Below are 57,671 nucleotides of genomic sequence, written 5' to 3'. Positions count from 1 at the left end.
AAGCGAGGAGCATGTAAATCTATCCATTCGCCAGCGCGCTAAGTCCTTGCTTGATATCATGTAGTAAATCATCAACATCTTCAATCCCAACGGAAATACGAATTAAACCATCTGTGATGCCAAGCTCCTCCCTGCGGTCTTTTGGAATGGACGCATGGGTCATCCGGGCAGGGACAGAAATTAAGCTTTCTACTGCTCCAAGGCTTTCTGCGATCGTAAACAGCTTTAGCTGGCTCAAAAATACATCAACATGTTCTTCTTTTCCAATATCAAAAGAGATCATTCCGCCGAAGCCAGATGCTTGTGTTTTCGCAAGTTCATGGCCAGGATGAGTACCGAGACCTGGATAATAAACACGTGTGACAGCTGGATGTTGCTTTAAAAACTCAGCGATTTTCTGTGCATTTTGTTGATGTGCTTCCATTCTTAGCCCAAGTGTTTTCATCCCTCTCATGAGAAGCCATGAATCCTGCGGTCCAAGAATTCCGCCTGTCGAGTTTTGAACAAAGTGCAGTTCTTCCCCAAGCTCTTTCGTCGCTGTGACGACAAGCCCGCCTACGACATCACTATGACCGCCTAAATATTTAGTCGCACTGTGCAGAACAATGTCCGCGCCATATTCAATCGGCTTTTGGAAATACGGTGTGAAAAATGTATTATCGACAATCATCAAGATGTTGGCTTCCTTTGTCAATTCGCCGATGGCTTTTAGATCCGTCATTTTGAGTAAAGGATTGGTTGGTGATTCAATGTAAACGGCTTTTGTTTCAGGTAAAATGGCTTTTTTCACCGCTTCAGGATCACTTGTGTCAACAAAGGTTGCAGTAATGCCAATTCGGTTTAGCACCTTTGTGATGACGCGGTAGGTTCCGCCGTACACGTCATCTGTCAGGACAATATGATCCCCGCTGTTAAACAGCATCATCACCGCCGTAATGGCTGCCATCCCTGAACCAAATGCGTAGCCATTTGCTCCTCCTTCAAGATCACGAATGACTGTTTCCAGGGCTGTTCTTGTTGGATTTGCTGTTCTGGAGTATTCATACCCCGTATGTTCGCCTGCTTTCGGTTGCTTATACGTGCTCACTTGGTAAATAGGTACAGACACGGCGCCTGTTCTTTCATCACCCGTTGTTCCGCTGTGAATCATCATTGTTTTTGGTTTCATTCTATTTTCCTCCCTCATAAATTCCTTTACTTAAATATCGCTCACTGCTGTCAGGAAAAATGGTGACAATGACTGTCCCAGGTGCTGCTTTCTTTGCTTCCTCTAAAGCGGCAAATAAAGCGGCACCAGAAGAGCTGCCGATGAGAACACCTTCTTTTTCAGCTGCTTCTTTCACCATTCGAAACGCATCATCATCACTGACAGTGTAAATTTCATCGAATAAAGCCTGCTCCATATAATCTGGGATAAATTCAAGACCAATTCCTTCCGTTCTATGCGGGCCCGGATCCCCACCATTTAAAATTGACCCTTCAGGCTCCACAACAACCGTTTTTAACGACGGATGCTGCTCTTTTAAATAGGCGGCACAACCTTGAAAAGTCCCGCCAGATCCTGCTCCTGCGACGAATACATCGATATTCCCTTTTAAGTCGGACCATAATTCCGGACCGAGCGTTCTGTAGTAAGTCAATGGATTTACTTGGTTTTTAAATTGTAAAACACAATAGGCATTGTCAAGGCTTGCCTCTAGTTCAAGGGCTCGATCAATCGCACCCTTCATGCCTTCATTTCTTGGCGTATGAATAATCTCTGCACCGAGCGCCTTCATCACCTGTTGTTTTTCTTGACTAAAATGTTCTGGTACACAAAAAATGGTCTGCAATTGATGCTTTCTTGCACTTAGGGCAAGCCCAATTCCTGTGTTTCCAGCAGTTGCTTCAATAATGGTGCCGCCTGGACGCAGTTTGCCAGATGCTAATGCTTCTCTGATGAGCATATCACCTAAACGATCTTTAATACTTCCACCTGGATTCATCATCTCAAGCTTTGCATACACCTCAACGCCTTCTGGGACGCCAATCCCTGACAGCTTTAAAAGCGGTGTGCGGCCAATTAATTCGGTAATATCCTTTATGACAGCCATATAATTCCCTTCCTTTGCATGGAAAAGAAGGGGGAAACCCCTTCTTTTATTGTGTTTGCTTTATCATACGCAAGACAAGGTCGGTTGAGTGAATCGCTGCTTGCTCAAGGAATTGATCAAAGGAGATATTGGATTCTTTCCCTGCAATATCTGATAGCGCACGAACGACAACAAATGGCGTACCAAAGAGCTGGCATACTTGTGCAACGGCCGCAGCTTCCATTTCCACCGCATATAGCTCTGGAAACTTCTCTCTTACAAACGCTACACGATCCGGATCATTCATAAATGAATCTCCTGTTGCAATTGTTCCTTTTGCCACTTGAATATGATCGATCTCTAAAGCAGATTCCTCTGCCAGCTTTACAAGCTTTTCATCTGCAATGAAAGCAGCTGGAAGTCCCGGCACTTGTCCATATTCGTAATCAAAGATGGTCACATCTACATCATGATGTCTCACATCAGTAGAGATGACAATATCACCTACATTTAATGAGTGATGGAAACCGCCAGCAGATCCTGTATTGATCACATAATCTGGCTGAAAGCGGTCAAGCAGTAATGTTGTGCTGACCGCTGCATTTACTTTTCCAATCCCTGATTTTAATAAAATCACTTCTTTATCTTCATAAACACCTGTTGTAAATTCACACCCAGCGATGTTTTCTTGTGTAGCATTCTTTAGTTGATCTCTTAAAATCGTCACTTCTTCTTCCATTGCACCTATAACTGCGATTTTCAAAACAAAACATCCTTTCATTCCCTTTTCTTTGCTTCTACGATCCAAACAAAATCATTCATTTGATGAAAGGATGTGCTAAAACCTTCTTCTTCAAAGATTTGCTTTAGCACATCAATGGATGGATAATATTCCGTTTCTAAATCCTCTGCAAGCTGATCGAACCCTGCAGCTCTCGCTTTGTCGATTTCAGCTTGATGTGCTGCTTGATTTTGAAACATTGTATCAGCAAAGACTATTTTACCATCTGAGTGAAGGATGTTGCTATAGGTGTGAATGGCTTGTTTTTTTTCTTCATCCGTTAAATGGTGGAATGCATATGAGCTGACGATCGTATCCGGCTCAAAAGGCGGCGCTGGAAATGATAAAAAATCCCCATCATGAAATATATTTGGTATTCCTTTTTGAAGAGCTGCTTTCTTCATGGCATCTGATGGTTCAACACCAAACACGTTTTTATCAGCTGCAAGCAGGAGCGCTGTTAGATTCCCCGTACCGCTTCCAAACTCAAGAACATATTGGCCTGAACGGCGGGTAATTTCTTTTAAAATAGCCGGATACCGGCGAAACACTTCTTTATACTGCTCGTCATGACCACTCACCGTGTCGTCATAAGAGTCAGCCCAATGATCAAATAAAGAAAGAAATTCACGTCCCATTTTCTTTCCCTCCACTTTATCTTTTTATTCCTATGCGTATAGTATGTTTTATTCCGTCGAACAGTTCCTATCCTACCACAACTTCTGTTTCTTTCCTACTAAAAAATACTGGGAGAGGTAGAAAAACATTTGCCCTTCTGAGGGAGAGAGATTAAGATGAATGAAGAGTATAGAGAGGTGAATCAAATGGATTTTCAGCTGGATTTTTTAAAGGATAAAATTGAATTTTTTGAAGCAACATCTTTAAAAGAACTTGAACAAAAGATCCAAAAACAAATTGAACATAATCAGGCGATTCTGCTGACCGTTCATTCCGTCAGTCATCAAACGACCGTGATCGATGAGTGGATTTTGTATACAGCAGTTGTTCATTTTAAAGCGAATGTCTAAACAAAAAAGATAGCATATCTACTATCTCAGCGTGTAGACAAACCCTCGCATTCGTTGTCAGTTCTGCGTGCCGGTGCTCACGAATGTCAAATTCGCTCCGCTCCGGTACTCGTCCTTCCTAGACTGCAAAGGTTTTCTATCACGCTGAAAAGAAGACAAAGGGCTAAAATAAACATCATTTTAGCCCTTTGTCAACAATCTGAGATAGCATAACTGCTATCTTTTTTTCATGTTCATCTTAATTTTTCAACCTTCACAGGTTTCCAGCCTTTTTCATCTACCCACGTAATTTCCACGCGGTAGCGTTCACCTGTTGATTTATCACGGATGGTTCCTTTTGCATCTTGAGGACCTCCGTTATTTCCTAACCAAAGAACGGTCATTTGATCTTCTGAAATTCCTGTCGCATAGGACATGGCTTTGATCATTTCTTTCCAGTCTTTTGATTTAGAATCATAGGTTGCTGTATGTGAACCGGATTGCTCTGTTCCTACAGGCTCCCAGTCATCGTTTTCGTATGTTTTGTCGACGTCACTTGTTTTGCCGCCGTCTGTTTCTTTGGCGTCTTTTAACGCATCTTTATTAGGTTTTTCTTCATCATCTGTCTTCTTCGAATCGTCGTCTTGATCAGATGAATCATCTTTTTTTGCATCTGAATCATCGGATGTGTCTTTCTTTGGATCTTTCACATCTTCTTCTGAGTTTTGTTTATTTTCACTTGTTGCAGGTGCCGTTTTTGATGGTTCTTTCGCTACATCTGTATCTTTCGGCTTATTAAAAATTAACAAACTCGATGCGACAACCAAAATAAGCACCACAACGATACCAATTAATATGTTAAGCACCATATTTGCCTTTCTGCGCTTATCACGATGTTCAAATCGAGAATTTCTACTCAAAATCTCTGCACTCCTTTGCCTCTGTTCCCTAAGTCGTTTCTATTCTAACATGTCATGAAGGGATGTTCTATGTCTGTTTCTTTTCAATTTCATTGACCTTTTTTACAATATCATAAAACGCATCATTTGTCTTAGCCCGGCCACTTGTCTCGTCAAGGTGAACAACGACAAGGGCGTATTTTGGTTTTTCTACCGGAAAGTATCCAGCAAACCACTTATGATAAAGCGGATTCCCCTTTTTGTCTTGACCGCCGGTTTGGGCAGTACCTGATTTCCCCGCTACATCGTATGGCAAATCTTGAAACCTTCTTCCGGTTCCCTTGTCAGAGGTCACCACCTGTCTTAAGAATTTTTGCAGCTTTTGAGCTGTATAGCGGTCTATGCTGCCCCCTTCAGGCCGTTTGTTTTGAAAGGTCAGCATCGTTGTTCCGTTTTGATACAGCACTTTTTCTGCGATTTTCACTTCTTTTCGTTCTCCTCCTCTTGCGATCGTAGCCATCATATTCGCGATTTGCAGAGGAGTCGTTTTGACATTTTTTTGTCCTATTGCGGTTTGTGCAATGGCTTTTTTGACATGCTTGTCTCTTTTATCTCCCCACACACTGCCTGTTTCTTCACGATCAAACTGTCTGAAGTGCTGCTTATGATAGACATCCCCTTCCCAGCCAGCTCGATCTAAGAGTCCAAGTTTTGCAGCCGTCTTTTCGATGATTTGATTATCTTTTTGAATGAGTCTTTCAGCAAGTGTCGCAAAGGTATAATTGCAGCTCTGCGAGAAACTGTCCGTCAGATTCAGCACTTCCTGTTTTCCTTCAGGCTCTCCATATAAATTCTTTCGACAGTCATACATGGTTTGTGGCTGGTCAAGGTTTTTTTCAATTGCTGCGGCAAGCACAGCCGTTTTAAAGACAGAGCCTGGTGCAATCGCTGTCAGCATGTAATTTCTTGCCTCATGCCGGTTTTTGCTTGTGACATTTGGGGTACTCGCCATCGCCAGTACACTGCTTTTTTCAATGTCGAGCAGAACGGCACCGCCTTTTTCAACGCCTTGTTCTTTGAGCACCTTTTCCATTTCAGCCTGCATGTCTTCATCTATTGTTGTCTGTACCTGAAGTGGATAAAAGGAATGAGCTTCTGCTGTATATTTGACGTCCATACCGAACAAAGGGTTTCCCCTTCCGTCCACATGATATAACAATTTTGTGTCTTGCTCGGGTAATAGAAATTCGTCAAAGGTGCTTTCCAGCCCAAATGTGCCGATTTCAGTACGAATGGAAAATTCTTTTTTGTCAGGATACCGCTTTCTCAATAGTTCTGGATTCTCGCTTGTGAAACCTAATGTGTGGAGGGCAAGTCTTTTTTTGTCCTTCTCTTTCATATATACGCCGTACACACCTGAATATTTCATATCATTGATGTCTTTCAGCTTTTTTTTCGTGATGTCATCTTTTAAAATGAGCGGTTTTTTCGTTTCTGTTAACTGTTTTTTGAGTTCATTCTCTTCTATCTCAAGAATAGAGGCGGTTTGCTGTAAGCGCGGAAGATCATATTGCAGGAAAGGAAATAAGATAACCGCGGGCTGTTCTTTTGTAAGAAGTGCTTGGCCGTTTCGATCTAAAAACTCACCGCGCCCGTCTGAAATGACGACTTCTTCTGTTCGCTGTTTGACACTTTCTTGTATTAAATTGATATCAAGCTTTGAAAAAGATTCTGTGAAGAACAGCTGAATTTCTGCCAGTCTCATCAGAAGACCGAGAAATAGCATAAAAATAATCGCACCTGTCCATTGAATTCTTCTTTTTTTGCGCATAAAAACACCTCGTCCCTATTGTGGACGAGGTGTTTACCTGATAAACGTGATTATGAAATTTTTACAATTTTGACGAACATTTCTCCGCCAGGTGTTTGAACGGTTACTTTGTCGTCTACTTGTTTACCTAAAAGGCTTTTTGCAATCGGTGAATCGTTTGAAATCTTGCCTTCAAACGGATCAGCTTCTGCACTTCCCACAATGGTGTAAGACTCTTCTTCGCCGTCTGGTAATTCAACGAATGTCACCGTTTTACCAAGTGAAACAACATTTGAATTTCCTTCATCTTCGATAATTTTGGCATTTCGAATCATATTATCAAGCGTTGTAATACGGCCTTCTACAAACGCCTGCTCTTCTTTAGCAGAATCATATTCCGAGTTTTCAGAGAGGTCTCCAAAGCTTCTAGCGATTTTAATACGCTCTACAACCTCTTTACGTTTAACCGTTTTCAAATGTTCAAGCTCTTCTTCTAATTTACGCTTTCCTTCTTCTGTCATTGGAAATACTTTCTCTTGTGCCATGAATCATTCACTCCTTCTATTAATCCTCATCATACAAACTTTCTGCACGTGAGTGACGACTGAAATATACAAGAATGAGGACATGTTCAGGCCCTCATTCCTTCTGTCCCATATTCGTAAAAGTCCATCTTACATGGCGTCCCTTTTAGATGCAACTATTATGCCTTTTATTAGACAGGACCACTCCGCAGCGGTCTAAAATCGCACAAACTGTGGAAAGGCACAGGAAGCTCCTGTACCTCGTTCGGCCATTTCGATCATATGTAGAAGAATAGCTTACCCATTCTCCATCTTCCAATACATAATATGGTCAGTGTACGATATGTCTATGCTATATTATTACAAAATTGCATTTTGATCAAGAATTGTTTGAAAATTTGTGATGATTTGTTTGTCGTTTTTTTAATATACTTTTTCAACTTCATTCTTTCGCTATGTGATAGTGATTTCTCCATCTGTACTTTTCTTCATTGTTTTTTTATCATATCAAACCCTCAAAATTTTTTCCGAGAATGCTGCTTTCATAAATGTTCACATATTATTAACAAATATTAACAAGGAAATATTTGGTTTTTGTTGAATTCTATCAATGCAAGACCAAATACATGCTAGGGAGTGTTTTAAATGAACATGAAGAAAACAATTGTTTCTGTTCTATCCATCTCTACCTTATCTTTTTCACTAATGGGCATGGCTTCAGCCAAAGAAACAGCGGATTTCACAGTCAATAACAATATATGCACTTCTGGATTGAAAACATTGGATATGATTTCGATTCAAGATTACAGTTTACCTATGAGAGTTGGTCAGGAGTGCTCAGTCTATAATGCTGCAGCAACACGTTATTGGACAGATAACCAGAGAGTTGCAACTGTTAGCTCTTTTGGAGTAGTAACCGCTCATTCAACTGGCCATGCCACTATCACTCTTTTTAAAGGAACGTCTGTCTTAGGACAAGTTTCCGTGACTGTTTATTAATATGATGCTGAAAAGACCTTTACAGTGTAAAGGTCTTTTTCTTCGCCACCATTTACTCTGCTCGGTTTTGAAGAATCGTTTGAATTTTTGTCACCATTAAGTCGATCGCCACATGGTTTTGACCGCCTTCTGGGATGATGATATCGGCGTATCGCTTTGTTGGTTCAATGAATTGATTATGCATCGGTCTGACAACAGATACATATTGTTCAATCACAGAATCGATCGACCGGCCTCTTTCCTTCGTATCGCGTAAAATGCGGCGGATGATGCGAAGGTCTGCATCTGTATCGACATACAGTTTAATATCCATTAAGTCTCTCAAACGTTCGTCTTCTAGTGCAAAAATGCCTTCAACGATGATGACATCCTTCGGCTCAACATGAACAGTCTCTTCTGAACGTGTGTTCAGTTTAAAATCATATATAGGTTTTTCAATGGATTCGTACCTTAAGAGCTGTTCCAAATGCTCAAACATCAGGTCATTGTCGAATGCAAGCGGATGATCATAGTTCGTGAGCAGGCGCTCTTCAAATGGCATATGACTTTGATTTTTGTAATATAAATCTTGCTGAAGCATGAGGATGGAATGTCCTTTAAATTTTTCATAGATTGAATTGGTGACGCTCGTTTTACCTGAACCCGAGCCGCCAGCAATACCAATGACAACTGGTTTACTCCTCATGTGGCTGTTATTTCCCCTTTCTCATCATATTGCTAGGGTATACTTTTTGATCAAGCTTGAATTTGACGATTTGCAGCGGATGACGAGCGGCATCTAGTTCATTTCCTTTTTCATCCCAAATCGTCTCAATTTTGCATGTGAAATTCTCAATTTCTGGTCCAAAGAATTCGACTTCGTCGCCTTGCTTAAAGAAGTTACGCTGCTGCAATGTCACGATTTGTTCTTTTTCATCATAATGAAGAACAAGACCTGCGAAATCAAATGTGGTTTTCTTTCCATGGATGCCAAACATTTGTTCATCTGTTCCTGGTACGCCTTCGAAAAAGGCTGGTGCTGTGTCACGGTTTGCGCATTTATCTAATTCATCTAACCATTCCTGCTGAATGACAAAATTGTCTGGATCAGCACAATACGCATCAATGACTTTACGATACACACTGACAACAGTGGCCACATAATGAATGGATTTCATCCGTCCTTCGATTTTTAAGCTGTCAATTCCCATTTCAATCATTTGAGGAATGGATTCAACAAGCTTCAAATCTTTTGGACTCATCGCAAATGGTGCATCTTCTTCACCAAATAATGGCGCTTCCTCAGAACCTTCTTGTTTATAAAGATCATAATCCCAGCGGCAGGACTGGCAGCAGCCTCCGCGGTTAGAATCTCTTGCCGTCATATGGTTACTGAGCACGCAGCGGCCAGAGTATGCGATACACATCGCACCGTGAATGAATGTTTCGATTTCAATATCGACTTTTTCCTTCATTTCTCTAATTTCTAGCGCACTTGTTTCACGTGCAAGCACCACACGCTCAAGCCCTTCTTCCTTCCAAAATTGAACAGCTTTCCAATTTGAAAGAGATTGCTGTGTGCTTAAGTGGACTTCAAGCTTCGGTGCAACACGTTTACATGTTTCAATGATCAGTGGATCAGCTACGATAATGCCTGCTACTCCAGCGCCTTCAATCCCTTGAAGGTATTCCTCCAGCCCGTCCATGTTTTCATTGTGGGCGAAGATATTCGTTGTCACATAAATGCGTGCGCCATATTTGTTTGCAAATGCGACGCCCTCTGCCATTTCTTCAATTGAAAAGTTATCTGCATTAGAGCGAAGCCCGAATTCTTTCCCGCCAATAAAAACAGCGTCAGCTCCATAGTGTACAGCAATTTTCAGCTTTTCCAAGTTTCCTGCGGGTGCAAGCAGTTCTGGTTTTTTTGTAATGACACGTTTCCCATCAATCATTTCAGAAATACCATCTTTCAATAATGCCATTTCCTCTGCCTCCTCTTATATTAATAAACCGTTTCTTTAAAGAAGAATCCTGTATCAATCGAACGATTCACTGGCTGAATCTCTTCAATTCGATTCACCCAGTCCTCTTTCTGATCTTCATACGCGTCTTTGTCAGTCGTTAGTAAATCAATTGCTTTTCTATAAAGTGATGTCACCTCTGTCATATAAGAAAGTGACTTTAAAATTCCGTCAATTTTAAATGAGTCAATGCCTGCGTCAACAAACTCTTCTAATTCGTCAATCATACACACATCATTTGGACTCATAATATGTGTCCCGTTTGCATCCTCGAAAATAGGGTATTTGTTTTGACGCTCTTGGTCATGCAGGAATAGCCCTTCCTCCATATGTCTGCCTACGACATCCATTTGTTTGCCCTGGTATTCAAAGTAGTTGCCGATGAGCGTACGTTTTGATTGAAACATACATGTCATGCCATGGACCTGGATTTCAATCTCCACCTCAGCATTTTCTTTGATGTCGATCACACTGTCCATATTCAGCTCTTTTGCAAGAACAGCACGTGATGCGCCTTTTCTGCCCCAGTAGTTACAAGTGTAATAGTTTGTCCCAGTCGTTTCTGTACTCCAGTGAAGATTCAGGTTCACTCCTGTTTCCTTTGCAGCCATAATCACGGCTGGGTCTCCAAAGACGACACCGTCCACGTTTAATGAATCGAGAAAAGTTAAATAATCTCCAAGCAGCTGCACGCGGTCATTATGAAAAATTGCATTCATCGCCACATACACTTTTTTGTAATGGGCATGTGCAAGCTCAACCGTTTGTTTCACATCTTCTCTTGAAAACTCACCTGCAAGACGAATACCGTATGTTTGTTCGCCTATTAAGAATGCATCAGCTCCTGCCTCAATTAATGGCATGACGTCTGACACGCTGCTTGGCGTCACAAGCAATTCTGGTTTCTTCATGATTGGTCACCTCTTTTTGTACTAATGGCGATCCCGTCTCCAACTGGAATAATACACGTTTGGAAATCAGGGTTTGACATGAGCCATTGATTGTATCGATCAATTTTTCCAATTAATTGTTTTTTTCGTTTATCTTCAATTTCTTCTTCATAATTCGTTGCCACTAAGCCTTTGAATAATACATTGTCTGTAATAATCATTCCGTCATGAGCGAGCATCGGTTCAAACAATTCAAAAAAACGCTTGTACTGCCCTTTTGCAGCATCAATAAAAATTACATCATAGGGCGCCATCGTTTGGACCGTTTTAGCCGATTCCATCGCATCACCAAAAAACACGTGTATTCTTTCTTTTAACTTTAATTCTTCAATGTTCCGTGTCGCTTCTTCATAGCGCTTTGCATTTCGCTCAATCGTATAAATCTCAGCATCTGGCAGAGCTGTTGCCATTCGAATGGCGGAATAGCCAATCGCTGTCCCAACCTCAAGAATTTTCTTCGGCTTTTTCATCGAAAGAAGCTGCAGTAAAAGCTCGATGCTCACCTTTTCCATAATTGGCACATGATGCTCTTTTGCATATATCTCTAATTGAGCGATTGCATCAGGACTTGGGTGAATTAAATGTTCAATATAATCATTTATTCGATCATCTTCGATAGTCATTATCTGTCTAGCTCCTTCATGACCTGAAAAAGAAGAGTCCTGCCTATTGCAGCTCTCTTTCTCGTCAATCTTTCGTTCATCTAAGTAAAAACAACCCGATATATTTTACCACAAAGAAGTGGTAATTGCGAACCTATAAAATGGATATTCCAACGAAAAAAACTGCAGGCAATCTCTTATTGTCTACAGTCTTTTTCGATTCACTTGTACGTTAATTGCTGCCTGTGATGTATTTCGCTTTTGCTTTATTATGCTCATTTAACGTTTTCGTAAATACGACTTCTCCATTTTTCTTCGCAAGGAAGTAAACGTAATCTGTTTTCTCTGGATGCAGTGCGGCTTTCCAAGAGGATTCACCAGCATTTGCAATAGGTCCAGGCGGCAGCCCTTTGTTGTTATACGTGTTATAAGGAGATTTCACTTTTAGGTCTTTGTAATACACGCGGGATTTATGCTCACCAAGTGCATAAAGAACGGTTGGGTCAGTTTGAAGCGGCATGTCCTTTTTCAACCGGTTATAGAATACACTTGAGATTTTTGCCCGATCTGTCTTTTCTGTTGCTTCCATTTCAATGAGTGATGCCATCGTTAACACATCATGTATGGACATGTTTCTCTTTTTCATGTCTTTTTCATACGTTTTCACGTATTGATCTGTTTGTTTAATCATCGTTTCAATGATCGTTTCGAGTGATTCATCCTCACGATAAAATGGATACGTAGCAGGGAATAAGTAACCCTCTAACGGATGTTTCACCTGTTTCCCATTCACCTGTGATGTCACGGTTTTCGGATATTTTTTCATTAGTGTTTGAATAAAAGCAGGATCATCCAGCTTTGCTTCAACTTCCTTCGCTGAAAAATTCGTCTGATTTGCAATAATGGCTGCAATATCAGATAGCTGTCTTCCCTCTGGAATCACAAGCTGAAAGGCGTAATCAGTCCCGCCAGATGTCAGCTTTTTGATCAGCGTGTCTGCGTCCATTGTTTGTTTCAAATGAAAATAACCCGCTTTAAAGCCGGACGCATTTTTGTATTTTGCATAATACGTGAAAATCGTGTCATTCGAAATGAGCCCATTTTCTTTTAAAATGCCCGCAATTTCGCGCACAGATGTCCCATTTGGAATATGAATATTAATCGTTTGTTTACTTTTTTGATCGACCGGTCCGAGTGCTGATTTAACATATATAAACCCTGATAATGCTGCAATGATGATGACAGCAAGGACAGATAACAGGACGATCCCCATTTTTCTTTTGAAGAATGGTCGTTTCTTTTGTTCTGAAAACATGCATGGCCCTCCTCACATCTAGCTTTTATAGTACATGATTCGACGGAGTTCGGCAATTCCTTGCTCATGCATGTCATGACAAAACTTGCCACAAAACGGCTAAACCAACACCGCCACCGCTTCCAATAGCAGCCATGACATAACTTCCATTCGGTAAGGTGTGCGCTTCATAAAATAATCTCACCATCATAGCAGCTCCTGACGCGCTGTATGGATGCCCAAGGCATAGTGCACCGCCTCTTCTATTGATCCGGTCATATGGTATCCCCAGCGTCCGGGCAATAAGTGCTGCTTTCAGCGCAAATGCTTCATTGATTTCAAAAAGCGCCACTTCCTCTGCCTTGATGTTCTCTTGATGTAAAAGTTTCTTGATCGCATCAATTGGCGAAGCAGCTGGAAAATGAGGATGTATCGCTGTCACAGCACTTCCGGCATACCGCAATACCGCCTTACATCCACTCGCTTCCGCTAACGATCTTTCCATCACAGCGACAGCAGCTGCTCCGTCTGCTTCCTTACAGCTATTGGCGGCGGTCACAGTTCCTTTCCCCGGCAAAAATACAGGTTTTGCCCGCTTGATCAGTTTTGTCATTGGTCTTATTTTAGCAGCTGCTTCATCTCTGCTCAGCCCGTCAACCGAAACGATTTCTTCTGCATATGTACCATGTTTGAATGCGGCTAAACTTCTTTCCCAGCTTAAAAGGGCATAGTCATCTTGTTCTTTTCTTGTAACAGAAAATGCCGACGCGGTCAGCTCTGCTGCTTCTCCCATATGCGGATCTCCTATCCACTCCGGTGAAAAGCGGGCTCTTTCTTTCATTGGTGATTTGGAAATGCTCTCAGTTCCGCCAGCGATATACATCGAGCCCTCCCCCGATTGAACCATGATGCAAGCTGTTCGGATCGCTTCAAGACCAGAGGCACATTGCCTGTCAATCGTCATACCAGGAACGTGTAAAGGAAGCCCTGCTTCTAATGAGGACAGACGGGCCATATTTCCACCGCCTCCGACGACATTGCCTAATATGACGTCATCCGGTGTCATGTCCTGGGACAAATGCCGAATAAGGGGAGCGGCTAATTGCTCTGGGCGATAATTTTTCAGCATCCCATTTTTGTCACCGAAGGGTGTTCGTTTTGCTTGTACGATCACCGCTTGCATGACAATTGCTCCTCCGCCCACCTTTTCATGCTCACGCGGGCAATTTTCCCGCCGGATGTTTCAATCATTTGATCAATCACAAGCCATTTTTTTGGTACCTTGTAGGCCGCAAGCTTTTCTTTAACAGCTTGTCGAACCACCTTTATTTGCTGCACTTGCTCCAGTATGGCAACAGGGATTTCACCCCAATATGGGTCAGGAACGCCAACTACAATCGACCGTTTTACCTCTGGCTGTTCATTTAGCACACGCTCGATTTCCTCAGGAAAAATATTCAGTCCCCCATAAACAATCATGCCATTTTCGCGGCCGCTCATATACAGATAACCGTCTTCATCCAGCCAACCCATGTCGTAAACTGTCAGCCACTCCTGCGGCAGTTTCTCCTCATGTAAGTAGCCTGAAAAAGTCATTGGGCTCTTCACATAAATCCTCCCTGTTTCATTTGGCTGACAGACAGATTGATCGGGCCGCCTTACTTCTACTTGAATGGAGGAGAAAGGCCGTCCAACAGAAGAAGGTTTTTGCAGAAAATCATTTGAAGACAAATAAGAGACAAAACTTAACTCTGATGTGCCATAAAAATCAAAAAAAGTGACATGTGGATAGTTGGTGACGAGCTGTTCTTTTGAAGAGATGCTCCAATCTGCTCCCGATGACATGACAAGAAGCGGTTTATCTCCTTTAAAAGCATCGATTTGCAGTAACGTTTCTGTCATTGTTGGGACAGTATACATCACGGTGATATCACCTGACTCTAAGGTTTGCTTCGCTTTTCTTGGCACAAATTTTTCTAAAAGCGTCACTGTGCCGCCAAAGTATAATGTACTGATAGCACCATATAAAAAGTGAGAGGATAAGAGTGTACCTAATATAAGAGCATGATCTTGATGAGTGATTCCAAATGAAGCAGCTGTCATTCGAAAGCTCTCGATCCATGACTGCTGACGCCTAATAAAGGCTTTTGGTGAGCCTGTTGAACCTGACGTAAATCCCATATAAAAGACAGGATCCTTCTCGGTATCGCAGTTGTTATAAGGACTGTTGTCTGTAAGAAGGCTTATTCTTTCCTTCCATTCAAGTAATGAAAGAAGCGGCATGTCCACGCTTCTCTGTTCAAATTTTTTCATCAATCGATCCTCTATAATGGCGAGATCCGCCTTACTTAACAAGAGCTTTTCTACACATTCTTCATGACTCCATCTCGGATCAAGCGGAACGGCTGTCCACCCTGCACAAGCAGCGCCCGCAAATATTTGAAGAAAAGAAGCACCATTTGATAATAAAAAAGCGATTCTTTTTTGCTGATGAGCCGTTCCTTGTAACCACTGTGCCGCTCTCTGCACACGTTCATACCAATCTTGATATGTAATGCTTTCTTGCTCATCTATGATGGCAATCTGATCTCGTTTGATTTCTGCATGTACTGCATAGCTTTCCGTTATTCTGATCAAACTGCACGCCTCCCTTTAGACAAATCCCTTTTTCGATAGGACAAGGCCTGAATGATTTTGACCGTAAAGACAGCACACATTCCCGCTTTGATGAGATCACCTGGAAGATAAATCAGACTAAGAAAAGCGGCCTGTGAAACCTTAATATGCATCATCATGGCTTGAAAAGGAATACCGCACATATACAAAATCACAATACTGCAAACCGCATAGATCACAAAAAGACGCAGTGCGGTTACTTTTTTCAGCCGATTCATCCAAAGGCTGATCATGAAGGCAGCAACTGGATAGGCAAGTAGAAAGCCGCCGCTTGGCCCAAAAAAGACCCCAATTCCACCTCTCCCACCTGATAAAAGAGGTGCGCCTGCTGCCACAATCAAAAGAAAAAGACATAAACTGATCAATGCTTGTTTTGGCTTTAACAGCCCCCCAGCAAGCAAAAGACCTGCGGTTTGCAATGTTATGGGTACAGGTGTAAATGTCAGTAAAATCGGCGGGATCAAGCCTAACATCCCGATGACTGCTGTCATTAAAGCTATTTGCATCATATTTTGAATTCTCAATATTCATGCCCCTCACTCAATTTATTGTTAAAAATAGAGTAAAAGGTAGAGCTTTTTATGTCAACTTAAAATATAATTAAGTTAACAAAAGTGCAATAAAAAAAGACCTCACTAACAATTTGAGTTCCTCAATACCTGAAGATGAAGATCATTTATTTTTAATGTTAACTAACGTCAGATCTTTAAATTAAACTTAATTAACCGTGTATCTATTTATTTCACGAATAGATAAATGCTATTATTTACTAATAAAGGATTTATTTCTATCTATACATTTAACTGTTTATATCAAATGAATGAAAGTACACATGGAGGAACTATTTTGCGTAAACTCTCTTACATATTTATGATACTACTTTGTACGATAACTATTTTATATCTAAGCGGATGTAGTCAAAAAAAGACAGCTTCAGAAGACAATAAAATAAATTTTAAAATTGAAGACAACGAATTAGGTCAAACAACTACGCTCAATTATATTGTGACAAATTCTGTTTCAGCCATTGGAGATCATTTATTCTTAAGTGTAGATGATCATAGCCCTTCAAAGATGGCAAATAAAGTAATTGAATTTAATAGAAAAACACAGAAAAGCAAAATACTATTTACAACAACTTTTAAGCGTTCTTCGATCCAAGCCTTAAAAGCGAATAAAGACTGGGTCGTTTGGATTGACAGCGATGAAGAAGGCGGACAAATGAATTACTACGCGATGAACATCCGTACACAAGAAATAGAGTCGATCAAAAAAAATAACACTTCGGAGACATTAAGTGACACACTTGAATTAACTAATCATCGAGCAGTATGGGTATCGCATGATGAAGAAAAAGATGAAACTCACATTTATATGAAAGATCTCAAAAAAAAGCAGACGAAAAAACTCTTTAAACTAGACTCAATGAATAATGCTCATCTCTCTGTTCACCATGATAACGTTCTCTTTTTTAATAAAGACAATGGAATGCAGCAAGCTTACATTTACAATCTTACTACTGAGTCTCTCAAAAAAGTTCCATTGAATCAACATTTGATCAGTAATGGTCAGCTCATTAACGACCATCAATTTGTGTACGAAAAGTCTTTTACTGACTCTGAAGGAACAATCAATAAAAGCCAATTGATCTTTTATGACATAAACGCCAAACAATCTAAAGTAATTAAGAACACTGACTCGGGTGTCGGATCGATCGTGATTGATGATCATAATCGATTTTTTGTCGAAACAGATGAACCTAAAAAGAGTGGTTACACTATACTTAAAGAGATGAACGGTTCAATCAAAAAAGTTGGTTCTCTAAATAAAGAAAGTTATTTTTATTTAACTTTTCATCATGGTCTGTATCTCCTTAACTTTCAAAATGCGCATCGAGATAATCAAAAGCTGACCATTACTTCAAAGCTTCCATAAATAAAAAAAGGCCTGTGATCATGCAGATAAACTCTCATCTGTTTCACAGGCCTTTTATTCGTTCTATTCTTCGTCTTCTTGATCTAAGAACGTGTTTAACGTTTCTTCAATCATGTCCCACTCTTCATCCGTTTCAATCGGCTCTAGCTCGCCATCTTCCCCGTCTTCGTTCGGTGTGAAGCTTGATGCATGAATTTCAATTTCCTCATTGTCTTGCTCAGAAATTGGGTAGTAAAGAACATAAGATTTGTTAAAATGGTCGCTTTCAAAAGTAAATAGTACTTCGCAAAGCTGTTCATTTCCATTATCATCAACGATTGTAATTTGCTTTTCTCCGTGTTCCATTTGATTCACCTCATTTTAATTTAAGCTGTCTAAATATCCTTGCAGGATCATGACAGCCGCCATTTTATCAATGACTTTTTTACGCTTTTGCCTGCTCACATCTGCAGAGATGAGCATTTTTTCCGCTGCCATTGTTGACAGACGCTCGTCCCAAAGCACAACAGGAACATTGTACGTGTTTTCTAGCACTTTCGCAAATGATTGGCTGGCTTCGCCTCTAGGACCAACCGTGCCGTTCATATTTTTTGGAAAGCCAAGTACAATTTTATCCGCTCCATATTCTGCAACAATCTCAGACAGGCGGCTGAGACCAAAGTCTCCGCCTGCTTCATCAATTTTAATTGTTTCAATCCCTTGCGCTGTCCATCCCATTTCATCACTGATCGCAACACCAAGGGTTTTCGTGCCTAAATCTAAGCCTAAAATTCTCATGTTTTACGCCTCTTTATGTGTCTCTAAGTACGATTTAACCAATTCCTCAATTAATTCGTCTCGTTCTAGTTTACGAATTAGGTTGCGTGCATCCTGATGTCTTGGAATATAAGCAGGGTCGCCTGACAGCAAGTATCCGACAATTTGATTGATCGGGTTGTATCCTTTTTCTTGGAGTGCGTCATGAACTGTAATGAGCACTTCATTCACATTGGTTTCAGCTGAATCATCAGAGAAGTTAAACTTCATTGTCTTATCAAATGAACTCACTGCTTCTTGCACCTCTCTTCCAACATTCTACTAGCAAGCTTTTTTCTAACCGCTCATCTAATACCATTATTCTACACTACATCGCCTGATTATAAAACGGATTTGACAGATTCTTCGACAGTTGCCAGTGCTTCTTCAAGCTTTTCTGGTTGTTTTCCGCCTGCTTGAGCCATATCTGGACGTCCGCCTCCGCCTCCGCCGCAGATTTCAGCTGCCTGCTTCACAAGCTTCCCTGCATGCAGACCTTTTTCGATCACGTCTTTTGTCACTCCTGCTGAAATGTTTACTTTTCCGTTTTGAACGGCTCCCAGGACGATGACAGCTGATCCTAATTTAGCTTTCAAGTCATCAACCATTGTTCTTAAATGATTCATGTCTTTGGCGTTTACTTTTTCAGTTAATACTTTCACTCCGCCAATTTCAGTCACTTTCTCTAAAATAGAGCCTGCTTCTGCTTGGCTTAATTTCGCAAGAAGTGATTCGTTTTCTCTTTGAACCTCTTTTAAATCCGACTGTAATGAAGCGATTCGTTTTGGTACGTCCTTCGTATTTGACTTCAGCTCACTTGCTGCCTGCTCTAAAATCGCCAGCTGGTCATTTAATTCTTCATAGGCACCTTTACCAGTCACAGCTTCAATACGGCGTGTTCCAGCACCAATACCCGACTCAGACGCAATTTTAAACAAGCCGATTTCCGCAGTGTTTTGAACGTGACAGCCGCCGCATAGCTCGATGCTGTAATCGCCGACTTGGACAACACGGACAATATCGCCATACTTCTCGCCAAAGAGCGCCATTGCGCCCATTTCTTTTGCTTCAGCAATTGGCTTCAGGTCAATCGCAACCGAAATGCCTTCCCAAATCTTTTCGTTCACAATTTTTTCAATTTGAGACAATTCTTCTTTCGTCACTTGTCCAAAGTGAGAGAAATCAAAGCGAAGTCTGTTTTCATTCACCAATGACCCTGCTTGGTTCACGTGACTGCCTAATACATCTTTTAGCGCCTGATGTAGAAGGTGTGTCGCTGTATGGTTTTTCACAATGCCTTTTCGAAGAGCTGATTCCACTTCTGCAGTGACTTCGAGACCTTTTTGAGCCGTACCGCTTACGACGACTCCTTCATGGACATGCTGACCGTTTGGCGCTTTTTTCACATCTTTGATCTCAATGATGGCTTCTGCACTTTTTAGTGTTCCTTTATCCGCTACTTGTCCGCCGCTTTCCGCATAGAATGGTGTTTCATCTAATAAGATTTGCACCGTGTCTCCTTCATGTGCTTCCGAGACAATTTCACCATTTTGAAGCAATTCAATAATACGGGCATCTGCTGTTAGATTTTCATAGCCAACGAAGGTGCTCTCTACTTTAATATCGCCTAGAACGCCGCCTTGAACCTGCATACTGCCGACATCTTGTCTCGCATTTCTTGCACGTTCACGCTGCTTCTCCATTTCCGCTTGGAAGCCTTCTCGATCAACTGTCATGTTCTCATCTTCTGCATATTCTTCTGTCAGCTCGACAGGGAATCCATACGTATCATACAGCTTAAATACATCTTCACCTGAAATTTGTGAGCTGCCTTTGTCTCTTTCTTTTTTGATCACTTCTGACAAAATGGCTAACCCTTCGTTCAGTGTTTCGTGGAAACGTTCTTCTTCGTTTTTGATGACTTTCGCAATAAATTCTTCTTTTGCTTGTACATCTGGGTAGAAATCCTTCATGATTTCAGCAACAACTGGCACTAAATCATACATAAACGGACGGTGGATATGGATCGTTTTTGCATAACGCACAGCGCGGCGCAGCAAACGTCTTAATACATATCCGCGGCCTTCATTGGAAGGAAGTGCTCCGTCACTTACAGCAAAGGCAACTGTCCGGATGTGGTCAGCAATCACTTTGAATGCTGTATCCTTTTCCTTTGTTTCGCCATAGCTTTCTCCAGAGATCGTTTCGACTGCGCGAATAATTGGCATGAATAGGTCTGTATCGAAGTTCGTCGGCACATTTTGAATGACAGATACCATTCGTTCAAGGCCCATCCCTGTATCAATGTTTTTCTTCGGCAGTGGTGTGTATGATCCATCTGGATTATGGTTGAATTCAGAGAACACGAGATTCCATACTTCTAAATAACGCTCGTTTTCCCCGCCTGGATATAATTCTGGATCGTTCATGTCGTGACCGTATGATTCACCGCGGTCATAGAAAATTTCTGTATTTGGTCCGCTTGGGCCCTCGCCTATATCCCAGAAGTTTCCTTCAAGACGGATAATACGTTCTTCAGGCACACCAATTTTATCTCTCCAAAGGATATATGCTTCTTCGTCCTCTGGGTGGACTGTCACAGATAACAAATTCGGATCAAAGCCGATCCACTCTTCACTTGTGAGGAATTCCCACGCCCATTCAATGGCCTCTTCTTTAAAATAGTCACCAATAGAGAAGTTGCCAAGCATTTCAAAGAACGTGTGATGACGTGCTGTCTTCCCTACATTTTCAATATCATTTGTACGAATCGATTTTTGTGCGTTGCAAATACGCGGATTGTCAGGTACGACGCGGCCATCAAAGTATTTTTTTAATGTTGCCACACCACTGTTGATCCATAAAAGTGTCGGATCATCATGCGGTACAAGTGACGCACTCGGTTCTACAGCATGTCCTTTTTCTTTAAAAAAGTCTAAAAACATTTGACGTACTTGAGCTGAAGTTAAAGTTTTCATTCAAAAATCCTCCCTTATCATTCATCAATCTCCACACAAACGAAAAAACATCCCGCCCTATGCAAGCACAAAACGACTTACACAGGGACGAGATGTTCTCGCGGTACCACCCTGATTATAGACAAATTCGTCTATCACCTTCACATCCGATAACGCCGGAAGAGAGCGGCAGTGTTTATCTGCACTCGGGACTAGCTTCCGTTAAAGGTCTGATAAGGCTTTTCTCAGCAAATAAAGCCTCTCTCTGCAACAGCTTTTTAACGTACTCGGGTCCGTCATTGAATTTCAATATGTATGAATCGAAATTATTATAGACAACTCGGCTCGTCTTGTCAATGAACGCTTCGTCTCATCAGGATATATTGCACAATGATCACCCTGATAATTGCAGCTGCTGGTACGGCTAAAATCATCCCAATTAAGCCAAACAGCTCTCCTCCTGCAAGCAAGACAAGCATAATGACGACAGGATGCATATGAAGACTTCGCCCTACAATAATTGGGCTGAGGACATTACTCTCTAAAAATTGCAGCACCGCTACTGTGATCAGTACAATGATGACCGATTTCACCGAAATAGTAAACGCAATAAAGACGGCAGGAACTGCGCCAATAATCGGTCCAAAATAAGGAATCACGTTCGTTGCCCCTATCAGCACCCCAAGAACAAGAGGATACGGGATATGAAAAAGCCAGAGCACAATGGCTGCTGCACCCCCGATTAAAGAACAAACAAGCAGCTGCCCTCGAATATAATCACCAAGTGATTCATCCACTGCTTTGACAAAAGCATGCCCCCTCTTCCTAAATGATGGCGGCGTTAAATACCATGCCGCCCGCTTCATCGTGTTCATATCCTTCACCATATAAAAAACAAGAAAAGGAATGAGTGCTGCGACTAATACGTAATCAAATAAAACCTTACAGCTAAGAATCATCCGCTCAGCGCTATTGGCTGCATATGTCTCCGATTGAACAATGAAGCGGTCCAAGCGGTCGTGAAGTCCGTCAGGCCAGTGGCTCGTATGACGATGAATATGTGATAAAGCGCCATTATAAGTTTCGGCGAGGACAGGAATTTGTTCTGACAGCTCATTTAACTGTGCGATCATCACAGGCGCTCCTTTATAAACCGCAAACCCAATCCCGCCAAAAAACAGGACATAGATGAGTAAGAGACTGACTGTTCTCGGCAGCCCTCGTGCATGCAGTCTTTCCACAATCGGATAAAGCAGATAAGAAATAAAAATGGCGATGAGAAGCGGAATGAGAACCGCCTTCAGCAATAAAAAAACAGGCATCCATAACTCGTCGAGCTGCAGTAAAATGAGCAAGGATGCAAGGACAAGCAGGATCCCTGCAGCATATATCAGAAATTGGATCGGACGTTTCTTCACCTTTTTCACCTCTTTTCTTATTGTTTAACCATCTTCTGCAATTATCCACGTAAATAAAATTTGTCCTAACTTTGTTAAAAATGAATACACATGAAACATACAGCTCCATCCAAAGTCACTATTTGCTGTAAAATCTCGTCAGAAAATATTCCATCATTTACTTCTTTTTACACAAGTTGTGCTAGAATCCACTTTAGCTTTAGCCAATGAAACACAAGAGGAGGTTCTTCATGATCACATTCGAAGAAGTCAACAAGCATTATGGCCAGTTCCATGTACTTAAGGACATTAACCTACATATTCAAAAAGGGGAGGTTGTTGTGATCATCGGTCCTTCAGGATCTGGTAAAAGCACGATGCTCAGGTGTATCAATCGTCTTGAAAGCATTGATGCGGGAAAAGTTCTCGTCAACCAAGTGTCTGTTCAGCATCCGAAGACCAACATCAATCTTGTCAGGCAAAATATCGGAATGGTCTTTCAGCATTTTCACCTCTATCCGCATAAGACGGTGCTTGAAAACATTATGCTTGCGCCGATGAAGGTCAAAAAAGTGAGCAAGGAAGAAGCAAAGGAAACAGCTGAATTTTATTTAAATAAAGTCGGCATTCCTGAAAAAGCAGACACCTACCCTTCACGACTCTCAGGCGGACAGCAGCAGCGCGTTGCCATTGCAAGAGGGCTTGCGATGAAGCCAGAGGTGATGCTTTTTGACGAACCGACATCTGCACTTGATCCAGAGATGATCGGCGAGGTTTTAGATGTGATGAAGCAGCTGGCCCGTGAAGGCATGACCATGGTTGTTGTCACACATGAGATGGGCTTTGCCCGTGAAGTGGCCGACCGCATTGTCTTTATTGATGAAGGCAGAATTCTTGAAGAATCAACACCGGCTGCATTTTATGAAAAACCGCAAGAGAAACGTGCTCAATTATTTTTAAGCCGTATTTTAAATCACTAGGGGGAATGCTTGATGAAAAAAATGAAACGCTTGGGCCTGCTGCTCTTTATGACTTGCTGCATCGCCGCTTTGGCTGCTTGTGGATCTACTGAAAAAGGTTCAACGGATGCAAAACAAGGAAGTTCTTTAGAAGCCATTAAGAAAGACAAAAAAATCATTTTCGGTGTAAAAAATGACACACGGCTATTCGGTCTAAAAAATCCGAGCAGCGGTGATATTGAAGGATTTGATATTGATATGGCAAAAGCCATCACAAAGGAAATACTCGGCGATGAAGGAAAAGCAGAATTTAAGGAAGTGACATCTAAAACAAGAATTCCTTTGCTTCAAAAAGGGGATATCCATGCGATTGTTGCGACCATGACAATTACAGAAGAGCGTAAAAAAGAAGTCAATTTCTCAGATGTTTACTTTGAAGCAGGACAATCACTGCTTGTGAAAAAAGGAAGCGACATTCATTCCATTGATGATCTTAAAAAAGGAACGAAGGTGCTGGCCGTGAAAGGATCTACTTCTTCACAAAATATCCGCGAGAAAGCACCTGAAGCATCCGTATTAGAATTTGAGAACTATCAGGAGGCTTTTACAGCATTAAAATCAAACCAAGGGCAAGTGCTGACAACTGATAATGCGATCTTATTTGGTATGGCAGATGAGGATTCAAATTACGAAGTGGTCGGCGGCACTTTTACGGATGAGCCTTATGGCATTGCTGTGAAAAAAGGCGACCAAGAATTAACAGATGCGATCAATAAAGCCTTAAAAACGTTAAAAGACAATGGAGAGTATGACAAGATTCTTAAAAAATGGATCAAAGAATAATATTTGATTGGTTAACATCAATGCCTCAGGTGAGCCGCTCAATGGCTCCCCTGTTGATCTGGAAGGAAGTGAACTGATTGCTGCGGTTTTCCATTCTCACTGAAAACTTTCATCTTTATTTAGAAGGCTTTAAATATACCATTGGTGCAAGTGTCATTGCTCTGATTGGAAGCTTTTTGATCGGTACACTCATTGCCATTATGAGAATTGCGCCATTTAGGCCGCTCAACTGGTTCGGAACGGCTTATGTGGAATTTATTCGGAATATTCCGTTATTATTGATCACCTTTGTTTTCTTCTTTGGTTTACCCGTGCTAGGTATTGTAGCAGATGGCTTTACAGCTGGAACGATCGCTCTTGCCATTTATACGTCTGCCTTTATTGCTGAAGCCATTCGTGCAGGGATACAAGCTGTACCGCTTGGACAAATGGAAGCAGCCCGCGCTTCAGGTCTGTCATATGGCGGGACGATGCGGTATATCATTTTGCCGCAGGCGATTAAAATCGTTATTCCCCCTCTTGGCAATCAATTTATTAACCTTGTCAAAAACTCCTCGATTTTAGGTGTCATTGCAGGGTTTGATCTCATGTATCAAGGTGACCTTATTGCATCTAGAACATTTGTGACGTTTGATGTCTACATCTTTGTTGCCATGTTCTATCTGCTATTAACCATTCCGCTTAGTCTAGGCGTTGGTTATTTAGAAAGAAGATTAGCAAAAAGCCACTAGAGAGGAGGAAACACCATGGATTTTATAGGTGCCTACCAGCCTGATCATCTCGCCTTTTTACTTGAAGGATTTGCTGTCACCTTAAAAGTGGCTTTTATCTCCATCATTTTGAGCTTTATCATTGGATTAGTCGTCGGCACATTGCGGTTCGCTCAAATTCCGATTTTATCAAAAGTGCTTGCGGTTTCCGTAGAAACCATTCGGAACCTGCCGCTTTTACTGATCATCTTTTTCACGTATTTTGCATTGCCTGAAATCGGCATCAAGCTAAGCATCACAGCCTCTGCCATTGCGGCTTTAACTGTGTTTGAATCCGCGATGCTGTCAGAAATTATTCGAAGCGGCCTTAAATCAATTGATAAGGGCCAGATCGAAGCAGCCAGGTCTTCTGGTTTAACCTATCTTCAAACATTGAAAATGATTATTATGCCGCAGGCCCTGCGCAGAATGGTGCCGCCAATTGTCAGTCAATTCATATCTCTTTTAAAAGATACGTCGCTTGCCGTCGTCATTGCGCTTCCAGAATTATTACATCACGCACAAATATTAAACGGTCAAAGCCAATCCTATTTACTGCCGATTTTCCTATTGGCAGCTATGATGTATTTTGTCGTCAATTTCAGCTTATCCATTCTTGCAAGACGATTAGAATACAGGCAGGCGTAACAGCTCAGCTTATAGACAAACACTGCGTCCTGGTCTGAAAAAAAACAAAGGGCTAAAATGAAGATCATTTTAGCCCTTTTGTGTTTACATCATTCTCATAACACGTTTTTTTAGCTTTTTCATATCCCGCTTTGATGGCATATCATATCGGCTTGCAAAGTGATATGCAAGTGCACCTGCACCAAGCGTTAATAGTGAAGAAGTCATTTTGCCCATTCGAAATTCCCCCTTAACACTTATAGTTGAATTGAACGTTCATCGTCACTAAACAGATCATCTAAGCTGCTTAGTGTCCCGTCTTCCTCCACTTGGTGTGTAGATATTTTGCCTTTTGACAGCGTCAATTCAATAAAACAGCCCCAGCAATAATATTGATTGACCCCAATTTTTCCGATGTCTTTACATTTGCAATTTGGGCAAATGAGCATAATCAGCACCTCTTTACGTTCGGTTTAGAACCAGTGCTTCCTTTTGAACGTTCATCAAGGTTCCGGCAGCCTGCAGCTGTTTCCGAATCCCTGATAGCTCTGTAAAGAAGCCGTCCGAGAGTTCATATGCTACGATTGTGCCCGAATTTGTACAAAAGTATACATCTTCCAAAATGCCTAAATTTTCACCATCAGGCGACTGCATCATTTTCTTTTTTAATTTCGAAAATAACAAGAATGGAGCAGAGGAATCCATGCCTACTCCCTCCTGGCAGCTCACATATAAACCTTTGTCTGTTAGCTGATCAAATCCAGAGAATGGAATGAGTGCACAGTCTTTCTTTTTCCCCTCTAACACATATCCTCCGCAGCTGCCTCCGGCTAATAAGCAAATATCTTTTATGGAACCAAGCGATTGGGACAGTTCATCTGTATAGATCGTCATTCCTTCAAGTTCTCGGCATGTTCTCAAAATGTGCTCAACCACCTTTTGCGGAACAGTCTTATCGTGTGCGTTTGCTTCATGACTCATACGAAGAAATGGCTTCCATGAACGGAATGGAAGAAGTTCCTTCCACGCTAAAAAGCTTCCATATGGAAGCCTTCTACTCATGCATAAAATCAAACGGAGTGATTCCCTCCATGCCAATATTTGCGTCATGTACGCTAAACGGAAGCTCTTTTTGGAGCGCTTCAAGTTCTGCATCCATGATTTGTTCGGTTTGCACAAGCCGCATCGTTAAGGACGTTTGTCTGAGGGAATCCTCATTGTTTTTCACGCCCCACTCCAGCGCTGATTCCTCGCCGCACAGTATTAAAAACTTTTTACTTCGTGTTATAGCTGTGTACAGCAGATTACGCCGAAGCATTCGGTAATAGCTCCTCACAACTGGCAGCACAACAATCGGAAATTCACTGCCTTGTGATTTGTGGATGGAGCAGCAATAGGCATGAGTAAATTGATGAAAATCCTTTTTCGTAAAGGTGATTTCATTTCCATCAAAGGAGATCACGGCCATGTCTTCTTTTTCTGTATTTTCTTTTGCATAAAAAATCGAGACAATTTCGCCGATATCGCCGTTAAAAATATTGTTCTCCGGCTGATTCACAAGCTGAAGCACCTTATCACCTGTCCGGTACACCACATCACCAAACGAGATTTCTCTGCCTTTTGGTTTTTTAGGATTCAAAATGTGCTGCAGCATTTTGTTGAGCTCATTGATGCCCGCTTTTCCTTTATACATTGGTGCGAGCACTTGAATGTCCTTTGCCGAAAACCCTTTTTGAGCAGCATTGCTGACGACTTTCTCAATGACTTCTTTCATTTGATCAGCTGAACATTGAATGAAGGACCGATCCTTTGAGCGTGCAGTAATATCCTTTGGCAGCACACCATTTTTCATATCATGGGCAAGTTCAACAATGGTTGAGCCGTCTGCCTGCCGGTAAATATCTGTCAGAGTAACAGCCGGCACAGCTTTTGAGGCAAGCAAATCCCGTAAAACTTGACCTGGTCCGACAGATGGCAGCTGATGTTCATCCCCTACCATAATGACTTGGATATGATCAGGAATGGCTTTAAACAAATGATTCGCCAGCCAAATATCCAGCATACTTGATTCATCAATGATGACAAGCTTTCCTTCAATCGGCTGTTCTTCATCATGCGAGAAGCCCTCCGAACCGTTCCAGCCTAGCAGCCGGTGAATGGTGACAGCTGGAAGCCCTGTTGATTCTGTCATCCGTTTAGCCGCCCGTCCTGTTGGTGCCGCAAGCACAAATGGGAAAGATTCATCCTTTTTATAATCACTCGGATCAAGAGATACACCGTGAAGATCACTGTAAAGCTCGACAATTCCTTTAATGACCGTCGTCTTCCCTGTACCAGGTCCGCCTGTTAAAAGCAGCATCGGGGACATGAGCGCCTTTTGAATCGCTTCCTTTTGTGTCGGTGCATACTGAACGCCTAATCGCTCCTCCAGCTCACCAAGTGCAAGGAGGAATTCTGATTCAGGAAATTGATCCGCGTATTCTGTTTGGGAGACGATTTTTTGAATGCGTTTGGCAACACTTTGCTCCGCATAAAATAAGGATGGATGATAGCAGCGGTCATCTTCAATGATCATTTCTTTTCCTTCGCCAAGTGCAATGATCTGATTGGCAACATCCATTTCAGTCACTTTGTAATCATTGCCTGTTTGGTTGAGCAGCTTGCAGGTTTCGACGATCAAATCTTTCGTTTGTATGTACGTATGACCGTCCTGAAGACTGGCTGTCTCCACTGTATATAGCAAGGCTGCGCGAATCCGCTCTGGATCATTACCTGAGATGCCTGTTCTAGCGCCGAGCTCATCCGCCTTAATAAATCCGATCCCCTCAACATCCTTAACAAGCTGATACGGATTTTCCTCGATCTTTTGCAGCGTTTCACTCTCGTACACTTGGTAAATCTTCATGCTGAGCTGCGGACCAAAGCCATATTGATTCAGGCTGATCATGATTTGTTCCAGCCCTTGATGCTCCTGAAGCGCTGCGGCCAGCTTATCCGCCTTCTTTTTTGATAAGCGCGGTACATCGTACAAAACAGCTGGGTCACGCATAATTTTATGAAGCGTCTGATTGCCAAGCTGTCCCACGATTTCTTCCGCCGTCTTTTTTCCTATCCCCTCAAATAAATCACTTGAGAGATAATGTATGATTCCTTGCTTCGTTGTCGGCACTTCCTTTTGAAAGTGAGTGGCCTGAAACTGTTCACCAAATTTCGGATGGCTTGTGACTTTGCCATAAAAGGTGTAGGTTTCCTCCTCATGAAGTGCGGGGAAGTAGCCTGTGACAGATGCTGTTTTTTCCTCTAAGTTTTCCGATGTTTCAATGACTTTCACCTTTAACACCGAGTATAAATTACTTTCATTATGGAAAATAACGGCTTGAATGGTCCCCTTTAAAAACGGTTCGTCCTCAAGCTTCATTTGATCTGGATGTTCCTGCACAGGTCTTCCCTCCTTCCATCTATTCTGCCTCTTGAATCAGCTTTTGCGCATGTAGTGCAAGCATATGGTCAGGCTGCACGTCAATGGCTTTACCCAGCATCTCAAGCGCTTCGTCTTTTTTCTCTAAGTACGCATACGCAACCCCTAAATTATAAAAGGCGTCTGCATGCTGCGGATCACGCGTGATGACTTCAGTAAAAGTTGTCACCGCTTCTTCCAGCATGTGTTCATTGGCTAAGCACATGCCAAATTGGAATCTTGCTTCATTATCTTCTTCGTTTAGTTCAACGGCACGCTGAAGATACGGCATCGCAAGCTTTGGCTGCTCTAATTTGATGAGCGTCTGCCCAAGCATATAAAACAAATCACTATTTTCCATGCCCGCTTTTAGTGCTTGTTCAAAATAATCTTTCGCTTTCATAAAGTCTTCTTTTAATGTATACACATTTCCTGCCCCGTAATAGGCTGCAGCGGCGGTATGATCAAGTTCAATTGCTTTTTGAAAAAAGTTTAAAGCACGTTCAAATTCATTGATACTTGAAAGTAAGTTCGCAAAGTTAATATATGGAACCGGGTCCTTCGGGCTTTCTTCGATCGCTTTTGTAAAAGCTTCAGCTGCTTTTTCGATATTCCCTTGATTCAAGGCTTCTATGCCGATTTCGTTTTGATTCATTCGCTCTCTCATCCTTTCATTAAAAAACCTCAACAGCGACGTTGAGGTTTTGAAAACATGCTACACATACGACAGCTTTTGACCATCTTTGAAGACATCGTCAATTGTACCACCGCCAAGACATTCGTCACCATCATAAAAAACAACCGCTTGTCCCGGAGTAACAGCACGAACAGGCTCATCAAAGATCACCATCGCTTCTTGCTCACCTGTCATTTTGACCTTCACATGGTGATCTTCTTGACGGTATCTGAATTTTGCTGTGCACGTTAATTCACCGTTTTCCCCAACAATATGAGGACGAGTCCAGCTGATATTAACGGCTGAAATGCTTTCAGAGTATAAAAGTGGATTGTGGAAGCCTTGTTCAACAAACAAGATGTTTTTCTCCAAGTCTTTCCCAACGACAAACCAAGGATCACCACTGCCGCCAATGCCAAGTCCTTGGCGCTGACCGATCGTGTAATACATCAGTCCATCGTGCTCCCCTTTTACTTCTCCGTCCATTGTCTGCATCACACCAGGCTGTGCAGGCAAATATTGACTAAGGAACGTTTTAAAGTTTCTTTCTCCAATAAAGCAGATACCTGTTGAATCTTTTTTCGTTGCTGTTGCGAGCTCTGCTTCTTTTGCCAATTCACGAACCCTTTTTTTCTCTAAATCACCGATTGGGAACATGACTTTATCAAGTTGTTCCTGAGTCAGCTGATTTAAGAAATACGTTTGGTCTTTGTTTGCATCAAGACCTCGCAGCATTTTGACTTCATCACCAGTTCTATCAACACGGGCATAGTGTCCTGTTGCCAGATAATCCGCACCAAGTGACAATGCATGCTCAAGGAATGCCTTGAACTTAATTTCTTTGTTACACATGACATCTGGGTTTGGCGTTCTGCCCGCTTTATATTCATCAAGGAAATATTGAAACACTTTGTCCCAATATTGCTTCTCGAAATTCACTGCATAATATGGGATTCCAATTTGGTTACACACGCGGATGACATCCTCATAATCTTCCGTTGCTGTGCAAACACCATTTTCATCAGTGTCATCCCAGTTTTTCATAAATATGCCGATGACATCATAGCCTTGCTCCTTTAGCATAAGAGCGGCAACTGATGAATCGACTCCTCCGGACATACCGACCACAACTCTTGTATCTTCTGGTCTTTTTGTCATCTTCATCAACTCCAATTTCAATGAAACAACATACGCGTTTCGTTCTTCAGGTGCTTCGCTGTTTCATTTTTCACACACGAACAAAAGGAAGCATTTATTTGGCTAGGCGTTTGACAACAGCTGCTATCTTACGTGCCGCCTGCTTCACATGATCCTCTTCATTCCCAAGACCGAAGCTTATTCTGACTGAGGATGTCAGCTCTTTTGCTTCTTCGCCATACATGGCGCTTAACACGTGCGAAGGAAGGACAGATCCAGCCGTACATGCCGATCCGCTTGAAACAGCAATTCCTTCCATATCTAAATTCACAAGCAGCGATTCAATGGAGACGCCAGGGAAATGAACATTTAAAATGTGCGGCAATGTCTCTTTCGGATGTCCATTGATAGAGAAATTGAGAGATTCCTCTTCGAATACTTGCAGCATAGTTTCTTTGAGCTTACCATAATGCATCGCTTTTTCTCTTCTATTTTGCTTCGTTAATTGAACAGCTTCTGCAAGCCCAACAATTCCTGCCACATTTTCAGTGCCAGCACGGCGCTTTCTTTCTTGTTCCCCTCCGAATATTTGCGGAGAAAGTTTCACGCCTTCGTTTACATATAAAAAGCCTGTTCCCATCGGACCGTTCAGCTTATGGCCAGAAGCAGATAAAAGATCAAGATGGAGATCTGCTGCATCAATAGGCACTGTGCCAAACGCCTGCACTGCGTCTGTATGAAAATGAGCAGTGTGATCACGCAGAAGTTCGCCAATGGCTTTGATTGGCTGAATCACACCTGTTTCATTATTGCCGTACATGACGGTCACAAGAATCGTATCATCTCTCAATGCTTGTTTTAATTGATCAAGATGAATCAATCCCGTTTCGTCCACATCTAAATATGTCACTTCAAATCCTAGCTTCTCTAGGCGTTCACATGTATGCAGCACCGCATGATGCTCTGTTTTCACTGTGATGATATGTTTTCCTTCATGCTGTCTTGCCATGGCAACACCTGTGATCGCCAGGTTGTCCGCCTCGGTTCCACCGCTTGTGAGGATGATCTCCTGTGGTTTACAGTGTAATTCTCTTGCAATGACTTCTCTTGCTTCATCGAGCCACTTTCTTGCCTCGCGCCCATATGAATGAATACTAGAGGGATTGCCAAATATCTCTGTAAAGTACGGCATCATCTTGTCCACAATACGCTGATCCATCGGCGTTGTGGCTGCATGATCTAAATAGATTCGTTCCATTTCCGGTACACCTCTGATCTAAATATAGAACATATACGAGTCTTGATCCCCGTCATCTGTGTAGCTTGCCAAGTCTTCAAGAGTTGTATTGTCTAGTACGTCTTTTACTGCATCACGAATACGAATCCATAGTTCACGCTTTGCTGGTTCTTCGTTTTCGATGACTTCAACAGGACTAATTGGTCCTTCTAATACACGAATAATATCACCTGCTGTGATCTCGTTTGGTTCATGTGCAAGAACATAGCCGCCATACGCACCGCGAATACTTTTTACAAGACGGGCATTGCGGAGTGGTGATACAAGCTGCTCTAAATAATGCTCAGACAAATCATTGTTTTGAGCGATTGATTTTAATGATGTAGGGCCTTCGCCATGTTTTTTGGCTAATTCGATCATGATCGTCAGACCATATCTGCCTTTAGTTGATATTTTCAAGTTAAACACCTCTGCGTTTTCTATTCTATGTCATCAATTATTTTTCTGATTTCATATACGCTGATATATAGACCAAAAGCAATTATATCATACTTTCAGCCAACTTTCATTTACGGGTACTGAGCATAATAGGAGGACTCATCCCTTTTCTATTTGAAGAAATTTCGGTACTCTATACAAACAAGACATTGCTTTAGGAGAGATAATTATGAAACCTTTAGCGTACCGGATGCGCCCAAGTCATATTGAAGACATCATTGGGCAGGAGCATCTTGTTGGAGAAGGTCAAATTATTAGACGAATGGTCGAGGCAAAGCATTTATCCTCGATGATTTTATACGGACCGCCGGGCATCGGCAAAACATCGATTGCAACCGCAATTGCTGGCAGTACAAGCATTGCTTTTCGTACATTGAATGCGGTCATTCATAACAAAAAGGATATGGAGGCTGTCGCCGCTGAAGCGAAAATGAGCGGACAGGTGATCCTTATTTTAGACGAAGTCCACCGGCTTGATAAAGGTAAGCAGGATTTTCTCCTTCCTTATTTAGAAAATGGCATGATCATTTTAATTGGCGCAACGACGGCTAATCCCTATCATGCGATCAATCCTGCCATCCGAAGCCGGACACAAATATTCGAGCTGAAGCCGCTTGAAACAGAGCAAATCAAAGCTGCGTTAACAAGAGCCTTACAGGATGAGCATCGCGGGCTTGGCGGTTATGAGGTGACCGTGGACGATGAAGCGATGAATCATTTTGCCAATGGATGCGGAGGAGACGTGCGTTCTGCTTTAAATGCACTAGAACTCGCTGTCTTATCGACAAAAGCTGATGAGACAGGGCATATCACAATCACTCTTGCCGCAGCAGAAGAATGCTTACAAAAAAAGAGCTTCTCACATGACAAGAATGGTGATGCTCATTATGATGTCCTCTCGGCTTTTCAAAAATCCATTAGAGGATCTGATACAGATGCGGCGCTGCATTACCTTGCCAGATTGATCGAAGCAGGAGATCTTGAAAGCATTTCAAGAAGATTACTCGTGATGGCTTACGAGGACATTGGCTTAGCCAGTCCGCAGGCAGGCCCCCGCGTGTTAAGCGCAGTACAAACAGCAGAAAGAGTCGGTTTCCCAGAAGCACGGATTCCGCTGGCGAACGCAGTGATTGAACTGTGTCTTTCTCCTAAGTCCAATTCGGCATATAAGGCGATTGATGCGGCACTTGGTGACATTCGTACAGGGAAAATTGGTGAAGTTCCAGTTCATTTAAAGGATGCACACTACAAAGGCGCCACAGCACTCGGAAGAGGTGTCGATTACTTATACCCACATGATTACGAGAACGGCTGGGTGAAGCAGCAATATTTACCTGATCCGCTGAAAAACAAGCAATACTATGTACCGAAACAAACCGGAAAATTTGAAGGTGCATTGAAACAGGTCTATGAAAATTTAAAACGCCAAAAATAAAAAAAGCCCCCTGCATATTAGCAGGCGGGTTGTTTATTTATCCTTCACACGTGTAATCGGAATATCCTTTAAAAGCTTCATAATGACATGACCACCCATGATCAGTCCGGCAACTGACGGAACGAACGCATTGGATGATGGCGGCATTTGCGCCTTGCGAATCTTCGCTTCATCATTTCCAACTTCTTTTCTGACATCTTCGCGAATGACAATCGGACTTTCATCAGAGAAAATGACTTCAATTCCTTTACGAATCCCTTCCTTACGCAGACGTGTTCTCACGACTTTTGCAATAGGATCGGTATGTGTTTTTGAAATATCATCAATTCTGAAACGTGTCGGATCTGTTTTGTTCGCAGCTCCCATACTTGAAATGATGTTCACACCGCGGTTCAGACACTCTTTCATTAAATGAATTTTATAGTGAATGGTATCTGAGGCATCAATGACATAATCAAGCGGATACTCAAAAAATTGCTCGTATGTTTCCTCTGTATAAAACATCTTAAGCGCAACAACTTCACATTCTGGATTAATATCAGCGATTCTCGCCTGCATTAAGTCAACCTTTGGCTGGCCAACTGTTGATAACAATGCTGGAAGCTGACGGTTTACATTTGTAATATCAATATCATCTTTATCAACAAGAACAATACGGCCAACGCCTGAACGAGCGAGTGCCTCTACTGCGAATGAACCAACGCCGCCCACACCAAGCACTGCAACTGTACTGTTTTTTAGTATATTTAAGCCTTCCTTGCCAATGGCAAGCTCGTTTCTTGAAAACTGATGTAACAAGTGCCTCACTCCACCTTTATTTAAAATGAATCGAAAGAATCATATCATATTCAGACTTCTCCGTCATCCTTCTCTAAAAGAAAAAAACACAAAAAAGTCCCGATGACGCCGCCAGCATTTCCTTCGTTTTGAACCCCGCACCATGCAGGTGGGTGCTTTCTTCCTGACTTTATAAGTCCTCTAATGAGGCATTTATGCAGAAAGGAAAGGCAAGCTCCCGTATAAAAAAATGTTCGGTCAAAACTAGGTAACCACCGTACGTATCAGGACTTTATTTATTGATTGATGAAAGCATATCATAGGCATATTTCTTTTTCAAGCGTTTACATACCTATAAACATGCGCCTATTTTACTGTTTTACTTTTGTTTTAATCGCTAAACTCAGCTCATCAAGCTGCGCCTCGCTCACATGGCCAGGGGCATCTGTGAGAACGCAGCTCGCACTTGCCGTTTTCGGGAATGCAATCGTATCTCTTAAGTTAGAGCGGCCTGCAAGCAGCATCACTAAACGATCAAGCCCAAGCGCAATTCCGCCATGCGGAGGAACACCATGCTCAAACGCATCCAGAAGGAAGCCAAATTGTTCGTAGGCCTCTTCTTTTGAAAAACCAAGTAAGCCAAACATTTTTTCTTGAATGTCCTTTTCAAAAATACGAATAGAACCTCCGCCAAGCTCGTAGCCATTCAGCACAAGATCGTAAGCCTGTGCCTTCATGTCTTCTGGGCTTGTTTCAATTAATTCAAGATCATCACGAACTGGCATTGTGAATGGATGATGGGCAGCATAGAAGCGGCCTTCTTCTTCATCCTTTTCAAGCAGCGGCCAATCGACAACCCATAAGAAATTGAATACAGACTCATCGATCAGTTCAAGCTCTTTACCAAGTTTTAAACGAAGTGCACCAAGTGCATCATGAACAACAGACGTCTTATCTGCGACAAAAAGTAACAGGTCGCCTTCTTCAACTTGCAGCTGTTCTTTTAATTCAGCTTGCTTTGCATCATCAAAGAATTTAGCGATAGGACCTTTTAATTCAGTCTCTTCTGCTTTTAGCCAAGCTAGACCTTTTGCACCGTAGTTCGCTGCAAATGCACCAAGTGCATCAATGTCTTTTCTTGAATAGTTCGATGCAGCCCCTTTGACATTGATGGCTTTCACAGCTCCACCATTTTTCACAGCCCCACTAAACACTTTGAAATCGGAGTCTTTTACCGTATCTGAAATGTTAACCAGCTTCATCTCAAAACGTGTATCCGGTTTATCAGATCCATAGGAATTCATCGCTTCATCGTATGTCATACGAGGTAATGGCAATGTAAGGTCTACACCTTTGACATCTTTCATTACCTTCGCCATCATCTCTTCAGCAAGCGTCATGATGTCCTCTTGACTCATAAAGGACATTTCAATATCGACTTGTGTGAATTCCGGCTGACGATCAGCACGCAGGTCTTCATCTCTAAAGCAGCGGGCAATTTGATAATAACGGTCCATCCCAGAAACCATCAGCAATTGTTTAAATAATTGCGGAGACTGAGGCAGTGCATAAAATTCTCCCTCGTGTACACGGCTTGGAACAAGATAGTCACGCGCACCTTCTGGCGTACTTTTCGTTAAAATTGGTGTTTCAATGTCTAGAAAGCCGTTGTCGTCTAAGAAATGGCGGAATGCTTTTGTGACTTCATGTCGCATTTTCATTGTTTCAAACATTGCAGGGCGGCGAAGATCCAGGTAACGATATTTTAAACGAACATCTTCTGATACCTCGTCTGCTTGATCTGAAATCACAAATGGAGGAGTCTTCGCTTCATTTAAAACGGTGACCGTTTCGACTTGAATTTCAATTTTGCCCGTTTTTAAATTTGGGTTGATCGTTGCTTCTTCTCTTGCGACAACCGTTCCTTTAATATCAAGGACATATTCGTTACGAATTGATTCTGCTGTCTCAAGCGCCTCTTTTGATAAGTCTGGATTGAAAACAACTTGTACAATCCCTGTACGGTCGCGCAAATCAATAAAGATTAATCCGCCTAGGTCACGCCTTTTTTGAACCCATCCTTTTAATACAACTGACTGACCGATTTGGTCTTCTGTTACTTCTCCACAATAAAAAGTTCTACCAAACACAAACATTCCACTCCTTCTTTACGCTTTCTGGTGGGCCTTTAACATTTGAATCAGCTCATCAAGCTTCACTTCAATTTGTTCACCCGTTGTTGTATCTTTCACCTTCACAATTTGCTGTGCAAGTTCATCTTCACCAAGAACTGCAATAAATTTGGCTTTTAAACGATCAGCCGCTTTAAATTGTCCTTTTAGTTTCTTCCCTGTATAGTCCATTTCACTTGAGATACCTTCTTTTCTCAGACGGTTTAATAATGAAACAGAATAATCCTTCGCTTCATCTCCGAGAGCAGCAATGTATAGATCAATACCATCTTGCAGAGGAAGCTCAATTCCTTCAGCATCGATCGCTGATAGGAAACGCTCAATACTCATCGCAAATCCGATCCCTGGTGATTCAGGACCGCCAATTCCTTCAACGAGTCCGTCATAACGGCCGCCGCCGGCTAATGTTGTAATCGCACCAAAGCCTTCTGCATTACTCATGATTTCAAATGCTGTGTGATTGTAGTAATCAAGACCGCGCACTAAATTTGGATCGACGACATACTCAATGCCTATATCTGATAAGTATTGTTTGACCTTTTCAAAATACGTCCGTGATTCTTCATTTAAGTAATCTTGAATGGATGGAGCCGTTGTCATCAGTTCATGATCACGATCCTTTTTACAATCAAGAATGCGCAGCGGATTTTGATGTAAACGAGTTTGACAGTCGTGACAGAATTCCTCAATTCTTGGCTCAAAGTGCTTGACCAGTGCTGTGCGGTAGTCTGCACGGCTCTCTTTGTCACCAAGGCTGTTAATGACGAGTTTTAAGTTAGAAAGGCCTGCTTTCTCATACACACTCATCGCAAGTGAAATGACCTCTGCATCAATGGCAGGATCTTTGGAACCAATCGCTTCGATTCCAAATTGATAAAATTGACGATATCTTCCTGTTTGCGGACGTTCATAGCGGAACATTGGTCCGATGTAATACAGCTTAGTTGGCTGAGCCGGCTGTGCAAACAATTTATTTTCAACATAAGAACGGACGGTTGAAGCTGTTCCCTCTGGACGGAGTGTGATGCTACGTCCTTTTTTATCTTCAAATGTGTACATCTCTTTTTGAACGATATCAGTTGATTCGCCTACTCCCCGTGCAAACAGCTCTGTATGCTCAAAAATCGGTGTGCGGATTTCTTTGTATTGAAAGGCTGCACATGTATCTCTCGCAATTTGTTCAACATACTGCCAGCGTTCTGACTCTCCAGGTAAAATATCCTGTGTGCCTCTTGGAATATTAAAACTCATTTTTCGTCCTCCTACGACCATCATTCATTTTTTATGTGGACATATAAAAAACCCCCGCCTCTACTATGTGTATAGTAGGGACGAGAGTTATACCCGTGGTGCCACCCTAGTTGGAACATGATCAAGCATGTTCCCGCTCAAATCCTTAACGCAGATTCACGTTCTCCGCCTATTGACTCATTTTTCGAGCGTTCAGCAGGAAACCTACAGAGTGTTCTTTCGTGATAAATGCCATGCGGATTCGCTTTCAGCCTAAGGCGATTCCTCTCTGCTCACGCAATTTACCCTACTATTCTCTATCATCAGTTCCACATTTTAAATTTTCAAGTGTGTTGATTTATATTATAATAAGGTCGGTGCTGCCACTCTGTCAACCCTTGCCGTGCCTCTTTTTCTTTTCCAGCTCTTCTTTTGACGTACATCCGTATTCAGATGCGGTTTCTTCAAGGAAGCCTGGCTGATCCATTTCGTCATGCTGCCAGCGGTCGATATCACGATGTCCATTATATTGCACTCGTCCTAATTTTCTGCTTAATCTCATGTTTGTACATCCTTTTATCACATTTTTATTTAGTATAAACAGATTGATTCATTTTTATTAGGGAAACTGCAAGGAATTCATCCACTACATAACGAATTAACATTCATCGGTTTTACAAGGGAGGGGAAAACACCGTTTTGAATCTGAAAAAACACAATCAACTGATGATGCTGCTTACTTGTTTTGTTCTCATCGCGAGTTCTTTGCCTATGACACATGCTACAGCACAAACAGATCAAGCTGTGGTCGCAACAGATGAAATCAATGTGAGAACGGGCCCTGGTTTAAGCTATGGAATTGCAGCTGTTGTAAAACGCGGCGAAAGTTATCCTATTCTCACTGAACAAGGAGAATGGGTGCAGATCCAATTATCAAACGGACAAAAAGGCTGGGTCGTCTCTTGGTTGATCACCACATCATCCGGCGCTCAAAAAACAGCGAAACCAAAGGCGCAAGGTCAAAGCACGGCAGGAGGCAGTACCATTACATCGACAGCTTCCGACCTTCGCATCCGGACAGGCCCTGGGACTTCCTATCAAGTGATTGGTACTTTCCCGCAAGGCGCTTCCGCTAAAAAGCTCGAGACAAACGGCGAATGGACGAAAATTTCTTATAAACAAGCAGAAGGCTGGGTTCACTCTGATTATGTTTCAGGGGGGCAGAAAACTTCTCAATCAAGCTCCGGCGGGTCTTCTCGCTCTAACCAGACAGGCACAGTTGGCGTATCGAGCTTGAATGTGAGGCAATCGGCCGCACCAAATGCACAAGTCGTCGCTTCACTTGCCCGCAACACACAGATCACCATTTTGCGAGAGCAGAACGGCTGGTATGAAATTGAAGGGAAAGGCGTAAAAGGCTGGGTTGCAAGCTATTACATTGTCACAGGCAAAGGAGCAGGCTCTGCACCTGAAAAGAGTTCATCCTCTTCGGCTTCTGAGCAAAAAGCGTACATTGTCTATGACGGCACCAACATTCGAAAAAGCGCTTCTACCTCTGCTGGGATTGCAGAAAGAGCAACAAAAGGAGCTGCCTATCACATTGTTCGGACGCAAGGTGACTGGTACGAGGTGACACTATCGAATGGCGGGACTGGCTATGTGGCGAGCTGGGTCGTTCAAACGAAGAAAAATAGCAGCGAAGCGCCAAGACCTCAGCAGGATTCATCGTCTGGGACTGGTTCTTTAAAAGGAAAAACGATTGTTCTTGACCCTGGTCATGGCGGAAAAGACAGCGGCACAATTGGCGCAGACGGTGCTTTTGAAAAGAACATCACCATCAAAACCGCCAATTTACTGGCAGGCAAATTAAGAGCTTCTGGTGCAAATGTGTATTTAACTAGAAGTGACGATACATTTATCAGCCTTCAATCGAGGGTGGCAACATCTCATTACCGAAATGCAGATGCATTTATTAGTCTTCATTATGATAGTTTTATGGACCAAAGTGTTAGAGGAAGTACTGCGTATTATTATCACGCAGCAAAAGATCAGCAATTAGCGTCAAGCGTTCATTCCGAAGTCGCAAAACGCTCTCAAATCCCTGATAAGGGTGTCAAATTCGGAGATTACTTTGTTTTAAGAGAAAACAAACGCCCTTCCCTTTTATATGAACTCGGGTATTTAAGCAATCCTCAGGAGGAAGCGATCATTTATAGCGCCTCTTACCAAGAACGAGTCACAGAAGGAATGACTGAAGGATTAAAACAATATTTCCGTTAAAAAGAAAGAGGCCTCTGCGCCTCTTTTTTTGTTTGACCACAAAAAAAAGACTCTAAACAAACTCCCGCATGAGTTCATCTACAGTCTAAAAAGAATCTATTCTTTGCTGTCCATTAAGATCGTGACTGGTCCTGAATTGGTCAATGACACGTCCATCATCGCACCAAAACGGCCAGTTTCAACATGGATACCTTTTTCTCTAAGGGTTTTATTGAAACATTCGTAAAGCGAATTGGCTGCATCCGGCTTGGCGGCTTTCATAAAATTCGGCCGTCTGCCCTTTCTCGTATCACCATAAAGGGTAAATTGCGACACAGACAGAACGCTTCCTTTTATGTCCAATAATGAACGATTCATTTTCCCATTTTCATCTTCAAAAATACGTAAATGTGCAAGCTTTTCAGCTAAGTAAAGCACATCTTCTTCTGTATCTTCGTGTGTGACACCAACAAGCACCATATATCCTTCGCTTATGGCACCTGTGATCTCTTCTTCTACCTTCACAGATGCATTTGTCACACGCTGCACAACAAGCCTCATAGACGATATACTTCCTTTCTAATTCATGAATCGGCGAACAGAGTAAATGTCTTTGATTTGTTTAATGCGTTCGACTACTTTGTGCAAATGATTAATATTTTGGATAAAGATCGCCATATGGATCGTCGCCACTTTGTTACGATCAGACTTCCCAGAAACAGAGGAGATGTTCGTTTTGGTTTCGTTAACTGCTTGAAGCACCTCATTGAGTAAGCCGCGTCTATCATATCCTAATATTTCAATTTCCACATTGTATTCTTTACGGTTTTTAGCAGGCTGCTCATGCTCCCACTCGACCGGAATTAACCGCTCCTGCGCTTCTCCTGTCTTCACGTTCGGACAGTCCTCACGGTGAACAGATACGCCTCGGCCCTTCGTAATAAAGCCGACAATGCTATCGCCAGGAACAGGGTTACAGCACTTAGATAAGCGGACAAGCAGGTTATCAATCCCTTTGACCCTTACGCCAGCTTCCCGTTTTTTCCCGTGATACGTCTTTGGTTCCACCGTCACTTCTTGAACGGTTTTCTCTTGCTCTTCTTGATCTCTTTGTTTTCTTTCTTTTTCCGTTAAACGATTGGCGACTTGTAGTGCAGTAATGCCGTTATATCCAACAGCTGCATACATGTCCTCTTCGTTTGAAAAATTAAATTTGTCAGCCACTTTTTGCAGGTTTTCAGCGGTCAGAATGTCTTTGACATCAAACTCAAGGTTTTTGATTTCTTTTTCCACGAGCTCTCGGCCTTTTTCGACATTTTCTTCACGGCGCTGTTTTTTGAAAAACTGTCTGATCTTGTGCTTCGCTTGGGAGGTTTGGGCAAGCTTGACCCAATCCTGACTTGGCCCGTAGCTGTGCTTTGATGTCAGAATTTCAATAATGTCACCTGTTTTTAGTTTGTGATCGAGTGTGACCATTTTGCCATTGACCTTGGCACCGATCGTTTTATTCCCAATTTCCGAGTGAATCCGGTAAGAGAAGTCAATCGGAACTGAGCCTGACGGCAGTTCAATGACGTCTCCTTTTGGTGTAAACACAAACACCATATCAGAGAAGAGATCGATTTTTAACGATTCCATAAACTCTTCTGCATCTGTGGATTCGTTTTGGAATTCAAGAATTTCTCTAAACCAAGAAAGCTTCTTTTGGAAGACCGCTTCTTCCGTTGATTCTGCTGACTCTTTGCCTTCTTTATATGCCCAGTGTGCCGCAATCCCATATTCTGCAATTTCATGCATTTCCACTGTACGGATCTGAACTTCAAGTGGATCACCTTTTGGCCCAATCACCGTTGTATGAAGAGATTGGTACATGTTCGGCTTTGGCATCGCAATATAATCCTTAAATCTGCCTGGCATCGGTTTCCAGCATGTATGGATAATACCGAGCACCGCATAACAGTCTTTAATGCTGTCGACCAAAATACGAACGGCAAGCAGATCATAAATTTCATTAAACTGCTTATTTTGCAAGACCATTTTGCGATAAATGCTATAAATATGTTTTGGTCTTCCGGAAAATTCAGCCTTGATGTTCACCTCAGACACGCGGTCTTTCACTTCATTGACAACCTCGTCCAAGTATTCCTCACGTTCCGCTCGTTTACGCTTCATCAGATTCACAATTCGGTAATATTGCTGCGGATTTAAATAGCGGAGTGCTGTATCTTCAAGCTCCCACTTAATCTTTGAAATCCCTAATCTGTGCGCAAGCGGTGCAAAGATTTCAAGTGTTTCATTTGAAATTCTCCGCTGCTTTTCCTGCGGAAGATGTTTGAGCGTTCTCATGTTATGAAGACGGTCTGCCAGCTTAATCAAGATCACGCGAATATCCTGCGCCATTGCAACAAACATTTTTCGATGGTTTTCGGCCTGCTGTTCTTCTTGTGATTTATATTTAATCTTCCCGAGCTTTGTGACACCATCAACAAGCATTGCTACTTCTTCGTTAAAATGCTCTTTTAAATCCTGTAATGTCACATCTGTATCCTCAACTACATCGTGCAGGAAACCGCCTGCAATGGTTGATGGATCCATTTCAAGGTCAACAAGAATGCCTGCCACTTGAATTGGATGGATAATATAGGGCTCACCAGATTTCCGGTATTGCTCCTTGTGTGCATTTTCAGCATATTCATATGCTCGCTCTATAAATTGAATATGTTCAGCGGACAGGTATTCTCTTGCCTTGTCAATGACCTGCTGCGCCGTTAAAACTTGTTCGTTCGCCATGGAATCACCTTTTTAAATGAAAACTGTATTGTAGTTTATTATCAAGAAAAATTCGATAGATGTAAAGAGAAGAAGTCCGCTAAAAGATTTTTGATAGGAAAAAAGCACCCTTCTTACTGAGTGCTTTTTACGAAAAACTCCATTAGTATTGCATTAACGTCATGATGTCGTAGCCGTCAAGCTTCTTTCTGCCGTCAAGATACGTCAGCTCAATCAAAAATGCAATCCCTGCCACAACGCCGCCTAATTCCTCTACAAGCTTGATGGACGCTTCAATTGTTCCACCAGTTGCCAGTAAGTCATCTGTAATCAGGACACGCTGACCAGGACGAATCGCATCTTTATGAATCGTTAATACATCTTTACCATATTCCAAGCCGTAATCGACTTTAATGACTTCACGAGGAAGCTTTCCTTCTTTACGAACTGGTGCAAAACCTACACCAAGTGCGTATGCTACAGGGCAGCCAATAATGAATCCACGCGCTTCAGGTCCAACAATGAGATCAATGTCTCTTTCCTTCGCGTATTCAACGATCTGATCCGTTGCATAACGGTACACTTCGCCTTTATCCATTAACGTTGTAATATCTTTAAATTGTACACCTTCCTTTGGGTAGTCAGGTACAACTGTCACATATTGTTTTAAATCCATCTTTTCCTTTTCCTCCTCGTACGTCAAAGCACAGGTGAGACTTCGCTCATCATGCTATTCAGCCATTCCTTCAGCTCTTTAGCTGAGGAATATGTTAGTGTTTGATCGAGTTCCATCAATCGTTGTTTTGCTGTATAGGACGCTGATGCCGTTAAATCTTTTTTAGGGGCATCAAGTACTATTGACAGCACACCATTCTCTATTTTAACAAAACCGAGTTCAAAAAACACCTTTGTCATAAAAATGATTGTATCTTTTGTCCAGCCTCTATGTTTGGCAAGCTCCATTCCTTGTTCTTTGATAGGAAAACTTCCCCGTTTAAACAAGAACCCATAAAACCATTTGAATTGATCACGGCTTGGGAAAGAGGACATAAAATGATCTTCTTCTCTTTGAAAAACCGTATAAATTCTGGCAGGCTTCTGATTTTCTAAAAGCTGCTTCAGCAATTGCTCATCTGCCGGAACATCCGCAAAGACCACATACTTTCCGTGTACATCAAACGTTGATACATTTTCTGCATGAACATGATGAATGGGGATATCGACGTTTTGTTTCGTTGCTTCATCAAAACAGACAACCAAAGATTTTTCAGAATCAAGCGTCGAAACTTTCTTCTCCCAATCCTTTTTCCCGCGCAGATCAAACAGCTGCCATTCATCAACTCGTGCATCTTTTAGCATTAGCTGGGGCTTTTTCCGGTTATTCCATTCATTGACGGACATTTCTCCAATCACGGAAATGCGGCTTCCTGGAACAATTTCTTCTTTTAATTTCCCTTGGTGAAAGCCGACACAGTCAAGCAGCTTGTCTTCGTCTTTCAGAGACATTTTAATATGGTTGTGATTTGCCCCAATTGTTCGGATATCTTCAAGCTTCGCATCTTCAATCATAATGAACGGTTTTGGGTTTGACATACCAAATGGTGACAGCATTCCTGCTTCTTCAATCGCTTGAACCGTCAATTCGTCTACCTTACACACAGCATCGACCCGCTGAATGGGAATAAAATCTTCTTCCGTCAATGTTTCATTGGCATATTGATTTAATCTTTCCCTTAGTAGAGTGACATCATCCGCTCGAAGTGTCATCCCTGCTGCCATCGGATGCCCGCCAAAATGCGGCAGGATGTCGCGGCATTTGCTTAGATGGAAGAATAGATCGAAGCCAGGAATGCTCCGGGCTGATCCTTTTGCCATTTGCGTCTCTTCATCTATTCCAAGCACAATCGCCGGACGAGAAAAAGTATCCGTCAATTTAGAGGCAACAATTCCGACAACACCCGGATTCCAGCCAGCTTTCGCTACAACGATCGCAGACTGGTCATCGCCTGCCTCTTCCACCATTTGAATGGCTTCTTCTGTGATCATACTGACAATCTTTTGTCGTTCTTTATTCAGTTCCTGTACAAAACGAGCGAGCTCTTCTGCTTCATCCTTATCCTCAGTCATAAGAAGGTGAACAGCTGGATCTGCCTGTTCAATTCGTCCTACAGCATTCAGCCTTGGCGCAATTTGAAAGCCGACCGTTTCCTCGTTCGCTTCTTCTAAAGTGGCTCCCGCTTCTTTCAATAAAGCTTTCAGCCCCGGTCTATTCGACTGACGAAGCTGCATAAGCCCTTTTTTGGCGAGCCATCTATTCTCATCATGAAGCGGTACAAGATCCGCGATTGTCCCGATTGCTGCAAGATCTAACAGCTGAACTGGCAGCTCCCCAAGAAGTGCATGCGCCACTTTAAACGCTACACCTACACCAGCAAGTTCTTTAAAGGGATACTCACAGCCTGGCTGCTTAGGATGGACAATGGCAAGTGCCTCAGGCAGCTCCTCACTTGGTTCATGGTGATCTGTAATGATCAGGTCTAGCCCTATTTCTTTTGCAATACGTGCTTCATTTACAGCAGCAATGCCTGTATCAACCGTGATGACAAGCGATGCTCCTTGCTCCTTGATATATCGAAAAGCCTGTTCATTAGGCCCATAGCCTTCTTTAAACCGATCTGGAATATAAAAGTCTACTATCGCAGACCGCTCTTTTAATGTATGTAAAAGTACAGACGTACTTGTCACACCATCTGCATCATAGTCTCCGAAGATCACAATCGATTCCTGCTCTTCGATCGCTTTGTTGATGCGCTCTACTGCTTCTTTCATTCCTTTTAATAAGAATGGATCATGAAATTCGGCTTTTTGATCAAATAAAAAAGACCTCGCCTCTTCTACTTCTTCAAGTCCTCTTTTTACGAGAAGCGATGCAGTCAGCGCTGAAATATTCAGATTTTCAGAGAGTGATTTCACTTTTTCTTCGCTTGGATGTTCATATTCCCAGCGCATTTTGGATAATAACATAAATTCACCCCTCAACCACACTATTATACTAGAGTGGCCTGAGGGGTTTCAATTTTTATTTTATGAAATTGTGCTGGAAGATTATTTTTCCTTCCGGTCAAATGATGCTGGCTGTTCTTTTAAAGGCGTAACATGCGATTTTTTTTGAAGATCTTTGTCTGCCTTTTTCGTCGAAGCAGCAGGTGCAGCGGCTGCACGCTCAGCTTTTAATGCCTTTAGTTCACGTTTCAGTTTCACAATTTGGAAGATCCCTGCAAATGCCACAATCAGTCCGCCCATTAAAACAGAACCGATAATGACGAGGATCAGCGGCCATTCAGCCGTTCCAAATAAGTAGTCTACCTCGACAGGCCGTACATTAATCACGGCAAATACTGAGACAATTAATACGAAAATAAATGCGAGTATGATGGTCCATTGTTGTTTGTTCATCTACAAATCCCCCAAGCTTTTTCTTTTATTCTTCCCTTTTCACTGCCTTTTTTAAACACAGAAAAAAAGCAGCGGAAGAAAACCTATCAGCATGGGCATCATCAGCTGCTGAGTTTTTCTTTAATCAGGTTCTTTAATTCTTTTCTTTCTCCAGAAATAACAAGGGTATCCCCTTCTGCGATGATGGTATCTGGTCCTGGATTTAAAATCTTCTCATGTGATTTTCTCATAATGGCGATGACTGTTACTTGATAGTTTTGGCGGACATTGAGTTCACCGATGCTTCTCTGAACAGCTGGTGCATTCTTTTCAATTTTAAACCATTCAATCACTAGATCATCAATGGCTACCTCTACGGTTTCAAGCGCTTTCGGCTTATAGACCATGCCGCCTAAAATAGCCGCAATTTGTCTTGCTTCTTCATCGTTTAGCAGGATACCAGAAATCGTTTCTTCGTGGTCGTCCTCCTGAAAATGATACATTTCTCTTCTGCCGTCATTATGTGTAATGATGGCAAGCTTCTCATTATTTCTTGTGATCATTTCGGCTTTATGACCGATACCTGGCAGTTCAGTTTCCCGAACCTTCATCACAGCCCCTCCAATGAATAAAGCAAAATGCCTTAAACAGACACCCGCTTTCTATACTGATCTAAACGTAAGTCATTATAGCAAAAGACCATTTTAAGATCAATGAAACCCAAAATGTTTTTTCAAAGCGTTTAACTTTTGGAAAACCAATAGAAAAAGACTGCCGATAAGGCAGTCTTTCTAGATTAAATATCTTGATCTGTATCTATCTTAGCTGGTTTTTTCAGCTCGCGGCCTTTCCACATCAGCCAAATTTGTGCCGCGATATAAAGGGATGAATACACCCCTGTTAATAAGCCGACAAGTAAGGCGATGGAGAAGTTTGTAATCGACGCTGATCCGAAGATAAGCAGTGCGACAACAACGACAAGTACAGTCAGCACCGTATTGACAGATCGCGTAAAGGTTTGCTGTAAGCTTAAGTTCACAATGTACGATAGATCTTCAATGGTTTTCGGTTTACGTTTCTTCATTTGCTCACGAACCCTGTCGAAGGTAACGATCGTATCGTTGATCGAGTACCCAATGACCGTGAGGATCGCGGCAATGAAGGTGACATCCACCTCTAGGCGCGTAATACTAAAGAAGGCCACGATAAAGAACGCATCATATAGCAGCGAAATAATTGCCGCAATCGCCATCTTATACTCAAATCGGACGGATACATATAAAATGATCCCGATGGAGGCAATGATGACGGCATATAGCGCATTACGGGCAAGTTCTTTTCCGACAGTCGGAGACACTGTACTTACGTTTGGCTCCGTTCCGTATTTATCTTTGAAGTAATCTTTCACTTCAGCAATCTTTTCTTTGTTCGGCACACCGACAAATCTCGCTGCTGCCTGATTCTCTTTTTGACCCGATAACACGACACTGTCTGTCTCAAGGTCAAGCTTTTTAAAGTCTTGCTCGACTTGTTCAGTTGACAGCTTGTGATCACTTTGAATATCAATTCTAGTTCCACTTGTAAAGTCGATTCCCGCATTCAGCTTGAAGATGGAAAGAACGATGATTCCCGCAATGGTGATAGTAGCTGAGAAAATCATAAATCCTTTACGTTTGCTGACGAAATCCCACTTATCAAATGGTGTTTTTGGCTCGGTGGTTTCTGTTGTTTCATGAATGTTCATAATGTCTTTTTGACGAACACCAAACCAGCCTTTTCTCCGGTCAAGATAGCGGCTTTCAACAAGAAGACCGAGAAGGAATCTTGATAGGAAAACAGCTGTGATAAAGCTTGTTAAAATCGAGAGGATGAGCATTGTTGCAAATCCTTTTACAGAGCTTGTCCCGAAGAAGAACAGCACTCCGCCGGCAATAATACTTGTTAAGTTAGCATCAAAGATAGTCGCAAATGATCTGCGGTTCCCTGATCTGAAAGCAGAACGGACTGATTTGCCGAGCTTCAGCTCTTCCTTAATCCGCTCATAAGTAATAATGTTGGCATCGACAGCCATCCCTACCCCTAAAATGAGTGCGGCAATTCCAGGCAGTGTCATAACCGCGCCCATCCAGTCAAACACTTGCAGCGTAATGTAGATATAAGCTGAAAGTGTGATGACAGCTATTAGGCCAGGTAATCGGTAATAAAACAGCATGAATAAGAAGATAAATGCGATTCCTACTATTCCTGCAAACACTGTTTCGTTCAGTGCTTGTTCACCAAACTGTGCACTCACAGATGTGGAATATTTTTCTGTTAATTTCACTGGCAATGCCCCGGCATTTAAAATACTCGCAAGGTCTTTTGCCTCTTGGACAGTAAACTTTCCTTCAATTTGTACGTCACTACTGTTAATTTCTTGATTCACATTTGGTGCAGATACATACTTGTGGTTTGATTTTGAGACTTCTTTTTTGAAGGAATCTCCTTTGTGGTAATCAAGCCAAATGACAAGCTGATTATTTGGTGCCATCGCTGCTACTTTTCTTGTAACGTCACCAAATTTTTTCGCATCCTTTAGTTTAACCGTCACAATTGGCTCATTCGTTTGACTGAATGTTTGTTTTGCACTGTTTTCGACTAGGTCAGCCCCGTTTAGGAGTTCTTTATCATTCGTATCTCTGAAGGATAGCTGTGCTTCAGTGGAAAGAATCTCCCTTGCTCTGTTTTGATCTTTTACACCCGCAAGCTGCACGCGGATACGGTTGTTGCCTTCAATCGAAATGTTCGGCTCACTTACACCAAGCACGTTTGCTCTTCGGTTAAGAGCCTCCACGGTACTAACGAGAACACTATTTGTGATCTTGTCCTCTTTTTTCACTGGATGTACATCATACAGGACTTCAAATCCACCCTGTAAATCCAGCCCTAGCGTCATATCTTTCGCAACAGGCTTTGTCAGTAAGCCCACGCCAGTTCCGATTAACAGAACCACTAAGAAAAACGCAAGAATGCGCCCTTTTTTCATTATGTATTTCCTCCTTAAACACCTGAATCCATTAAGATGGCTTATTTTAACAGTTCATCAAGCATATTCTTGCCATCTTCACTGTCCAAAAAAGCAGACGTTTTAAACGACTGAACGGTTGCATAGTTCATAAATTCGCCTATTTTTACAGATAAGATATCTGCAACCATTTCATGAATCGGATACTCTTGTTTTTTCTTCCACTTCTTATTCTCTAAGTATGACCATAATTCCTCTAAATCTACATCTTTATAGCCCAAAACGATGAATTCTTCAAGCTTACTGAACAGAAAAGGCTTTAAATGGTCTTTGTAAATAGCAGCTGGGTGTTGTGTCATTGCGTAGCTCCCCCTTTTCAGTTTTTTATCGAGAGACTTGTCATGCTTGGACGATATACACGCATATCTTATTGTATATGATTCTATGTCGTTTGAGAAGGCAGGTGATCTGTGATTTGACGAAGCAAACGTTTTTAAAGGGGACCATTATTTTAATTTTAGCAGGTTTTATCACGAGAATATTGGGTTTTGTCAATCGAATTGTCATTGCGAGGTTCATTGGCGAAGAAGGGGTCGGGCTTTATATGATGGCTGCACCTACCTTTTTTCTCGCCGTGACGCTCACGCAATTCGGACTGCCTGTCGCCATTAGTAAGCTTGTCGCAGAAGCAGAAGCCCGGGGTGACAAACAGAAAACAAAACGTATTCTGGTCATGTCCCTTGCGATAACAGGAACACTCAGCCTGATTTTCACGCCGCTCTTTTTATGGTTTGCGCCTATCATGGCAGAAAATATGCTGACAGACCCTAGAACGGTCTATCCACTGCTTGCCATTACACCCGTCGTACCAGTCATCGCCATTTCCAGTGTGTTAAGAGGCTATTTCCAAGGCAGACAGCAAATGAGTCCGCTAGCGATGTCTCAAGTTCTGGAACAGGTCGCAAGAATTTCATTAGTCGCGGTATGTACAACGGCTTTCCTTCCTTACGGGATTGAATTTGCGGCAGCAGGTGCGATGGTGTCATCTGTGATTGGAGAGATGATTTCACTTGCTTACTTACTGATCGCCTTTCGCTATAAAAAGACCATTCGTATTCGAAAACGATTTTTTAAGGCGATTCATGACGGGAAGGACACATTTAAGCAGCTGATGAGCATTGCCCTGCCAACAACAGGCAGCCGTTTTATCGGGAATATTTCGTGGTTTTTAGAGCCGATTGTTGTCGCGCAAAGTCTTGCCATTGCTGGATATGCGGCTGTTGAGGCGACAAGGCAGTACGGGGAGTTGACCGGGCTTGCCCTGACCCTTTTGACACTGCCTAGTTTTATTACGTATTCACTCTCCACTGCATTAGTTCCGGCGATCAGTGAAGGAATGGAGCAGAATAAACGTAAAACGGTCGAATACCGGCTGAAGCAGGCGATGCGCCTTTGTTTACTCAGCGGAGGCATTTCATGTATTATTCTTTTCGTTTACGCAGAAGATTTAACGCTCTTTATGTATGGTTCATCGCATGCGGCTATTTATGTGAAATTCATGGCGCCATTTTTCCTTCTATATTATTTTCAGGGGCCCCTTCAAGCCGTGCTTCAAGCACTCAATTTAGCTGGTGCGGCGATGACCAACAGCCTGATAGGTGCAATTGTGAAAACAGGGATGATTTTTGTTCTTGCTTCACAGCCTGGCTTTGGCATTATGGGCGCAGCACTTGCGATCTTAATCGGCATCATCCTTGTCACACTGCTCCATGCGGCAACTGTTGGAAAGGTGCTGCCTATTCATTTACCATTAAAGGAATATGGACTTTGCGTCCTTGTGATTATCGGTACGGGGGCTGTCAGTCTTTGGCTGAAATCTCAAGTAAACGGACTCTTTTCTGCTCCTATTGAACTTGTAACACTCATCTTTGTTACGTGCATGCTGTATGTCATTCTATTAATCTGCCTAGGACTAGTGAAACGAGAAGAGCTGCGCCGCATTCCGTTCATTGGGAAGCTGTTTTAGCTCATCTCTTTTTGATCACTTCATCTTTCAAATCAATATAAAATGTTTTTTGATTAAAGCTGCAGTAAGAGATTTGCTCGATATCATGGTAACCTCTTTTAGCAAGCTCATCTTTCAACCACTGTTCATTTTGATTGATTTGCTTAAGGTGATCATGCTGCACTACACCGTCCGCAACAAGTGGAAGCTCAAGCGCTGCATGTTTGAGCTTGTTTTCTTTTTCGACGACGGCGAGCTTTCCAGACGGCTCTAAAATAGCGTAAGAGACATCCTGAATACTGTCGATGTTATTTTCTCTTAATTGAATAAGCAGGTCATCAAAATTGTATCGCTGTTTTCTCATTGCACCCTCGTCTATTTTGCCATTGATGATGAGCAAGACCGGTTTGCCGTCAAGAAAGCGCCGGACGCCTTGGAATTTCAATGAGAGATAGGCAAGTGTGATTTGAATGAAGGTTAACAGCAGGATTGGCCATACCGTATGTAACATGTGATCCTCTACTTCTTCTATGGCGAGAACCGCAATTTCTGCAATCATCATAAAAATGACTAGATCTAAAATACTCAGCTCGCCAATTTCCCTTTTGCCCATTAAGCGAAAGATAAACCAAATAAGAAAATATAAAATGATGGTTCTCATGGAAATGATCAAGATGTCCTGCATGTGATGTAAACCCTCCTTCTCCAACATAGCTTGTGTCAAAACACTTTATTTATGTAGAAAAGAAACGTCTGAAACATGTCTATTTTTTCTCCACTGTGAATACATTTTAGTAAAAGACAAGCTTCGGTCAATTGGAGAGGAGACAAATCACATGCAAGAAACAAAACATATTGGAAAAGGCATTTTATCCGGATTAATTGCCATTTTTGTCGTGATGGTTGTCACAAGTTTACTTGTGTCGCTCATGCTTACATTCACAAGTATGCAGGAATCATCATTTAAATGGATGATTATGATTTTGTCCTTTGTTGCCCTGTTGTTAGGAGGCATCATTTCTGGCGGGAAAGCAAAGGAGCGCGGCTGGCTAATTGGTGCGATCACATCTATCATTTTTTCTCTCACTGTATTTTCATTTCAATATTTGGGGTTTGGAAAAACGTTTTCACCAGAGCAGTTCATCTATCATGGGGCATTTTTAGGCACTTGTATGCTGGGGGGAATGATTGGCGTCAATCTTCGAGGCAAATAAAAAAAGAGCGGTTCATATCGCTCTTTTTTTATTGCTATGTATCGGAGGATTAGCCTTTGTCAGCTAATTCTCTAATAGCACGGCGATCGAAAGTTAAACGGTTGTTTTCGCTTGTTTTGATGACCACTTTTGATTCATCAATTGAGTCGATTTCACCGTGTAAACCACCGATTGTGACGATTTTATCGCCTTTTGATAAAGATTGCTGCATCTGACGCACAGCTTTCTGTTGCTTTTGCTGTGGACGGATTAACAAGAAGTAAAGCACAGCAAACATGACAACAATCATAATGATTGAACCCATACCACCATCCATTCTATTTCACCCCTTTCTAAAGCATTGTAAAGCCTTTCGTTTATGCGTTAAAAGTTTTTCGCATTCGGTTTGTTAAAGCCATAACGCTCAAAAAACTCTTCTTTAAAATCACCTAAACGATCCTCACGGATAGCTTCTCTCACTTGCTCCATTAATTTTAACAGAAAATGAAGATTATGATAAGTTGTTAATCGAATTCCGAACGTTTCATTTGTTCGGATGAGATGTCTAATATAGGCGCGTGTATAGTTTTTACATGTATAGCAGTCACAGTTCTCATCGATTGGTCTAAAGTCACGCTCATATTTTGCATTTTTCACAACAAGACGGCCTTCACTAGTCATTAAGGTACCGTTTCTTGCAATTCGCGTAGGCAGTACGCAGTCAAACATATCTACACCGCGAATGGCGCCGTCAATTAAGGAATCTGGCGAGCCGACACCCATTAAGTACCTTGGTTTGTCTGCCGGTAAAAATGGTGTAGTGAACTCAAGTACACGATTCATCACATCTTTTGGTTCCCCTACAGATAAGCCTCCGATGGCGTAGCCTGGGAAATCAAGTGAAACAAGGTCTTTTGCACTTTGTTTTCGAAGCTCTTCGTATTCTCCGCCTTGGACAATTCCAAACAGCCCTTGATCCTCTGGACGCTGGTGCGCTGTTAGACAGCGCTCTGCCCATCTGCTTGTCCGCTCCACAGAACGTTTCATGTAATCGTACTCTGCAGGATATGGCGGGCATTCATCAAATGCCATCATAATATCAGAACCAAGCGCATTTTGGATGTCCATGGCTTTTTCAGGAGATAGGAACAGCTTGTCTCCGTTTAAATGATTACGGAAGTGAACGCCTTCTTCTTCAATTTTTCTAAATTCACTCAATGAGAAAACTTGGAATCCGCCTGAATCAGTTAGAATGGCTCGATCCCAGTTCATAAATTTGTGCAGACCGCCTGCTTCTTTTACGATATCGTGACCTGGACGGAGCCATAAGTGGTACGTATTGCTTAAGATGATGCCTGCATCCATTGCCTTTAATTCTTCAGGCGCCATTGTTTTGACTGTAGCCAGTGTACCTACTGGCATAAATACAGGTGTTTCAAAAGAGCCGTGCGGTGTATGAACGCGGCCAAGACGTGCACCTGTTTGTTTGCATGATTTAATGAACTCATAACGTATCGGTAATTGCGACAAAAATGAGCCCTCCTGTCTTTGTTGTATAATGTTATTGAATCAGCATGGCATCGCCAAAGCTGAAGAATCGGTATTCCTCTTTCACAGCCTCATTGTACGCTTTTAGTACGTGCTCTCGTCCAGCTAATGCGCTGACAAGCATAATTAACGAGGATTTTGGCAGATGGAAATTTGTGATCATGCCATCAATTGCCTTGAATGTGTAGCCAGGGTAAATAAAGATCGACGTCCAGCCGCTTGAGGCTTTGAACTCACCATCGTGTGCACTTGCAATGGTTTCAAGCGTTCTTGTTGACGTTGTGCCAACTGAAATGATCCGCCCGCCTTCCTTGCGAACAAGATTGAGCTTTTCAGCTGTTTCTTCATTCATTTCATAGAACTCTGCGTGCATTTCATGTTCTTCAATTCGTTCTGCACTCACCGGACGAAACGTACCCAGCCCTACGTGTAACGTAATAAAGGCAATGTGTACACCCTTCGCTTTCAGTGCATCCAGCAGCTCGGTTGTAAAGTGTAAACCGGCAGTTGGCGCAGCAGCGGAACCAACCTCTTTTGAATAAACGGTTTGATAGCGTTCACGGTCGTCAAGCTGCTCTTTAATATATGGAGGCAGCGGCATTTCACCAAGGGATTCAAGCACTTCATAAAAAATGCCTGTATATTGAAACTCGACTTTTCTTCCGCCATGTTCCAATTCCTCTGTACATACCGCTTTGAGCCGTCCATCACCAAAAGTGATAACCGTCCCTTTTTTCACCCGTTTCGCTGGTTTTACAAGTGTTTCCCAGTTGTCTCCTTCTTCTTGTTTCAAGAGAAGCAGCTCAACTTTTGCACCTGTATCCTCTTTCATCCCAAACAATCGTGCAGGCAAAACGCGAGTATTGTTTAGAACGAGACAATCACCTTTTTGAAAATAATCGATGATTTGTGAGAATGTATCATGTGTAATCGCACCCGTTTGTTTGTTTAAGACCATCAGTCTTGATGCATCTCTTTTTTCAAGCGGCACTTGTGCAATCAATCTTTCTGGTAAATCAAAATCAAATAGTTCTAGCTTCATTTCCTTCACCTATTCTGTAGTTAACTAGTTAACGTTATTTCATCCGTCCAAAGATATTCAGTAATATGGTTAGTACGATGCTAATGACAATGCATGTAATGACAGGAAAAAAGAACGTGACATTTCCTTTTTTCACAAAAATATCACCTGGAAGCTTACCAACCAATTGAAACACTAATCCTACGGCAAAAAGGACACCACCTAAAATCATTAATATTTTAGGGAATTCAGTCACGAATCGGAACCTCCATTTGAAAATGTTCATACGCTTCTCTTGTGACGACCCGCCCTCTTGGTGTTCTTTGCAGGAAACCAATTTGCAGCAAGTACGGTTCGTACACATCTTCAATCGTATGTGATTCTTCTCCAATTGTCGCTGAGATTGTATCAAGACCAACAGGACCGCCTCTAAATTTTTCGATCATACTTAAAAGGAGCTTATGGTCTATATGATCGAGGCCAAGCCTGTCGACTTGAAGACGCTCAAGGGCATCTTCCGCAATGTCCTCGGTAATGGTATGATTCCCAAGCACTTGCGCAAAATCTCTTACTCTTCTGAGCAAACGATTGGCAACCCTCGGTGTTCCACGGGAACGTCTCGCTATCTCTTCGGCAGAGCGAATATCGATCCCAATCTCAAACAGCTCGGCTGTTCTTGCCACAATGTGAGCCAAATCTCTTTGCTCATAGTATTCCAATCTTGCATGTACCCCAAACCTATCACGAAGCGGCGCTGTTAACAGCCCGACACGGGTCGTTGCACCTACAAGCGTAAATGGCGGTAAATCAAGCCGTACAGAGCGTGCTGTATCTCCTTTTCCAATGACAATATCTAAACAAAAATCCTCCATTGCTGGGTACAGCACTTCCTCAATTGAGCGCTGCAATCGGTGAATTTCATCAATAAACAATACATCACCTGGCTCAAGAGATGTTAAGATGGCCGCCAAATCACCAGGACGCTCAATCGCTGGTCCTGACGTTGTACGCAGCTGAACATTCATTTCATTGGCAATGATCGACGCAAGTGTTGTTTTCCCAAGTCCAGGAGGTCCATATAAAAGGACGTGATCAAGCGTTTCCTGCCTCATGCGGGCAGCTTCAATAAATACGCTGAGATTATCCTTTACTTTTTGCTGACCGATATATTGGCTAAGTGTCTGTGGCCGCAGACTTTGCTCAATGGCTGATTCATGGTTGTCTGCTTCAGTTGAGACGAGCCGTTCATCCATGAGACATCACCCTATTTCAACATTTTTTGTAAAGCTTTTTTCACATATTGATCGGTTGTAAGATTCTTTTCTTCTTTTAATAATGGAAGAACCTTTTTAATTTCACGATCACCGTATCCAAGGACACTCAAGGCTTCAAGCGCTTCATCTAATGCAGTTTGCTGCGTTTCAACCTGAATGTGGTCCTCGTGATTAAATAAGTTGCCAATCATTTCTGGCACCACATCTGCAAGTTTTCCTTTTAGATCCAGAATGATTTGACGTGCTGTTTTTTTGCCCACACCAGGGAATTTAATCAGGAACGCTTCATCTTCACGTTCTATCGCTGAAATGACAGCGCCTGGATCACCGGAAGCAAGAATGGCGAGCGCGCCCTTTGGCCCAATTCCTGTGACATTTAACAGTTTTGTGAACAGCGCTTTTTCTTCTCGTGTTTGAAAACCGTATAACGAAAATGCGTCTTCCTTTATGTAATGATACGTATAAATCGTTTCTTGTTTGTTTACTCGATAGATAAACGGGTTTGGGGTATAGACTTGATATCCCACTCCGCCGTTTTCAATGACAACATATTGCGGGCACACATAATCAATGGTCCCTTTTACAAACTCTATCACCGTTTTCACCTCTTTGACTGTTCTTCATTGTAACATAAATCGAGGAGAAAAC

The 57,671-nt window shown here is 42.2% G+C and carries 58 protein-coding genes, 1 other RNA gene and 2 other annotated features; of the genes, 11 read left to right on the top strand and 48 right to left on the bottom strand.

Features of this window, described 5'->3' with window-relative positions; translation table 11 throughout:
• Positions 1-19: 19 nt before the first annotated feature.
• The 4 genes from QSJ46_RS14665 to QSJ46_RS14650 are packed head-to-tail and all read right to left on the bottom strand — an operon-like array spanning position 20 to position 3,491.
• Entirely contained in the window at positions 20-1,168 is a 1,149-nt protein-coding gene (locus QSJ46_RS14665) for a bifunctional cystathionine gamma-lyase/homocysteine desulfhydrase (protein WP_039180222.1), read from the bottom strand.
• Position 1,169: 1 nt separating this feature from the next.
• Positions 1,170-2,093 carry a PLP-dependent cysteine synthase family protein gene (locus QSJ46_RS14660; protein WP_212044109.1) on the bottom strand — a complete coding sequence of 308 codons (924 nt, stop codon included), beginning with the start codon at positions 2,091-2,093 and terminating at the stop codon, positions 1,170-1,172.
• Between the two features lie 46 nt (positions 2,094-2,139).
• Positions 2,140-2,835 carry a 5'-methylthioadenosine/S-adenosylhomocysteine nucleosidase gene (gene mtnN / locus QSJ46_RS14655; protein WP_024423101.1) on the bottom strand — a complete coding sequence of 232 codons (696 nt, stop codon included), beginning with the start codon at positions 2,833-2,835 and terminating at the stop codon, positions 2,140-2,142.
• 14 nt (positions 2,836-2,849) lie between these two features.
• A complete protein-coding gene (locus tag QSJ46_RS14650) occupies positions 2,850-3,491 on the bottom strand; it encodes a class I SAM-dependent DNA methyltransferase (protein WP_212040057.1) in 642 nt (213 codons plus the stop codon).
• A gap of 186 nt (positions 3,492-3,677) precedes the next feature.
• Here QSJ46_RS14650 and QSJ46_RS14645 point away from each other — a divergent pair, with 186 nt between their 5' ends.
• Entirely contained in the window at positions 3,678-3,881 is a 204-nt protein-coding gene (locus QSJ46_RS14645) for a DUF2536 family protein (protein ID WP_285604935.1), read from the top strand.
• Between the two features lie 233 nt (positions 3,882-4,114).
• Here QSJ46_RS14645 and QSJ46_RS14640 read toward each other — a convergent pair whose 3' ends face one another.
• From QSJ46_RS14640 to greA, 3 genes are all read right to left on the bottom strand, one after another.
• Positions 4,115-4,780 (bottom strand): YrrS family protein, encoded by a 666-nt coding sequence (locus QSJ46_RS14640; protein WP_224929003.1) that lies wholly within the window; start codon positions 4,778-4,780, stop codon positions 4,115-4,117.
• 67 nt (positions 4,781-4,847) lie between these two features.
• Positions 4,848-6,590, bottom strand: a complete 1,743-nt coding sequence (locus QSJ46_RS14635) for a peptidoglycan D,D-transpeptidase FtsI family protein (RefSeq protein ID WP_285604906.1) — start codon at positions 6,588-6,590, stop codon at positions 4,848-4,850.
• 50 nt (positions 6,591-6,640) lie between these two features.
• On the bottom strand, positions 6,641-7,114 hold the full coding sequence (gene greA, locus QSJ46_RS14630; protein ID WP_039180237.1) for a transcription elongation factor GreA: 474 nt from the start codon (positions 7,112-7,114) through the stop codon (positions 6,641-6,643).
• A 624-nt stretch (positions 7,115-7,738) separates the two neighbouring features.
• Between greA and QSJ46_RS14625 the strand changes: the two genes are divergently transcribed.
• On the top strand, positions 7,739-8,092 hold the full coding sequence (locus tag QSJ46_RS14625) for an Ig-like domain-containing protein (RefSeq protein ID WP_047202505.1): 354 nt from the start codon (positions 7,739-7,741) through the stop codon (positions 8,090-8,092).
• 52 nt (positions 8,093-8,144) lie between these two features.
• Here QSJ46_RS14625 and udk read toward each other — a convergent pair whose 3' ends face one another.
• The 8 genes from udk to QSJ46_RS14585 all read right to left on the bottom strand — a co-directional run bounded on the left by udk (position 8,145) and on the right by QSJ46_RS14585 (position 16,138).
• Positions 8,145-8,777, bottom strand: coding sequence for a uridine kinase (gene udk / locus QSJ46_RS14620; protein ID WP_024423106.1), 633 nt, complete (start codon positions 8,775-8,777; stop codon positions 8,145-8,147).
• Positions 8,778-8,784: 7 nt separating this feature from the next.
• A complete protein-coding gene (locus tag QSJ46_RS14615) occupies positions 8,785-10,053 on the bottom strand; it encodes a peptidase U32 family protein (RefSeq protein WP_285604905.1) in 1,269 nt (422 codons plus the stop codon).
• Positions 10,054-10,073: 20 nt separating this feature from the next.
• Positions 10,074-11,003, bottom strand: coding sequence for a peptidase U32 family protein (locus tag QSJ46_RS14610; RefSeq protein WP_285604904.1), 930 nt, complete (start codon positions 11,001-11,003; stop codon positions 10,074-10,076).
• Positions 11,000-11,665, bottom strand: a complete 666-nt coding sequence (locus QSJ46_RS14605) for an O-methyltransferase (RefSeq protein ID WP_039180249.1) — start codon at positions 11,663-11,665, stop codon at positions 11,000-11,002. The genes QSJ46_RS14610 and QSJ46_RS14605 overlap by 4 nt, the downstream gene beginning before the upstream one ends.
• A gap of 211 nt (positions 11,666-11,876) precedes the next feature.
• Entirely contained in the window at positions 11,877-12,959 is a 1,083-nt protein-coding gene (gene mltG / locus QSJ46_RS14600; RefSeq protein ID WP_047203368.1) for an endolytic transglycosylase MltG, read from the bottom strand.
• 73 nt (positions 12,960-13,032) lie between these two features.
• The gene (locus QSJ46_RS14595) at positions 13,033-14,121 is read right to left on the bottom strand and encodes an acetyl-CoA C-acyltransferase (protein WP_047203367.1); all 1,089 of its coding nucleotides are present in this window, start codon (positions 14,119-14,121) and stop codon (positions 13,033-13,035) included.
• On the bottom strand, positions 14,109-15,572 hold the full coding sequence (locus tag QSJ46_RS14590) for an acyl-CoA synthetase (RefSeq protein WP_285604934.1): 1,464 nt from the start codon (positions 15,570-15,572) through the stop codon (positions 14,109-14,111). Before QSJ46_RS14590 ends, QSJ46_RS14595 begins: the two co-directional genes overlap by 13 nt.
• Positions 15,572-16,138: a biotin transporter BioY gene (locus QSJ46_RS14585; protein ID WP_285604903.1), complete on the bottom strand. Its 567-nt coding sequence runs from the start codon at positions 16,136-16,138 to the stop codon at positions 15,572-15,574. Before QSJ46_RS14585 ends, QSJ46_RS14590 begins: the two co-directional genes overlap by 1 nt.
• 322 nt (positions 16,139-16,460) lie before the next feature.
• On the opposite strand from QSJ46_RS14585, the gene QSJ46_RS14580 reads away from it, so the two are divergent.
• The gene (locus QSJ46_RS14580) at positions 16,461-17,549 is read left to right on the top strand and encodes a hypothetical protein (protein ID WP_285604902.1); all 1,089 of its coding nucleotides are present in this window, start codon (positions 16,461-16,463) and stop codon (positions 17,547-17,549) included.
• Positions 17,550-17,612: 63 nt separating this feature from the next.
• Here the strand turns inward: QSJ46_RS14580 and QSJ46_RS14575 are convergent, their stop codons facing one another.
• The 5 genes from QSJ46_RS14575 to QSJ46_RS14555 form a co-directional block, all read right to left on the bottom strand.
• Positions 17,613-17,894, bottom strand: a complete 282-nt coding sequence (locus tag QSJ46_RS14575; RefSeq protein WP_024423112.1) for a DUF1292 domain-containing protein — start codon at positions 17,892-17,894, stop codon at positions 17,613-17,615.
• 15 nt (positions 17,895-17,909) lie between these two features.
• Positions 17,910-18,326, bottom strand: coding sequence for a Holliday junction resolvase RuvX (gene ruvX / locus QSJ46_RS14570; protein WP_034279935.1), 417 nt, complete (start codon positions 18,324-18,326; stop codon positions 17,910-17,912).
• A 3-nt stretch (positions 18,327-18,329) separates the two neighbouring features.
• Complete coding sequence (locus QSJ46_RS14565) at positions 18,330-18,596, bottom strand: IreB family regulatory phosphoprotein (protein WP_008358522.1); 267 nt, start codon at positions 18,594-18,596, stop codon at positions 18,330-18,332.
• A gap of 89 nt (positions 18,597-18,685) precedes the next feature.
• Positions 18,686-21,322, bottom strand: a complete 2,637-nt coding sequence (gene alaS, locus QSJ46_RS14560; RefSeq protein ID WP_285604901.1) for an alanine--tRNA ligase — start codon at positions 21,320-21,322, stop codon at positions 18,686-18,688.
• An 80-nt stretch (positions 21,323-21,402) separates the two neighbouring features.
• Positions 21,403-21,610 (bottom strand) — a binding site (T-box leader).
• 44 nt (positions 21,611-21,654) lie between these two features.
• A complete protein-coding gene (locus QSJ46_RS14555) occupies positions 21,655-22,719 on the bottom strand; it encodes an AI-2E family transporter (RefSeq protein WP_047203363.1) in 1,065 nt (354 codons plus the stop codon).
• 230 nt (positions 22,720-22,949) lie between these two features.
• Here QSJ46_RS14555 and QSJ46_RS14550 point away from each other — a divergent pair, with 230 nt between their 5' ends.
• The 4 genes from QSJ46_RS14550 to QSJ46_RS14535 all read left to right on the top strand — a co-directional run bounded on the left by QSJ46_RS14550 (position 22,950) and on the right by QSJ46_RS14535 (position 25,897).
• Positions 22,950-23,678, top strand: a complete 729-nt coding sequence (locus QSJ46_RS14550) for an amino acid ABC transporter ATP-binding protein (RefSeq protein WP_024423116.1) — start codon at positions 22,950-22,952, stop codon at positions 23,676-23,678.
• Positions 23,679-23,690: 12 nt separating this feature from the next.
• On the top strand, positions 23,691-24,500 hold the full coding sequence (locus QSJ46_RS14545; protein WP_269773187.1) for a transporter substrate-binding domain-containing protein: 810 nt from the start codon (positions 23,691-23,693) through the stop codon (positions 24,498-24,500).
• A gap of 77 nt (positions 24,501-24,577) precedes the next feature.
• Positions 24,578-25,231 carry an amino acid ABC transporter permease gene (locus QSJ46_RS14540; protein ID WP_107163302.1) on the top strand — a complete coding sequence of 218 codons (654 nt, stop codon included), beginning with the start codon at positions 24,578-24,580 and terminating at the stop codon, positions 25,229-25,231.
• Positions 25,232-25,246: 15 nt separating this feature from the next.
• Positions 25,247-25,897 (top strand): amino acid ABC transporter permease, encoded by a 651-nt coding sequence (locus tag QSJ46_RS14535; RefSeq protein ID WP_269773188.1) that lies wholly within the window; start codon positions 25,247-25,249, stop codon positions 25,895-25,897.
• A gap of 84 nt (positions 25,898-25,981) precedes the next feature.
• Here QSJ46_RS14535 and QSJ46_RS14530 read toward each other — a convergent pair whose 3' ends face one another.
• From QSJ46_RS14530 to cymR, 8 genes are all read right to left on the bottom strand, one after another.
• Positions 25,982-26,113: a YrzQ family protein gene (locus tag QSJ46_RS14530; protein WP_064497881.1), complete on the bottom strand. Its 132-nt coding sequence runs from the start codon at positions 26,111-26,113 to the stop codon at positions 25,982-25,984.
• 20 nt (positions 26,114-26,133) lie between these two features.
• Positions 26,134-26,325 carry a hypothetical protein gene (locus QSJ46_RS14525; RefSeq protein WP_003216308.1) on the bottom strand — a complete coding sequence of 64 codons (192 nt, stop codon included), beginning with the start codon at positions 26,323-26,325 and terminating at the stop codon, positions 26,134-26,136.
• A 13-nt stretch (positions 26,326-26,338) separates the two neighbouring features.
• Positions 26,339-26,938 (bottom strand): PRC-barrel domain-containing protein, encoded by a 600-nt coding sequence (locus tag QSJ46_RS14520; RefSeq protein ID WP_224929033.1) that lies wholly within the window; start codon positions 26,936-26,938, stop codon positions 26,339-26,341.
• Positions 26,931-29,315 carry an SF1B family DNA helicase RecD2 gene (gene recD2 / locus QSJ46_RS14515; protein ID WP_285604900.1) on the bottom strand — a complete coding sequence of 795 codons (2,385 nt, stop codon included), beginning with the start codon at positions 29,313-29,315 and terminating at the stop codon, positions 26,931-26,933. Before recD2 ends, QSJ46_RS14520 begins: the two co-directional genes overlap by 8 nt.
• Positions 29,316-29,334: 19 nt before the next feature.
• Complete coding sequence (locus QSJ46_RS14510; RefSeq protein ID WP_285604899.1) at positions 29,335-29,988, bottom strand: tetratricopeptide repeat protein; 654 nt, start codon at positions 29,986-29,988, stop codon at positions 29,335-29,337.
• 60 nt (positions 29,989-30,048) lie between these two features.
• Positions 30,049-31,167, bottom strand: a complete 1,119-nt coding sequence (gene mnmA, locus QSJ46_RS14505) for a tRNA 2-thiouridine(34) synthase MnmA (RefSeq protein WP_039180282.1) — start codon at positions 31,165-31,167, stop codon at positions 30,049-30,051.
• A gap of 94 nt (positions 31,168-31,261) precedes the next feature.
• On the bottom strand, positions 31,262-32,404 hold the full coding sequence (locus QSJ46_RS14500; RefSeq protein ID WP_107163300.1) for a cysteine desulfurase family protein: 1,143 nt from the start codon (positions 32,402-32,404) through the stop codon (positions 31,262-31,264).
• Positions 32,405-32,422: 18 nt separating this feature from the next.
• Positions 32,423-32,842, bottom strand: coding sequence for a cysteine metabolism transcriptional regulator CymR (cymR, locus tag QSJ46_RS14495; RefSeq protein ID WP_024423125.1), 420 nt, complete (start codon positions 32,840-32,842; stop codon positions 32,423-32,425).
• A 208-nt stretch (positions 32,843-33,050) separates the two neighbouring features.
• On the opposite strand from cymR, the gene QSJ46_RS14490 reads away from it, so the two are divergent.
• Entirely contained in the window at positions 33,051-34,316 is a 1,266-nt protein-coding gene (locus tag QSJ46_RS14490; RefSeq protein WP_076840405.1) for a replication-associated recombination protein A, read from the top strand.
• Between the two features lie 33 nt (positions 34,317-34,349).
• Here QSJ46_RS14490 and QSJ46_RS14485 read toward each other — a convergent pair whose 3' ends face one another.
• The 5 genes from QSJ46_RS14485 to QSJ46_RS14465 all read right to left on the bottom strand — a co-directional run bounded on the left by QSJ46_RS14485 (position 34,350) and on the right by QSJ46_RS14465 (position 39,077).
• Positions 34,350-35,114: a tRNA threonylcarbamoyladenosine dehydratase gene (locus QSJ46_RS14485; protein WP_047203357.1), complete on the bottom strand. Its 765-nt coding sequence runs from the start codon at positions 35,112-35,114 to the stop codon at positions 34,350-34,352.
• Between the two features lie 92 nt (positions 35,115-35,206).
• Positions 35,207-35,387, bottom strand: a non-coding RNA gene (gene ssrS / locus QSJ46_RS14480) — 6S RNA.
• 77 nt (positions 35,388-35,464) lie between these two features.
• On the bottom strand, positions 35,465-37,243 hold the full coding sequence (aspS, locus tag QSJ46_RS14475) for an aspartate--tRNA ligase (protein ID WP_285604898.1): 1,779 nt from the start codon (positions 37,241-37,243) through the stop codon (positions 35,465-35,467).
• Positions 37,244-37,261: 18 nt separating this feature from the next.
• Entirely contained in the window at positions 37,262-38,536 is a 1,275-nt protein-coding gene (gene hisS / locus QSJ46_RS14470) for a histidine--tRNA ligase (RefSeq protein ID WP_047203355.1), read from the bottom strand.
• A 73-nt stretch (positions 38,537-38,609) separates the two neighbouring features.
• Positions 38,610-38,848, bottom strand: a binding site (T-box leader).
• Positions 38,849-38,906: 58 nt separating this feature from the next.
• A complete protein-coding gene (locus tag QSJ46_RS14465; RefSeq protein WP_003216250.1) occupies positions 38,907-39,077 on the bottom strand; it encodes a YrzK family protein in 171 nt (56 codons plus the stop codon).
• Between the two features lie 164 nt (positions 39,078-39,241).
• On the opposite strand from QSJ46_RS14465, the gene QSJ46_RS14460 reads away from it, so the two are divergent.
• The gene (locus QSJ46_RS14460) at positions 39,242-40,795 is read left to right on the top strand and encodes an N-acetylmuramoyl-L-alanine amidase family protein (RefSeq protein WP_483298739.1); all 1,554 of its coding nucleotides are present in this window, start codon (positions 39,242-39,244) and stop codon (positions 40,793-40,795) included.
• 96 nt (positions 40,796-40,891) lie between these two features.
• Here QSJ46_RS14460 and dtd read toward each other — a convergent pair whose 3' ends face one another.
• From dtd to QSJ46_RS14420, 8 genes are all read right to left on the bottom strand, one after another.
• Complete coding sequence (dtd, locus tag QSJ46_RS14455) at positions 40,892-41,335, bottom strand: D-aminoacyl-tRNA deacylase (protein WP_024423131.1); 444 nt, start codon at positions 41,333-41,335, stop codon at positions 40,892-40,894.
• An 18-nt stretch (positions 41,336-41,353) separates the two neighbouring features.
• On the bottom strand, positions 41,354-43,564 hold the full coding sequence (locus tag QSJ46_RS14450) for a RelA/SpoT family protein (protein WP_047203353.1): 2,211 nt from the start codon (positions 43,562-43,564) through the stop codon (positions 41,354-41,356).
• Positions 43,565-43,706: 142 nt separating this feature from the next.
• Positions 43,707-44,219 (bottom strand): adenine phosphoribosyltransferase, encoded by a 513-nt coding sequence (locus QSJ46_RS14445; protein ID WP_024423133.1) that lies wholly within the window; start codon positions 44,217-44,219, stop codon positions 43,707-43,709.
• Positions 44,220-44,242: 23 nt separating this feature from the next.
• The gene (recJ, locus tag QSJ46_RS14440; RefSeq protein WP_285604896.1) at positions 44,243-46,567 is read right to left on the bottom strand and encodes a single-stranded-DNA-specific exonuclease RecJ; all 2,325 of its coding nucleotides are present in this window, start codon (positions 46,565-46,567) and stop codon (positions 44,243-44,245) included.
• 81 nt (positions 46,568-46,648) lie between these two features.
• The gene (locus QSJ46_RS14435; protein ID WP_039180309.1) at positions 46,649-46,999 is read right to left on the bottom strand and encodes a LapA family protein; all 351 of its coding nucleotides are present in this window, start codon (positions 46,997-46,999) and stop codon (positions 46,649-46,651) included.
• A 101-nt stretch (positions 47,000-47,100) separates the two neighbouring features.
• A complete protein-coding gene (locus QSJ46_RS14430) occupies positions 47,101-47,589 on the bottom strand; it encodes a cation:proton antiporter regulatory subunit (RefSeq protein WP_285604895.1) in 489 nt (162 codons plus the stop codon).
• Between the two features lie 185 nt (positions 47,590-47,774).
• Positions 47,775-50,003 (bottom strand): protein translocase subunit SecDF, encoded by a 2,229-nt coding sequence (gene secDF / locus QSJ46_RS14425; protein ID WP_039180313.1) that lies wholly within the window; start codon positions 50,001-50,003, stop codon positions 47,775-47,777.
• Positions 50,004-50,044: 41 nt separating this feature from the next.
• Positions 50,045-50,341: a post-transcriptional regulator gene (locus QSJ46_RS14420; protein WP_003216788.1), complete on the bottom strand. Its 297-nt coding sequence runs from the start codon at positions 50,339-50,341 to the stop codon at positions 50,045-50,047.
• A 116-nt stretch (positions 50,342-50,457) separates the two neighbouring features.
• Here QSJ46_RS14420 and spoVB point away from each other — a divergent pair, with 116 nt between their 5' ends.
• On the top strand, positions 50,458-52,008 hold the full coding sequence (gene spoVB, locus QSJ46_RS14415; protein WP_047203350.1) for a stage V sporulation protein B: 1,551 nt from the start codon (positions 50,458-50,460) through the stop codon (positions 52,006-52,008).
• A gap of 1 nt (position 52,009) precedes the next feature.
• Here the strand turns inward: spoVB and QSJ46_RS14410 are convergent, their stop codons facing one another.
• Positions 52,010-52,672, bottom strand: a complete 663-nt coding sequence (locus tag QSJ46_RS14410) for a DUF421 domain-containing protein (protein ID WP_039180318.1) — start codon at positions 52,670-52,672, stop codon at positions 52,010-52,012.
• Positions 52,673-52,823: 151 nt separating this feature from the next.
• On the opposite strand from QSJ46_RS14410, the gene QSJ46_RS14405 reads away from it, so the two are divergent.
• Positions 52,824-53,201 (top strand): TIGR04086 family membrane protein, encoded by a 378-nt coding sequence (locus tag QSJ46_RS14405; protein WP_285604894.1) that lies wholly within the window; start codon positions 52,824-52,826, stop codon positions 53,199-53,201.
• Positions 53,202-53,250: 49 nt separating this feature from the next.
• On the opposite strand, the gene yajC is transcribed toward QSJ46_RS14405, so the two are convergent.
• From yajC to ruvA, 6 genes are read right to left on the bottom strand one after another with little or no spacing between them, the layout of a single operon-like run.
• A complete protein-coding gene (gene yajC, locus QSJ46_RS14400; protein ID WP_008360993.1) occupies positions 53,251-53,517 on the bottom strand; it encodes a preprotein translocase subunit YajC in 267 nt (88 codons plus the stop codon).
• 47 nt (positions 53,518-53,564) lie between these two features.
• Positions 53,565-54,710, bottom strand: coding sequence for a tRNA guanosine(34) transglycosylase Tgt (tgt, locus tag QSJ46_RS14395; protein ID WP_024423141.1), 1,146 nt, complete (start codon positions 54,708-54,710; stop codon positions 53,565-53,567).
• A 31-nt stretch (positions 54,711-54,741) separates the two neighbouring features.
• Positions 54,742-55,770, bottom strand: a complete 1,029-nt coding sequence (queA, locus tag QSJ46_RS14390) for a tRNA preQ1(34) S-adenosylmethionine ribosyltransferase-isomerase QueA (protein WP_107163295.1) — start codon at positions 55,768-55,770, stop codon at positions 54,742-54,744.
• A 34-nt stretch (positions 55,771-55,804) separates the two neighbouring features.
• Positions 55,805-56,005 (bottom strand): DUF2905 domain-containing protein, encoded by a 201-nt coding sequence (locus QSJ46_RS14385; protein WP_107163294.1) that lies wholly within the window; start codon positions 56,003-56,005, stop codon positions 55,805-55,807.
• Positions 55,998-57,002, bottom strand: a complete 1,005-nt coding sequence (ruvB, locus tag QSJ46_RS14380) for a Holliday junction branch migration DNA helicase RuvB (protein ID WP_047203347.1) — start codon at positions 57,000-57,002, stop codon at positions 55,998-56,000. The genes QSJ46_RS14385 and ruvB overlap by 8 nt, the downstream gene beginning before the upstream one ends.
• 11 nt (positions 57,003-57,013) lie before the next feature.
• Positions 57,014-57,619, bottom strand: a complete 606-nt coding sequence (gene ruvA / locus QSJ46_RS14375; protein WP_024423144.1) for a Holliday junction branch migration protein RuvA — start codon at positions 57,617-57,619, stop codon at positions 57,014-57,016.
• Between the last annotated feature and the right edge of the window lie 52 nt (positions 57,620-57,671).

The sequence above is a fragment of the Bacillus sp. YKCMOAS1 genome, from assembly GCF_030268125.1.
GTDB classification, from domain to species: Bacteria; Bacillota; Bacilli; order Bacillales; family Bacillaceae; genus Bacillus; species Bacillus safensis.
Note: the sequence above shows the minus strand (reverse complement) of the source record. Positions and strands in the feature narration are given on the sequence as shown.

Coding starts and splice junctions, on each gene's coding strand:
- QSJ46_RS14550 (WP_024423116.1), top strand. CDS start 22,950: ATGATCACATTCGAAGAAGTCAACAAGCATTATGGCCAGTTCCATGTA.
- QSJ46_RS14450 (WP_047203353.1), bottom strand. CDS start 43,564: ATGGCGAACGAACAAGTTTTAACGGCGCAGCAGGTCATTGACAAGGCA.
- QSJ46_RS14445 (WP_024423133.1), bottom strand. CDS start 44,219: ATGGATTTAAAACAATATGTGACAGTTGTACCTGACTACCCAAAGGAA.
- QSJ46_RS14635 (WP_285604906.1), bottom strand. CDS start 6,590: ATGCGCAAAAAAAGAAGAATTCAATGGACAGGTGCGATTATTTTTATG.
- QSJ46_RS14615 (WP_285604905.1), bottom strand. CDS start 10,053: ATGGCATTATTGAAAGATGGTATTTCTGAAATGATTGATGGGAAACGT.
- QSJ46_RS14420 (WP_003216788.1), bottom strand. CDS start 50,341: ATGACACAACACCCAGCTGCTATTTACAAAGACCATTTAAAGCCTTTT.
- QSJ46_RS14520 (WP_224929033.1), bottom strand. CDS start 26,938: ATGAGTAGAAGGCTTCCATATGGAAGCTTTTTAGCGTGGAAGGAACTT.
- QSJ46_RS14510 (WP_285604899.1), bottom strand. CDS start 29,988: ATGAATCAAAACGAAATCGGCATAGAAGCCTTGAATCAAGGGAATATC.
- QSJ46_RS14575 (WP_024423112.1), bottom strand. CDS start 17,894: ATGGAACACGGAGAAAAGCAAATTACAATCGTTGATGATAATGGAAAT.
- ruvX (WP_034279935.1), bottom strand. CDS start 18,326: ATGAGAATTTTAGGCTTAGATTTAGGCACGAAAACCCTTGGTGTTGCG.
- QSJ46_RS14525 (WP_003216308.1), bottom strand. CDS start 26,325: ATGCTCATTTGCCCAAATTGCAAATGTAAAGACATCGGAAAAATTGGG.
- QSJ46_RS14465 (WP_003216250.1), bottom strand. CDS start 39,077: ATGAGATTAAGCAGAAAATTAGGACGAGTGCAATATAATGGACATCGT.
- dtd (WP_024423131.1), bottom strand. CDS start 41,335: ATGAGGCTTGTTGTGCAGCGTGTGACAAATGCATCTGTGAAGGTAGAA.
- QSJ46_RS14500 (WP_107163300.1), bottom strand. CDS start 32,404: ATGGAACGAATCTATTTAGATCATGCAGCCACAACGCCGATGGATCAG.
- QSJ46_RS14405 (WP_285604894.1), top strand. CDS start 52,824: ATGCAAGAAACAAAACATATTGGAAAAGGCATTTTATCCGGATTAATT.
- recJ (WP_285604896.1), bottom strand. CDS start 46,567: ATGTTATTATCCAAAATGCGCTGGGAATATGAACATCCAAGCGAAGAA.
- greA (WP_039180237.1), bottom strand. CDS start 7,114: ATGGCACAAGAGAAAGTATTTCCAATGACAGAAGAAGGAAAGCGTAAA.
- mnmA (WP_039180282.1), bottom strand. CDS start 31,167: ATGACAAAAAGACCAGAAGATACAAGAGTTGTGGTCGGTATGTCCGGA.
- QSJ46_RS14535 (WP_269773188.1), top strand. CDS start 25,247: ATGGATTTTATAGGTGCCTACCAGCCTGATCATCTCGCCTTTTTACTT.
- alaS (WP_285604901.1), bottom strand. CDS start 21,322: ATGAAAACTTTAACTTCAGCTCAAGTACGTCAAATGTTTTTAGACTTT.
- QSJ46_RS14625 (WP_047202505.1), top strand. CDS start 7,739: ATGAACATGAAGAAAACAATTGTTTCTGTTCTATCCATCTCTACCTTA.
- QSJ46_RS14430 (WP_285604895.1), bottom strand. CDS start 47,589: ATGAAGGTTCGGGAAACTGAACTGCCAGGTATCGGTCATAAAGCCGAA.
- secDF (WP_039180313.1), bottom strand. CDS start 50,003: ATGAAAAAAGGGCGCATTCTTGCGTTTTTCTTAGTGGTTCTGTTAATC.
- hisS (WP_047203355.1), bottom strand. CDS start 38,536: ATGAGTTTTAATATTCCAAGAGGCACACAGGATATTTTACCTGGAGAG.
- QSJ46_RS14665 (WP_039180222.1), bottom strand. CDS start 1,168: ATGAAACCAAAAACAATGATGATTCACAGCGGAACAACGGGTGATGAA.
- QSJ46_RS14545 (WP_269773187.1), top strand. CDS start 23,691: ATGAAAAAAATGAAACGCTTGGGCCTGCTGCTCTTTATGACTTGCTGC.
- QSJ46_RS14490 (WP_076840405.1), top strand. CDS start 33,051: ATGAAACCTTTAGCGTACCGGATGCGCCCAAGTCATATTGAAGACATC.
- QSJ46_RS14605 (WP_039180249.1), bottom strand. CDS start 11,665: ATGACTATCGAAGATGATCGAATAAATGATTATATTGAACATTTAATT.
- QSJ46_RS14645 (WP_285604935.1), top strand. CDS start 3,678: ATGGATTTTCAGCTGGATTTTTTAAAGGATAAAATTGAATTTTTTGAA.
- QSJ46_RS14610 (WP_285604904.1), bottom strand. CDS start 11,003: ATGAAGAAACCAGAATTGCTTGTGACGCCAAGCAGCGTGTCAGACGTC.
- QSJ46_RS14460 (WP_483298739.1), top strand. CDS start 39,242: ATGATGCTGCTTACTTGTTTTGTTCTCATCGCGAGTTCTTTGCCTATG.
- QSJ46_RS14595 (WP_047203367.1), bottom strand. CDS start 14,121: ATGCAAGCGGTGATCGTACAAGCAAAACGAACACCCTTCGGTGACAAA.
- udk (WP_024423106.1), bottom strand. CDS start 8,777: ATGAGGAGTAAACCAGTTGTCATTGGTATTGCTGGCGGCTCGGGTTCA.
- queA (WP_107163295.1), bottom strand. CDS start 55,770: ATGAAGCTAGAACTATTTGATTTTGATTTACCAGAAAGATTGATTGCA.
- yajC (WP_008360993.1), bottom strand. CDS start 53,517: ATGGATGGTGGTATGGGTTCAATCATTATGATTGTTGTCATGTTTGCT.
- QSJ46_RS14530 (WP_064497881.1), bottom strand. CDS start 26,113: ATGGGCAAAATGACTTCTTCACTATTAACGCTTGGTGCAGGTGCACTT.
- mltG (WP_047203368.1), bottom strand. CDS start 12,959: ATGTTTTCAGAACAAAAGAAACGACCATTCTTCAAAAGAAAAATGGGG.
- ruvB (WP_047203347.1), bottom strand. CDS start 57,002: ATGGATGAACGGCTCGTCTCAACTGAAGCAGACAACCATGAATCAGCC.
- QSJ46_RS14650 (WP_212040057.1), bottom strand. CDS start 3,491: ATGGGACGTGAATTTCTTTCTTTATTTGATCATTGGGCTGACTCTTAT.
- QSJ46_RS14660 (WP_212044109.1), bottom strand. CDS start 2,093: ATGGCTGTCATAAAGGATATTACCGAATTAATTGGCCGCACACCGCTT.
- QSJ46_RS14435 (WP_039180309.1), bottom strand. CDS start 46,999: ATGAACAAACAACAATGGACCATCATACTCGCATTTATTTTCGTATTA.
- QSJ46_RS14410 (WP_039180318.1), bottom strand. CDS start 52,672: ATGCAGGACATCTTGATCATTTCCATGAGAACCATCATTTTATATTTT.